Genomic DNA, 57,553 nt, shown 5'->3' with positions numbered 1-57,553 from the left:
AGATGGGGGACGAAGTTGCAGGGCCTGGTGCGGCTGTCGAGCTGCTGCACGAGGATCTTTTCCCAGGCGGTCAGGCAGGCGCCGGTGGAGCCGGGCAGGCAGCAGATCAGCGTGCCGTTGGTGATGCCGGCGATGGCGCGGGACTGAATGGTGGAGGTGCCGATTTCCTCGCGGGAAATCTGCCGGAACAGCTCGCCGAAGCCATCCACGGTGCGCTCCAGCAAGGGCGCGACGGCCTGCGGGGTGTTGTCGCGTGCGGTGAAGCCGGTGCCGCCGGTGATCAGGCCGACCTGGACCTTGGGGTCGGCGATCCAGGCCGAGACCACGGCGCGGATCTGGTAGATGTCGTCGATGACCAGCCGGCGTTCGGCAAGGGCATGGCCAGCGCGCTGCAGCGAGGTCACCAGGGCCTGGCCAGAGGTGTCGTTGTGCAGGCTGCGGGTATCGCTGACGGTGAGGACAGCGATCTCCAGCGGCTGGAATTCGTGGGTGCTGAGATGGCTCATGGCAAGCTTCCGAGAAAGGGCTGGCGCCAGCCTGCGCCCGTTCCCGGATAGCGCCCATTCCTCCTAGGAGGTACTGCCCCGGCGCGTGCGGGGCATCGCCCTCGCCACGCGGGGCAACCTGCAGGAGCGCGCCATGCGCGCGATCGCGGGCATGGCCCGCTCCTACAACGAAACGCTGCAGCCAACCTTGATCGCTGGAGCAACGGCAGGGCTTCGCGGACAAGGGCTAGGCGCCCCAGTCGCTCCTACGAGATCAAAAGCCCCTCACCCTAACCCTCTCCCGCAAGCGGGAGAGGGAACCGTTCGGTGCAGGAGGAAGCCACGGTGTCAGCCGGTACGAACTGCTCCCTCTCCCTGAGGGAGAGGGCTGGGGTGAGGGGGAAAGCCCAACCAGAAACTTCCCGGAAAAGACAGTTGCTCCTACGCAAGCAGTAACGTCGGAGCCAGCCGGATCAGCGCTCCCAGCGATCAGCGGCGTCCTTGTCGCTGCAGCGGCCTTCGACCCAGCGCGGGCCGTCAGTGGTGTCTTCCTTCTTCCAGAAGGGCGCGCGGGTCTTGAGGTAGTCCATGACGAAGTTGCAGGCATCGAACGCCGCCTGGCGGTGGGCGCTGGCGGTGCCGACGAAGACGATGGGCTCGCCCGGCTCCAGGCGACCGATGCGGTGCAGGATGTCCAGGCGCAGCAGCGGCCAGCGCTCGCGGGCCTCGACGGCGATCTTCTCCAGGGCCTTCTCGGTCATGCCGGGGTAGTGTTCGAGGAACATCCCGCCGACCTCGCGGCCATCGTTGAAGTCGCGCACGTAGCCGACGAAACCGACCACCGCGCCGACACCGACGTTGGCGTCGTGCAGCGCATTGAGTTCGACGCCCGGATCGAACGCCGCCGACTGGACGCGGATCGTCATGGCCTCAGCCTCCGGTCACGGTGGGGAAGAAGGCCACCTCGTCGCCGTCGGCGAGGGGCTCGTCGAGGGAGCACAGCTCCTGGTTGCGCGCGCACATCAGGTTCTGCTCGCCCAGTACACTCCAGGCGCCGCCGCGCTCCAGCAGCAGGTGCCGCAGGGCGTCGAGGCTGGCCAGGGATTCGCTCCAGTTCAGCTGCTCGCCGTCCAGGCCGAGGGCTTCGCGGTAGCGGGCGAAGTACTGCACGCGGATCATGGGGTGTCTCCTGCCACGTGCTCCGTAGCTACGTAATGGCCGCTCTTGCCACCGAGCTTCTCCAGCAGGCGCACGCTTTCGATGGTCATGCCGCGATCCACGGCCTTGCACATGTCGTAGATGGTCAGCGCGGCGACGCTGGCGGCGGTCAGCGCTTCCATCTCCACGCCGGTCTGCCCGGCCAGCTTGCAGCGGGCGACAATGTGCACGGTGTCTTCACCCTCGGGCGCCAGCTCGACCTTGACGCTGGTGAGCAGCAGCGGATGGCACAGCGGGATCAGTTCATGGGTTTTCTTCGCCGCCTGGATGCCGGCGATGCGCGCCACGGCGAACACGTCGCCCTTGGGGTGGCCGCCATCCTGGATCAGCTTGAGGGTGTCCGGGAGCATGCGCACCCGGGCTTCGGCCACGGCCTCACGGGACGTCACGGCTTTTTCGGTGACGTCGACCATGTTGGCGCGGCCTTGGGAATCGAGATGGGTCAGCACGGGCGGGAACTCTCCGGAGAATGCGGACGATCAAGGGAACAGTGTAACCCCGGGGCGCTCGGCTGGCAGTACGGCGAGCGGCGCGATGGGGGGAGGATTGTATACAAAAAGAGGTATGCACAGGTGATGTTGGCGCTGGGCTGTTCGCGAGCAAGAACTGGGCGTCCCCCTCGTTCCTACAGGTCCGGCACACACGGAAAGCATCGGCACAACAGGAACGCTCTTTACGGGAGCGAGCTTGCTCGCGAACCCGCACAGCGCAGAAAAAGGCCCGCCGATTGGCGGGCCCGGGTGGTTACAGGTGGGCTTCTGCGAACTCCGCCAGCACCGAGCGCGGCACCCCTTGCAGGGTCACGTGCACGCCGTGGGGGAAGTCCTTGAAGCGTTCGGTCAGGTAGGTCAGGCCCGAGCTGGTCGCTGACAGGTAAGGCGTGTCGATTTGCGCCAGGTTGCCCAGGCAGACCACCTTCGAGCCATTGCCGGCGCGGGTGATGATGGTCTTCATCTGGTGCGGGGTGAGGTTCTGGCATTCGTCGATGAGGATCAGGCTCTGCTGGAAGCTGCGGCCGCGGATGTAGTTCAGCGATTTGAACTGCAGCGGAACCTTGCTGAGGATGTAGTCGACGCTGCCGTGGGTGCACTCGTCGTCCGAATGCAGCGCCTCCAGGTTGTCGGTGATGGCACCGAGCCAGGGCTCCATCTTCTCCGCCTCGGTGCCCGGCAGGAAGCCGATGTCCTCGTCCAGCCCCTGCACGCTGCGGGTGGCGATGATCCGACGGTAACGCTTGCTGACCATGGTCTGCTCGATGGCGGCGGCCAGGGCGAGGATGGTCTTGCCCGAGCCCGCGGCGCCGGACAGGTTGACCAGGTGGATGTCCGGGTCGAGCAGCGCATAGAGCGCCAGCGCCTGGTAGATGTCACGCGGCCTCAGGCCCCAGGCTTCCTGGTGCAGCAACGGTTCCTGGTGCAGGTCGAGGATCAGCAGTTCATCCTGCTGGATGCCCTTGATCCAGCCGACGAAGCCTTGCTCGTCGACGATGAACTCGTTGATGTGTACCGCCGGCAGGTTGTCGGTGAGCTGCACGCGATGCCAGGTGCGCCCGTGGTCCTGACGGGTCTCGACCTTGCTCACGCGGTCCCAGAACGAACCGGACAGCGAATGGTAGCCGCGCGACAACAGATTGATGTCATCGACCAGCTGGTCGGTGTGGTAGTCCTCGGCGAACACCCCACAGGCGCGCGCCTTCAGGCGCATGTTGATGTCTTTGGTGACCAGCACCACGCGCTTGCTGCTGTGGCGACTCTTCAGCTCCACCAGCTGGTTGATGATCTTGTTGTCGTTGAGGTGCTCGGGCAGCCAGGTGATCGGCTCGGCCCGCTTGCTCATGAGGATCGACAGGCTGCCGCAGGGGCCGCTCTTGCCGCGCTGGATGGGAACCCCATCCTCCACCTGCTCGGGCGTCGCTTCGCCCAACACCGAATCGATGAGGCGGATCGCCTGGCGGCATTCTGCTGCCACGGTGTGCTTGCCGGTCTTGAGTTTGTCCAGTTCCTCCAGCACCGTCATCGGGATGGCGACGTGGTGCTCCTGGAAGTTCAGCAAGGCGTTTGGATCGTGGATCAGAACGTTGGTATCGAGGACGTACAGGGTGGGCTGGGTCGGGCTGGAGCGTCCGTGGTCATCCATACGCGGTTCACCTCTTCTGGGGGCGTTACGACGGAATGCCATTACAGCGCTCCGCCGCGCGGTGAGCCGCCTGCTCTCGCTACCGGGGCGCGAGAGGTCTGCATATAAGGGGACGGGCCGGGGCCGCCACCTGTCTGCAGGGTTCGGCGGTCTACGACTCCAGAAATACAGGAAAAAACATGACGATAAAAAGTCTTTTTCCTTCTCAAGCAGCTTTTTTTCTTACTGCGCCGAAATAGCTTGGCGAGGACTTCACGGAGCGCTAGTTTTAAAAGTCCCACCTCTCGAAAAACCGCCCGTCCCCCTCTCCCGATCAGCGCTTCGGCCTATCGATGCACGCCTGCGCTGCCGGTGCCGACCTGCGTATTGCGGCCCTCTGACCGCGGGCAACCCGGTCCACCCGCGCCACGATACCGACCGCCAGCGGACGACATCCACCCGCCCATGCTAATCGTCCCCATAGCTGGAGCCGTTGCGCGGGACTCCTTACAATCGCGCCTCGCTTGTAGGAGACCGCACGATGCTGATGGTGATTTCCCCCGCCAAGACCCTGGACTACGACACCGCCCCGGTGACGGAGCGCTTCACCCTGCCCGAGCACCTGGACGACGCGCAGGAACTGATCGGCATCCTGCGGGAGCTGTCGCCAGCGCAGATCGCCGAGCTGATGAGCCTGTCGGACAAGCTCGCCGGCCTGAACGCGGCGCGCTTCGGCAGCTGGCACCCGGACTTCACCCCGGCCAACGCCAAGCAGGCGCTGCTGGCCTTCAAGGGCGACGTCTACACCGGCATGCAGGCCGAGGACTTCAGCGAGGGCGATTTCGATTTCGCCCAGCGCCATCTGCGCATGCTTTCCGGCCTCTACGGCGTGTTGCGGCCGCTGGACCTGATGCAGCCCTATCGCCTGGAAATGGGCACCAAGCTGGCCAACGCCCGTGGCAAGGACCTCTATGCCTTCTGGGGCGAGCGCATCAGCGCCTGGCTGAACGAGTCCCTGGCGCAGCAGGGCGACGACGTGCTGCTGAACCTGGCCTCCAACGAGTACTTCGGCGCGGTGAAGCGCAAGGCGCTGAACGCGCGGGTGATCGACACCGAGTTCAAGGACCTGAAGAACGGCCAGTACAAGATCATCAGCTTCTACGCCAAGAAGGCCCGCGGGATGATGGCGCGCTATGTGATCAAGGAGCGCCTGCAGAGCCCCGAGGGCCTGAAGGACTTCAACTACGCCGGCTACGTCTATAGCGCCGAGCACTCCAGGCCGGACCAACTGGTGTTCCTGCGCGACCACCCCGAAGACTGACCCTCCCCCCCGGGAGCCCATCGGGCTCCCCCTCCCGCCCGTTTCTCCCCTGCCTCCCCGCCTGATGCCAAGTCGCCTGTAAGCCATTGACCATGAAACAGGTCAGCCAAAGGGGCATAGGTTGTCTATTTCTTGCACAAAAAACGCCCCAATGACCTTGGCTTTCAAAGGGTCTTCATTACCGTTCGTCTGCTTCGGCGGAAATCGTGAGATTTTTTTTCGCCCCCCTATCGGCCGCTCGTGGCACGAAAACCTGCCGAATTCGTCCTCTGCCAGCGGCTCATTGGCCACTAACAGCCCATGGCCATGACGTGCATTTCGCGATTGCAACTTGCAATGGAGAAAGCTGAACGGCAGCTGAACGAATGCATTGAAGGCGATGCACGGTCGTTTTTAACCATAAATTCAATTGAACTTTTCCGCATCTTGCAGATTGCACTGCAACGACACTCTCCAGAATAACTTCCCTTTTGCCACTACCGCGGCATCAAGTGATGTCATTTGGATATTTCAAAAGATTTCAGGGAGGGCATAAGTGGAAGGAACTAACCCCGTTTGGAAAAAATCCTATTTCCGCAACGATCATTGATGCAGATCACCAAAGTGCATTTATGAGATGAGCGCTTTTGTTCTAACGGTAATTACCTATCGTCCTTGAACAATCACAAGCTCATGAAAAATCTTAATTTTTAAGATGAGAAGGAAATCATCGAAGCAAGCCGGAGCACCGCAGCGCGGAAAAAGAACGCACAGTGAAATCCGCTTGCAACAAAACGGGGCAAGTATTTGAAATTTGCCCAAAGACAGTGCCCTGAAGTTTAGCACTGCTTTCCCTGCCTAATCAGAGGAAGTACGGAGGACACCTGAGCGTGCCTTCCGCGGGTTCTTTCAGCCTGAATAAAGCGCTCTTCGGAGCGAGCGTAATAAACCGCCCTCCGGGGCAACTTTGAAAGCTCGACAATTGAACGAGGTGAATGCGATGCGAATCAGCATCTTTGGTCTTGGGTATGTTGGCGCAGTCTGTGCCGGCTGCCTGTCCGCACGAGGCCACGAAGTCGTCGGGGTGGATGTTTCCACCACCAAGATCGATCTGATCAACAAAGGGAAGTCGCCCATCGTCGAACCCGGTCTGGAATCGCTGCTGGAACAGGGCATCCGTTCCGCTCGCCTGTCGGGCACCACCGACTTCAAGAAGGCCGTCCTGGACACCGATGTGTCGTTCATCTGCGTCGGCACCCCGAGCAAGAAGAACGGTGACCTGGACCTGGGCTACATCGAGTCGGTCTGCCGTGAAATCGGCTACGCCATCCGCGAGAAGAAAGACCGCCACACCGTGGTGGTGCGCAGCACCGTGCTGCCGGGCACCGTGAACAACGTGGTGATCCCGATCATCGAAGACTGCTCGGGCAAGAAGGCCGGCGTCGACTTCGGCGTGGGCACCAACCCGGAGTTCCTGCGCGAATCCACCGCGATCAAGGACTACGACTTCCCGCCCATGACCGTCATCGGCGAACTGGACGCCCAGACCGGCGACCTGCTGGAAGAGATCTACCGCGAACTGGACGCGCCGATCATCCGCAAGACCATCGAAGTCGCCGAGATGATCAAGTACACCTGCAACGTCTGGCACGCCGCCAAGGTCACCTTCGCCAACGAGATCGGCAACATCGCCAAGGCGGTGGGCGTCGATGGCCGCGAGGTGATGGACGTGATCTGCCAGGACAACAAGCTCAACCTGTCGCGCTACTACATGAAACCCGGCTTCGCCTTCGGCGGCTCCTGCCTGCCCAAGGACGTGCGCGCCCTCACCTACCGCGCCAGCCAGCTGGACGTCGAGCACCCGATGCTCGGTTCGCTGATGCGCAGCAATTCCAACCAGGTGCAGAAGGCCTTCGACCTCATCACCGCCCACGGCACCCGCAAGGTCGGCCTGCTCGGCCTGTCGTTCAAGGCCGGCACCGACGACCTGCGCGAGAGCCCGCTGGTGGAGCTGGCCGAGATGCTGATCGGCAAGGGCTACGACCTGCGCATCTTCGACCGCAACGTCGAGTACGCCCGCGTCCACGGCGCGAACAAGGAGTACATCGAGTCGAAGATCCCCCACGTCTCCTCCCTGCTGGTCTCCGACCTCGACGAAGTGGTGGCGAACTCCGACGTACTGGTGCTGGGCAACGGCGACGAGCTGTTCGTCGACGTGGTGAACAAGGCGCCCGCTGGCAAGAAGGTGGTCGACTTGATCGGCTTCATGCCCCACGGCAGCAACGAGCGCGCCGAAGGCATCTGCTGGTAAGCGCAACCAGCTCTTCGTAGGAGCGAGGGGGACGCCTAGTCCTTGCTTGCGAACGCTCTCCGCCACACCACGGTGCCAGGCGGGTTCGCGAGCAAGCTCGCTCCTACGAGAGCGCTCCTCGCCCCCACGACGCGACTGACGGATCTCATCATGGAAACCTACAAACGAGTGATTGGTGAAGCCACGGGCTGGCTGGCCTTTCTCAGCCTGCTGATGGTACTGGCGCTGCTGGTGCCCAAGACCGTGTTCGACGCCGACTCCAAGGACTTCCTGCTGCTGATCGGCGCGGTCGGCATCTGGCGCTATACGATGGGTGGCCTGCACTTCCTGCGCGGCATGCTGTTCCTCTACGGGGTCTACCCCTACTACCGCCGCAAGCTGCGCAAGATGGGCGAAGCGGCCGATCCCTCGCATGTCTTCCTGATGGTCACCAGTTTCCGCATCGACGCGCTGACTACCTCCATGGTCTATCGCTCGGTGATCCAGGAGGCCATCGCCTGCGGCTATCCCACCACCGTGGTGTGCTCCATCGTCGAGATGTCCGACGAGGTGCTGATCAAGCAGCAATGGCAGAAGCTCAACCCGCCGGAACACGTTTCGCTCGACTTCGTGCGCATCCCCGGCACCGGCAAGCGCGATGGCCTGGCCCACGGCTTCCGCGCCATCTCCCGTGACCTGCCGGATGAACACGCCGTAGTCGCGGTGATCGACGGCGACACCGTGCTGGAGCCCGGCGTGGTGCGCAAGACCGTGCCCTGGTTCAAGCTCTTCGGCAACGTCGGCGGCCTGACCACCAACGAATTCTGCGAGGTGCAGGGCGGCTACATCATGAGCGAGTGGCACAAGCTGCGCTTCGCCCAGCGCCACATCAACATGTGCTCGATGGCACTAAGCAAGCGCGTGCTGACCATGACCGGCCGCATGTCGGTATTCCGCGCCCAGGTCGTCACCGACCCGGACTTCATCGCCGACGTGGAAAGCGACCACCTCGACCACTGGCGCCTGGGCCGCTTCCAGTTCCTCACCGGCGACGACAAGTCCAGCTGGTACAGCCTGATGCGCCTGGGCTACGACACCTTCTACGTGCCGGACGCGGCGATCAACACCGTCGAGCACCCGCCGGAAAAGAGCTTCATCAAGGCCAGCCGCAAACTGATGTTCCGCTGGTATGGCAACAACCTGCGGCAGAACTCCCGCGCCCTGGCCCTGGGTCCCCAGCGCCTGGGCTGGTTCACCAGCGTGGTGCTGTTCGACCAGCGCCTGTCGATGTGGACCTGCCTGCTCGGCCTGGTCGCCGCGCTCATCGCCAGCATCAAGTACAGCATCGTCTTCCTGCTGGTCTACCTGCTGTGGATCGGCATCACCCGCTTCGTGCTGACCCTGCTGCTGTCGCTGTCGGGGCACCACATCGGGCCGGCCTACCCGCTGATTCTTTATTACAACCAGATCGTCGGCGCCCTGGTGAAGATCTACGTGTTCTTCCGCCTCGACCAGCAGTCCTGGACCCGCCAGAACACCAAGCTCGACCGCGGCCTGGCCAGCTTCCAGCAATGGTTCAACACCTGGTCCTCACGCGCCATGACCTTCTCCGCAGCCAGCATCTTCGTCGCCGTACTGCTGACCATCGTCTGAAGGCTCTCGAGCCACGCCCCTATTAGATACGAACAGGACTCGCCCCCATGAATACCGCCGTCAACGTCAACGTCGTGCACGAATCCGAAGCCCAGCGCCAGCACGCCCGGGTCAAACTGCCCGCGCGCATCCGCTACATCGGCGCCGACCGTGAAGGCATCGACGCCCGCCTGCTGGACATCTCCGCCGGGGGCTTCGCCTTCATCGCCAGCGCCGCGCCGGTCCGGGTGGGCGACCTGCACAAGGGCAAGCTGCTGTTCCAGATCGACAGCATCAGCTTCTCCCTGGAAGTGGACTTCCAGGTGCGCTCCTTCGACCCGGACAGCCGCCGCGTCGGCTGCGAGTTCCAGCACCTGAAGGCGCGCGAGGTCGCCGCGCTGCGCTACCTGATCACCTCCTTCCTCGCCGGTGAGGTGATCAGCGTCGGCGACATGCTCAACACCCTGCAGCGCGAGAACTTCACCAAGGCCCGCAAGCACGGCATCGGCAGCGGCGGCATGGGCTTCTTCAGCCGCATCCGCGCAGTGACCCTGAGCACCGCCATCTTCGTGGTCGGCGTCGGCGCCTTCGCGGTGATCCTCAACAACATCTACAACCTGTACTTCGTCACCCACGCCGATTCGGGCGTGGTCAACGTCGCCAACCAGCAGATCACCATGCCCCGCGAAGGCACCGTGGAGAGCCTGGTGGAGGCCGGTGCCGACGTCGCCAAGGGCGCGCCGATCGCCACCTTCTCCGCCAACCTGCTGGACCTGCTCAAGGGCAACCTGACCGAAGAGCAGCTCAGCCCGAGCAACATCGAGAAGCTGTTCGGCCACCAGATGAAGGGCACCCTGACCAGCCCGTGCGACTGCCGCGTGGTCGAGCAGCGCGTGGCCAACGGCCAGTTCGCCAACAAGGGCGACATCATCTTCACCCTGACCCCACGCGACAGCACCGCCACCGTCGAGGCGCGCTTCCCCTACCGCAACGCCGCCGAGCTGTCCCCTGGCACGCCAGTGAACTTCCAGATCGCCGGCGACAGCGAAGTCCGTAGCGGCCGCATCGTCCGCACCGCCCCGGTGGACGGCGACCTGGCCTCGGAAATCCGCGTGCAGATCCAGCCCGACCAGCCGCTGGACACCCTGCTCGCCGGCCGTCCGACCGAGGTCAGCATCGGCGGCCTGCCGGGCCGCACCCTGCTGAACAAGGCGATGGCCCTGGCCACCGCACGCTGAGAGGGAACACGCCATGAACCGTCCCGTCGAAGCCCCCGCCCTGAAGCTGGCCCCGAAGCTGGCCCTGGCTCTGGCCATCGCCGTGGCCGCTGGCTGCGCCGGTCTGCCCGACCAGCGCCTGGCCCAGGAAGCCCTGGAGCGCGGCGACATCGCCACCGCCCAGGCCAACTTCCAGAGCCTGGCCACCCTGGGCTACGCCGACGCACAGGTCGGTCTGGCCGACATGCAGGCCGCCACCGGCGACCCGGCCGAACAGGCCCGCGCCGAGAAGCTCTACCGCGACGCGGCCGAGACCTCGCCGCGTGCCCGCGCCCGCCTGGGCAAGTGGCTGGCGGCCAAGCCCGGCGGCACCGACTCCGAGCACCGCGAAGCCGAACAGTTGCTGACCCGCGCCTTCAACGAAGGCGAGGACAGCGCGCTGGTGCCGCTGATCGTCCTCTACCTGCAGTACCCGCAGGCCTGGCCGAACGTGAACCCGCAACAGCGCATCGACCAGTGGCGCGAACAGGGCCTGCCCCAGGCGGACCTGGCGCAGATCATCCTCTACCGCACCCAAGGCACCTACAACCAGCACCTGGGCGAGATCGAGCAGGTCTGCCAGCGCTGGCTGAACCGCATGGACGTGTGCTGGATGGAACTGGCCACCGTGTACCAGATCCAGGGCAACGCGGATAAGCAGAAGGCCCACATCGAAGCGCTCAAGGCTGCCTGGAAAGCCGACCGGGTGCCTTCCGAACGCGTCGACTCGGTGGCCGGCGTGCTGGCCGATCCGAACCTCGGCACGCCCGATCCGCAAGCCGCGCAGGCGCTGCTGAGCGAGATCGCGCCGACCTACCCGGCGGGCTGGGTGAGCCTGGCCAAGCTGCAGTACGACAACCCCGACCTGGGCGACCTGAACCAGATGCTCGACTACCTGAAAAAGGCCCAGGACGCCGCCCAACCGCGCGCCGAACTGCTGCTCGGCCGCCTCTACTACGACGGCAAGTGGGCCCCGCAGGAGCCGCAGAAGGCCGAGCAGCACCTGCTCAAGGCCGCCGCCAGCGAGCCCCAGGCGCATTACTACCTGGGCCAGATCTACCGCCGCGGCTACCTCGGCAAGGTCTACCCGCAGAAAGCGGTGGACCACCTGCTGATCGCCGCCCGCGCAGGACAGGCCAGCGCTGACATGGCACTGGCGCAGCTGTATTCGCAGGGACGCGGCGTCCGGCCAGACCTGGTCAACGCCTACGTCTTCGGCGAGCTCGCCAAGCGCCAGCAGGTCCCCACCGCCGCCGACCTGATGGCGCAGATCGAGCCGCAGATACAACCGGCCGACCGCACTGCGGCCCAGCAGTTGCTCAAGCGCGAAGAACAAGCGCGCGGCGCCAACTGGCAAGCCACCGTCAGCCTCCTGCAGAACAACCAGGAACAAGAAAACCTATGAAGCGCATTGACCCGATGACCACCCCGCCGTTTGCTCTTGTCGAAGGGATTCAGCCGCGTGCCCTGGCCTCTGCCATTCGCCGTGCACGCCTGTTCCCGGCCATGCTTGGTGCCGGCCTGAGCCTCGCCGGCACCCTGTTCGGCAGTCTCGCCTACGCGGCCGAGGAGCCGCCAAAGAACTTCGGTATCGACATCAAGGTCACCGCCGAATCCGAGGACGACCGCGACCTGGGCACCGCCCACGGCGGCGACCTCAACGGCATCGGCCTTGACCTGCGCCCCTGGGCCTTCGGCCAGTGGGGCGACTGGAGTGCCTACGTGATGGGCCAGGCGGTCACCGCCACCGACACCATCCAGACCGACACCCTGCAGTCGGACGATGTCAACAACGACAGCAGCGGCAGCCGCGACAACAAGCGCGAGCCGGACGACTCCTACCTGGCCCTGCGCGAGTTCTGGGTGGACTACGCGGGCCTCACCCAGTACCCCGGCGAGCACCTGCGCTTCGGCCGCCAGCGCCTGCGTGACGAAAGCGGCATGTGGCAGGACACCAACATCGAGGCCCTGAACTGGACCTTCGACACCACCCTGCTGCGCGCCCATCTCGGCGCCGCCCAGCGCTTCTCCGACTACCGCACCGACATCACCGACCTGGCGCCGGAAGACAAGGACCGCACCCACGTCTTCGGCGACATCTCCACGCAGTGGATGCCCCACCACTGGGTCGGCCTGCGCCTGCACCACTCCGACGACAGCGGCAGCCTGCCGGACCCGGGCGAGACCGTCGACTCGCTGGACAAAAAATCCACCGGCGACCTCACCTGGGTGGGCGTCGAAGCCAATGGCGACGGCTACAACTGGCGCTCGCAGATGCCTGTCAACTACTGGGCCAGCGCCACCTGGCTGACCGGTAACCGCGACCGCCTGAGCACCGCCGCGGTGAACGGCGACCGCGTCGCCACCGGCAAGCAGAGCGGCGACGTGGACGCCTACGGCGTCGACCTGGGCCTGCGCTGGAACATCGACGAGCAGTGGCGCGTCGGCGGCGGCTACGCCCGCGGCAGCGGCGGCGGCAAGAACGGCGAGGACCAGTTCGAGCAGACCGGCCTGGAAAGCAACCGCTCCAACTTCACCGGCACCCGCGCCCGCGTGCACCGCTTCGGTGAAGCCTTCCGGGGTGAACTCTCGAACGTCGAGGACGCCACCCTGTTCGGTTCCTGGCAGATGCGCGAGGACTACGACGCCAGCGTCGTGTACCACAAGTTCCGACGCGTAGACGGCGACTCGGACATCGGCAACAGCGGCATCAACGCCCCGCTGGTCAACGACTCCAAGGACCTCGGCCAGGAGGCCGACCTGGTCGTTACCAAGTACTTCAAGCAGGGCCTGCTGCCGGCTTCGATGAGCCAGAGCATCGACGAGCCTTCGGCGCTGGTGCGCTTGCGTGGCGGCGTGTTCAAGCCGGGCGACGCCTACGGTAGCCACGTCGACTCGACCATGCACCACGCCTTCATCGACGTCATCTGGCGCTACTGAGGACTGCAGCGATGGCTGGTTTGTTGTTGGCTCCCCGCACTGGCGGGCATGACGGAAAAGCAGAAGCGGACGGCGGCCTAGCGCCCTCCCCGCTCGCCCGTTACGCCCGCCAGTACGGGCGCTCAACGAACCCAGCCAGCGCACGCAAGGAGACAACGGCCATGAACCGCCATCCGTTACACGCCCTGCCGCTGACCGCGCTGCTGCTCGGCGGCCTGTTCAGCGCCACCGCGCCGGTGTGGGCCGCGCCGACCGCGGAAAAGGCCCCTGCCAGCGCCAAGGCGGCAGCCGCCACCCACGGCAAGAAGGACAGCGCGAAGGACACCAGCGCCGAAAAGGCCCCCGCAGCCCCGTCGGGCACCGAACCAGGCCAGACCAAGACGCTGAAGGAAGCCGGCAACTACACCGTGACCGCCGCACCCAGCGAGCCGCTGAAGCTGGACTCGCCCAAGCTGCCCGACCTTTCCGGCTACACCGCCGAGGCCGTGCAGCAGAAGATCGACCGCAGCAAGCCTGGCAAAGCCGTGGTGCAGCGCATGGTCCAGCAGCAGCCGCTGAAGGAATTCACCGGCGGCAAGAACCGCCTCGCCGAATGGGTGAAGCGCCAGCGCCAGATGCCCCAGGCAATCTTCATCGAGGGCGGCTACGTCAGCCTCGTCGACCTCGCCGGAAAGCTGCCGAAAACCGCGCTGGAAGAAGTCGAGCCGGGCATCTATGTCGCCCGCCTGCCCATCGTGGTGAGCCAGGGTGCGACCCTGGAGATCGACGGCAAGGTCAAGGAACTGCGCCTGTCCCAGGACCGCGGCTCCTTCCTGGTCAACGACGGCATGCTGTTCGTACGCGACTCCAAGGTCACCGCCTGGAACGAGGCGAACAAGCAGCCGGCCTGGTTCAAGTCCCCGAATGAATTCCGCCCCTTCCTGATCTCCTGGGGCGGCGCCGAGGCCTACCTGGTGAACAGTACCTTCACCAGCTTCGGCTACAACGCCTCCAAGGCCTACGGCACCTCCATATCCCAGTACAGCCCGGGCATGGACAAGACCATGAAGCGCCCGCGCCCCAAGGGCTGGGTGATCGGCTCGACCTTTGTCGACTCCTGGTACGGCTTCTACTGCTACGAGGCCGACGACCTCGTGGTGCGCGGCAATACCTACCGCGACAACATCATCTACGGCATCGACCCGCACGACCGCTCGCACCGCCTGATCATCGCCGAGAACGTCGTCCACGGGACCAAAAAGAAGCACGGCATCATCGTGTCCCGCGAGGTGAACGACAGCTGGATCTTCCACAACAAGACCTACGACAACCACCTCTCCGGGATCGTCCTGGACCGTAACTCCGAGCGCAACCTGGTGGCCTACAACGAGGTGTACCGCAACCACTCCGACGGCATCACCCTCTACGAGTCGGGCGACAACCTCATCTACGGCAACCAGGTACTGGCCAACCAGCGCCACGGTATCCGCGTCCGTAACAGCGTGAACATCCGCCTGTACGAGAACCTCGCCGCCGGCAACCAGTTGATGGGCGTGTACGGCCACATCAAGGACCTGTCCGACACCGACCGCAACATCGACCTCGACCCCTTCGACACCAAGGTCTCGCTGATCGTGGTCGGCGGCAAGCTGGCCGGCAACGGTTCCGGCCCGCTGTCGGTGGACGCGCCGCTGTCGCTCGAGCTCTACAAGGTGGACATGCTCGGCCCGACCAAAGCCTCCGGCATCTCCTTCAACGGCGTGCTGGGCGAGAAACAGGAGCAGATCTTCGACCTGCTGGTGCGCCAGCAGAAGGCCGTGCTGCTCGACCCCGTGGAAAGCCAGGCCGAATTGCAGAACTAGCTCTTGTTTCAGAGGAAGCGCCCATGAAACGTATGACATCCAACCTGTTGCGCCTGTCGGGGCTCACCGCCAGCCTGCTGCTCGCCCACCAGGCCCTGGCCGCGGACGCCGCGGCGCCGACCTACACCGCCCAGCCAGCCGCAGGCCTGTGCCCGGCCGCCGCCAACGACGCGGCCTACAACACCAAGTACCTGGGCTTCTTCACCCACCTGGTGCCGGCCCAGGAAGACTGGCTGTTCCGCACCACCTACGACCTGCGTACCGACTTCGGCACCACGGCCGAAGGCTGGCGCGAGCTCAAGCAGCTGCGCGACGAACTCAAGCGCAAGGGCATCGACCTGGTGGTGGTCTACCAGCCCACCCGTGGCCTGGTGAACCGCGAGAAGCTCAACCCGCAGGAGAAGGCCAGCTTCAACTACGAACTGGCGAAGAAGAACTACCTGGCGACCATCGCCCAGTTCCGCAAGGCCGGCATCTACACCCCGGACTTCTCCCCGCTGTTCGACGAGAAGCAGGAGCACCCCTACTACTTCAAGGGCGACCACCACTGGACCCCGTACGGCGCGATGCGCAGCGCGAAGATCGTGGCCGCGACGCTGAAGGAAATCCCGGCGTACAAGGACGTGCCGAAGAAGGACTTCGAAAGCAAGCGCGTGGGTCTGCTGTCCAAGCTCGGCACCTTCCACAAGGCTGCCGCCCAGCTGTGCGGCAGCGGCTACGCGCCGCAGTACGTCGACCGTTTCGAGACCGAGCCGGTGGGCGACTCCAGCAACGGCGACCTGTTCGGCGAAGGCGGCGATGCGCAGGTCGCCCTGGTCGGTACCTCCAACAGCGGCCCGGCCTACAACTTCGCCGGCTTCCTGGAGGAGTACGCCAAGGTCGACATCCTCAACAACGCGGTCTCCGGCGGTGGCTTCGACAGCTCGCTGCTGGCCTACATGACCAGCAAGGAATTCCACGACAAGCCGCCGAAGATTCTCATCTGGGAATTCGCCACCCACTACGACATGGCGCAGAAGAGTTTCTACCGCCAGGCCATGCCGCTGGTGGACAACGGCTGCGCCGACGGCAAGCCGGCGCTGACCCGCAAGGTCAAGCTGCATCCGGGCAGCAACGAGGTGCTGGTCAACAGCGGCGCCCTGTCGATCCCCTCGGGCCGCTATACCGCCGACGTCACCTACTCGGACCCCGGCGTACACGAACTCAAGAACACCGTCTGGTACATGAACGGTCGTCGCGAACAGCTCAAGCTCGAACAATCCAAGGCCGTGGACACCGGCGGCCGCTACGTCTTCGAGCTGCGTAACGACGAAGACTGGTCGAACCAGCAGTTCCTCTCCCTGGAAATCGAGGCGCCGGACGACATGCCGGCGGGTCTGGAGGTCGAGGCCAAGCTCTGTCAGACCCCCACAGCCAAGTCGGCCGATGTGGCCGCCAACTAGAGAGAGCGGGGACCAAACCATGCCCAGCCTGCGAAATATCAAGACCCCCATCGTTGCCCGAGTCGGCCTGACCATCGCCGTGGTCTCGGCGCTGTTCGGCGGCCCCCTGTTCCCCAGGACCGGCAACGCCGCCGACCTCGTGCCGCCACCGGGCTACTTCTCCGCCGTCGGTGAAAAAGGCAGCAAGAAGGATTCGGACAGCTGCCCGGCCACCCCCACGCCCTACACCGGCAGCCTGCAGTTCACCAGCAAGTACGAGGGCTCGGACTCGTCGCGCTCGACGCTCAACGCCGACGCGGAAAAGAAATTCCGCACCCAGATCAAGGACATCACCGAGATGGAGCGCGGCACCAGCAAGCTGATCACCCAGTACATGCGCAGCGGCAACAAGGGCGACCTGGACTGCGCGATGAACTGGCTGGAAGCCTGGGCTCAGGCCGGCGCGCTGGAAAGCACCGACTTCAACCACACCGGCAAGTCCATGCGCAAATGGGCCCTCGGCAGCCTGTCCTCGTCCTACATGCGCCTGAAGTTCTCCAGCAGCCGCCCGCTGTCGGCCTACCCCGAGCAGGCGAAGACCATCGAGAGCTGGTTCAGCACCCTGGGCAGCCAGGTGGTGCGCGACTGGAGCGACCTGCCGCTCAAGCAGATCAACAACCACTCCTACTGGGCCGCCTGGTCGGTGATGTCCACCGCCGTGGTGACCAACCGCCGCGACCTGTTCGACTGGTCGGTGCAGGAGTTCAAGGTCGCCGCCAACCAGGTGGACAACGACGGCTACCTGCCCAACGAACTCAAGCGCCGGCAGCGTGCCCTGTCCTACCACAACTACGCACTGACACCGCTGGCCATGATCGCCGCCTTCTCCCAGGTCAACGGCGTCGACCTGCGCCGGGAAAACAACGGCGCCCTGCAACGCCTGGCCAACCGTGTGATGGAGGGCGTGGACGACCAGCAAGCCTTCGACGAGAAGGCCGGCGACAACCAGGACATGGACGACCTGAAGGAGAACAGCAAGTTCGCCTGGCTGGAACCCTACTGCGCGCTCTACAGCTGCGCACCGAAGACCCAGGACTGGAAGAAGAAGATGGAGCCGTTCAACAGCTTCCGCCTGGGGGGTGAAGTGACCAAGGTTTTCAACCGACAGGGGGCGGGGAGCTGAAGCAGCGACCCACCCCAGCCTCTCCGTGACGTCGAGAGGTTCGGCATAGCGAGCGAGGAGACCTGAGAGCCCCTCACCCTAACCCTGGCTGCGCGCCCCGCTCCAAGGGGAGAGGGGACTGATCAGCGTCAAGCGAAACACCGAGCCGGCCGGCAACTCCGATCGGCCCCCTCTCCCTCAGGGAGACGACTGCATGGATGCAGGAGGTAGGGCGACGCAGGATGCCAAAGCCGAGGGCTGGGGTGAGGGCAAGGCCCCGCTCCGAAGCAACACCACCCGACCCACGCGATAAAGATGCGGGCGGGCGCAACAGATTAAGCACCACCAGGGGAGGAATTGGCGGGTTGTCCCGGCCTTTCCTCAAGGCGTCGAAAGACGCCGGAAGGGCTGGAGCGACCTTAGGTTTGAAGCTCCAGAGAGAGACGCGGAATGGTCTTTTCTTCCAACGTGTTCCTGTTCCTGTTCCTGCCGATTTTCCTCGGCCTGTACTACCTGAGCGGGAACCGCTACCGCAACCTCCTGTTGCTGGTGGCCAGCTACGTCTTCTACGCATGGTGGCGGGTGGACTTCCTGGCGCTGTTCGCCGGCGTGACGCTGTTCAACTACTGGATCGGCCTGCGCATCGGCGCGGCCGGCGTGCGCACCACGGCTGCGCAGCGCTGGCTGATCCTCGGCGTGGTGGTCGACCTCTGCGTGCTGGGCTACTTCAAGTACGCCAACTTCGGCGTCGACAGCCTCAACCAGCTCGTCACCTCGATGGGCATGCAGCCCTTCGTGCTCACCCACATCCTGCTGCCCATCGGCATCAGCTTCTATACCTTCGAATCGATCAGCTACATCATCGACGTGTACCGCGGCGACACCCCGGCCACGCACAACCTGATCGACTTCGCGGCCTTCGTGGCGATCTTCCCGCACCTGATCGCCGGCCCCGTGCTGCGCTTCAAGGACCTGGTCGACCAGTTCAACCACCGCACCCACACCGTCGACAAGTTCGCCGAAGGCTGCACCCGCTTCATGCAGGGCTTCGTCAAGAAGGTGTTCATCGCCGACACCCTGGCGGCCGTGGCCGACCACTGCTTCGCCCTGCAGGACCCAACCACGGGCGACGCCTGGCTCGGCGCCATGGCCTACACCGCGCAGCTGTACTTCGACTTCTCCGGCTACAGCGACATGGCCATCGGCCTGGGCCTGATGATGGGCTTCCGCTTCATGGAGAACTTCAACCAGCCCTACATCAGCCAGTCCATCACCGAGTTCTGGCGGCGCTGGCACATCAGCCTCTCCACCTGGCTGCGCGACTACCTGTACATCAGCCTGGGCGGCAACCGCGGCAGCACCTTCCAGACCTACCGCAACCTGATCCTCACCATGCTGCTGGGCGGCCTGTGGCACGGCGCCAACGTCACCTACATCATCTGGGGCGCCTGGCACGGCGTGTGGCTGGCCATCGAACGCGCCCTGGGCGTGAACGCCGCGCCCCACGTACTCAATCCGCTGAAGTGGGTCTTCACCTTCCTGCTGGTGATCGTCGGCTGGGTGATCTTCCGCGCCGAGAACCTGCACGTGGCCTGGCGCATGTACGAAGCCATGTTCAGCTTCGGCGACTGGAAACTCTCCGAGCTCAACCGCGCCAGCCTCACCGGCCTGCAGGTCGGCACCCTGGTCATCGCCTACATCGTCCTGGCCTTCTTCGGCATCCGCCAGTTCTACAACCAGCCGCTGCAGAGCAAGGCCCCCAAGGCCGAAGCGAAAGTCGACATGAGCGGCAGCAATGGTCCCGCCACCATTTCGGCTTCCACCAGCGGCGCGGCCATCCAGATGAATGCCTGGACCACCCAGCTGCCGGTGCTGGCGATGCGCGTCGCCCTGCTCCTGCTGTTCGCCGCCTCGGTGCTCAAGCTCTCGGCGCAGAGCTACTCGCCGTTCCTCTACTTCCAGTTCTGAGCGAGGCCGGATCATGCAACCGACTACACACACGCACATCAGCAAGCCCCTGCAGTACACCTACATCGCCGTGTTCGGCGGGATGCTGCTGGGCCTGGCCGGCCTCTCGCTGAAGGCCTTCCCCAGCTTCTCCGCCGCACAGGGCACCACCGTGCTCAACGGCAAGCTGTCCCACGCCTTCGAAGGCCACTATGACGAACAATTTCCGATCAAGCGCCTGGGCACCAACCTCTGGGCCGCGCTGGACTACACCCTCTTCGAGGAAGGCCGTCCGGGCGTGGTGCTCGGCAAGGATGGCTGGCTGTTCACCGATGAAGAGTTCAAGCCCGCCCCCTCCCAGCAGCAGCTCGACGACAACTGGGCGCTGGTGCGCGGCGTGCAGCAGGAGCTGGAGCGCCGTGGCGTGAAACTGGTGCTGGCGATCATCCCGGCCAAGACCCGCCTCTACCCCGAATTCCTCGGCAAGGAACAACCGGCGACGCTGCACGCCTCGCTCTACCAGGACTTCCTGCAACGCGCCCGCCAGGCCGGCATGGCCGCGCCCGAACTGCTGGAAACGCTGGAGAAGGCCAAGGACAACGGCCAGGTCTTCCTGCGCACCGACACCCACTGGACGCCGCTGGGCGCCGAAGCCGTGGCCCAGCGACTGGGCGAAAGCATCCGCGCAGGCCAGGGCGCAGACCTGCCGACCCAGACCTTCATCACCGAAGCCGGCAAGAGCGGCCCGCACAAGGGCGACCTGCTCACCTTCCTACCGCTGGACCCGCTGTTCACCAACCTGCTGCCGCCCGAAGACCAGCTCGAGCAGCGCCAGACCCACCCGGCCGAGGACGCCGCATCGGCCCCCACCGACGGCAGCGGCGACCTGTTCGGCGACAGCGCCCAGCCGCAGGTCGCCCTGGTCGGCACCAGCTACAGCGCCAACCCGCGCTGGAACTTCGCCGGCGCCCTCAAGCAGGCGCTCTCGGCGGATGTCATCAACTACGCCAAGGAGGGCAAGGGTCCCCTGGAGCCGATGCTCGAACTCCTGCAGGACGAAGGCTTCAAGCAGAAGCCGGCGCGACTGCTGATCTGGGAATTCCCCGAACGCTACCTGCCGATGCACAGCGACCTCAGCCAGTTCAACCCGGACTGGGTGGCGCAGCTGCGCGCGGCGGGCAACCGAGACGAACGCCTGGCCGCCAACCAGGCAGGCAACCCAACGGCGCACTGAGCGCCGCTACAGGGCACCTTCCGTGCCCACAAGAGAGAAAGACGGAGGTACACCCCATGAACCGACTGACCATTCGCACCCTGAAGTCGTCCGCACTGGCCCTCGCCCTGGGCGCCGCATCCTTCGGCGCCTTCGCCGGCGGTGAAGGCGCGCTCTACGGGCCGCAGGCGCCCAAGGGCTCAGCCTTCGTGCGGGCCTACAACGCCGGCAGTTCCGAGCTGAACGTCGCGGTCGGCAACGCCACCCTGAACGACGTCTCGCCGCAGGGCTCCAGCGACTTCAAGTTCCTTCCGCCGGGCAACTACACCGCAAAAATCGGTACCCAAAGCCTGCCGGTGAAACTCGACCCGGACGCCTACTACACCCTCGTCAGCCAACCCGGCGGCCAGCCGCGCCTGGTGCCCGAGCCGCCGTTCAAGAACAAGCAGAAAGCCCTGGTCCGCGTACAGAACCTGAGTGGCCAGGCCCTGACCCTGAAGACCGCCGACGGCAAGACCGACGTGGTCGCCAGCGTCGCCCCGCAAAGCCACGGCGACCGCGAGATCAACCCGGTGAAAGTGAACCTGGCGCTGTACGACGGCGCGAAGAAGGTCAGCGACCTCAAGCCCGTCACCCTCGAGCGCGGCGAAGTGGTCTGCCTCTACGTCACCGGTGAAGGCGCCAAGCTCAACCCGGTATGGGTCAAGCGCCCGGTGAAGGTGGACTGATCCCATGAGCCGGCGGCCGTTCCCCAACCGCTCCCACCCGGAGTGCGGACGAGACTGCGCGTCTCCCGCCGGCACGAACTGCCTGCTCGCCCTCCGGGGCGAGCCTCGGGGTGAGGGCGCTCCCATGGCGCCCCTGCCCTTCCAGAACAAAAAGACCGGCATCGCACCGGCAGAAGAATCAGTGCGCCGCAACGACGGCATGCACAGGAGAGGTCACCCACAAGGCACGTCGGGTCACATGGTGTGGCGCGGCAAACAGTACGCATGAACGCTTTAGGAGAAACCCCATGATTCCAGTAATCCTTTCCGGTGGCAGCGGCTCGCGACTCTGGCCTCTTTCCCGCAAGCAGTACCCCAAGCAGTTCCTCGCCCTCACCGGCGACCACACCCTGTTCCAGCAGACCCTGGAGCGCCTGGTCTTCGACGGCATGGAAGCACCGGTAGTGGTGAGCAACCAGGAGCACCGCTTCATCGTCCAAGAGCAGCTGGAGGCGCTGAACCTCAAGACCCAGGCGATCCTGCTCGAACCCTTCGGCCGCAACACCGCGCCGGCGGTGGCGATTGCCGCCATGAAACTGATCGCCGAAGGCCGTGACGAGCTGCTGCTGATCCTCCCCGCCGACCACGTGATCGAGGACCAGCGTGCCTTCCAGCGTGCCCTCGCCCTGGCCACCAACGCCGCCGAAAAAGGCGAGATGGTGCTCTTCGGCGTCCCCGCCAGCCGCCCGGAAACCGGCTACGGCTACATCAAGTCGGGCGATGAGCGCGGCCTGCCGGACGGCGTGATCCGCGTCGAACGCTTCATCGAGAAGCCCGACGAAGCCCGTGCCAGGCAGTTCGTCGAGGAAGGCGGCTACTACTGGAACAGCGGCATGTTCCTGTTCCGCGCCAGCCGCTTCCTGGAAGAACTCAAGAAGCACGACACCGACATCTACGACACCTGCCTGCTGGCCCTGGAGCGCAGCCAGCGCGACGGCGATGTGGTGAGCATCGATGCCGCCACCTTCGAGTGCTGCCCGGACAACTCCATCGACTACGCCGTGATGGAAAAGACCCGCCGCGCCTGCGTGGTACCGCTCTCCGCTGGCTGGAACGACGTCGGCAGCTGGTCGTCGATCTGGGAAGTCCACGAGAAGGACGCCAACGGCAACGTCACCATGGGCGACGTGGTCGTCCACGACAGCCGCAACTGCCTGGTGCACGGCAACGGCAAGCTGGTCTCAGTGGTGGGCCTTGAAGACATCGTGGTCGTCGAGACCAAGGACGCCATGATGATCGCCCACAAGGACCACGTGCAGGACGTCAAGAAGGTGGTCAACCAGCTCGACGCCGCCGGCCGCAGCGAGACCCAGAACCACTGCCAGGTCTACCGTCCGTGGGGCTCCTACGACTCGGTGGACATGGGCGGCCGCTTCCAGGTCAAGCACATCACCGTGAAGCCCGGCGCACGCCTGTCGCTGCAGATGCACCACCACCGCGCCGAGCACTGGATCGTAGTCTCCGGCACGGCCCAGGTGACCTGTGACGACCAGACCTTCCTGCTCACCGAGAACCAGTCCACCTACATCCCGATCGCCTCGGTCCACCGCCTGGCCAACCCGGGCAAGATCCCGCTGGAGATCATCGAAGTGCAATCGGGCAGCTACCTGGGAGAGGACGATATCGAGCGTCTGGAAGACGTCTACGGGCGCACCACGGATAACGTGGAACCGCTACGCGCGGTAGCCCGCTGAGTCTGGCGCTTCCCTCATCGGCGCCAACGCCCCCGCACCGATTGGTGCGGGGGCTTTTTTATGCGTGCGACGAAAATCTACGCCTGGGGTGTTTCCAGCCGGGCCACCTTGGGCAGTTCCTCGAACGGCACCCACAACCGGCCATGCCACTCCAGTACGCCCAGGCACTGATCGCTCCAATTGAGCTGCCGCTCTCTCGGGCGCAACGCCGGGTGCTCTTCGCTGCGCAGCGCGGGCACCACCTGGCGGTTGAGCCAGTGACGGATGCAGCGGTTCTCCGGGAGGTAATAGAAGATCAGCGCGGCGTAGGCGCCGGACTCATTCACCAGCAGGGACTTTTCGTACTGGCCGTTGCTGTCTTTGATCCAGCAGGAGCGGAGCTGGTCAGGGTCGAGGCTGTTGTGCAGGCGCTCATCGAGTGGGCGGCCGATCAGGCGACCCAGGTCGGTGGCACTGAACCAGGGTTCGTCGTCGAGGAGGACGGCGCGCAGTTGGCGGCGGTGACGGATGAAGGTGGTGGGGATGAGGATTTCGTTATCTGTACCAAGAGCGTTGCAGAAGGAGCCTGTCGACTGCTGATTCATTTCAGTTTCCATCAATATAGAAACCGCAATTTCCAACGGGAGCGGAAGACCGCCTACTGGGTGTGTTCAGCACCGTGCGCAAAGGTACTGTCTCCCGGCAGGCTCCGTTAGCTCACTCGGAACGCTTTGGGATGATACGGAAATTTCATACGCGAAATGGCTGTATCAATTCATAGGAATGGAAATCCGCCACAGGCAGATTCCCCAGGATCGCTGCGGCGACTATCTGTAGGAGCGAGGGGGACGCCCGGTTCTTGCTCGCGAACCGCACTCTGCCGTCGGCCCCGTTTGAGCGCGGTGATTTTCGTAGGGCGCATAACGCCTCTGGCGTTATCCGCCGTATTGCGGTTAGGTGTTTCTGCGCCGCTTCGGTGTGCTCGGATGTTTCTTGTTTCGCCCCCTCGGGCGAGTTACTTCTTTCAAACGCCAAAGAAGTAACCAAGAAGGCTCGTCCCGACATCCGGGTCCGGCTTCGCCGGACTGATTCGCTGCGCTCACCCTTCGGGCCAGCCTTCGGCTGTTACTACGCTGCGCTCCGTTTCCCTCGCTCCGGTATCGCTCCGAGGGTCGGCGTACAAGGGCCATCCATGGCCCTCTACGCCTCTCGCGGCATCCATGCCGCTCGCCCCTCTGCGCAATACCTCCACTCGGCCTCCTGACGGGACTCTGCGCGCGCCTTCGACTTTGGCTGCTTCATGCTGGATTGCTCTTCGTAGGATCGAGGGGGACGCCTAGTTCTTGCTCGCGAACAGAATTACCCGGCCGCATCAGCGTTGAGCGGTTCGCGAGCAAGCTCGCTCCTACAAAAAAGCGGTTTCCAGAGCAGCATCCGCGCACTCCGAGCGCCCCTTCAGGAGGCCGAGTGGAGTCGGAGTTTCAGGGGTTGAGCGGCATGGATGCCGCGAGAGCCGCGATGGGCCAGGGATGGCCCTTCGCGGCGTGCCCCTGAAACTTCGATGGAACGAGGGGAGCCCCGCGAAGCGGGACCCGGATGATGGGGCAAGACCTTTGCCTCCTTTGGGGCGTTTGCCAAAGGAGGTCGCCCGAGGGGGCGAAACAAAATCTCTCAGCGCACACCGAAGCGGCGCAGAAACACCCAACCCCAAAGCAAGCTTGCACCTACAGGAGTACGAGGCCGCATGCAGCGCTACATCAACCCGCCCCCCCCCCACCTCCTGCTAAGGTAATCAGCAAATCCCCGCGGAGCGCTCCATGCTGTACGGCATCCTGCTGATCGTCACCTGGATCATCCTGCTGATCCGCTACCCATCCCGCGCGCTGCCCATTTCCGGCGCCGGCCTGGTCGGCCTGGCGGCGGTGATCACCCTCGCCATCTGGCAGGACAGCAACGACACCCGCCAGCTGCAACACCTGGAACTGCGCATCGCCTACCAACCCGAACAGTGCCCACCCGGCCGCCCGCTGGCGGTCAGCCTGAAGAACGGCGCCTCGCGCCCACTGCTTGAGCTGCGCTGGAAGGTCGCCGCCTACCGCCCCGGCGACACCACCGACCTGGCTGAAAACCTCTACGAGGCCCCGCGCTACCGCGGCCCCGGCGCGCTGCTCGCCGGCGATGCCTGGAGCGACTGCCTGCCGCTGCCACCGCTGCGCCCCGGCTACCGGGCCAGTACCCTGGAATTTCGCGCGGAACGAGTGAGCGGCCGCTTCGGCAACTGACCTCGCTCCCCGTCACTGGCGGAAGGAACCCCATGACGCTTCGAACCCGACTCCTGATTGGCCTGGGATGGCTGGCGAGCATCCTGCTGCTGGTGCTGGCCAACAACCTGCAGGACCCTCACCTGCTGCCGATGCGCCGGCTCGCACTGCCGATGCTGCTGATCATCTGCGCCGTGGGCATCCTCATCTGGCTGAGGTCCGGACGACGCTGGTACTGCTGGGTCGGCAGTCTTCTCCTGCTGCTGGCGATGCTGCTGGCGGGCTGGAACCACTACCGCCTGCTCGACGACAAGACCCTGGTCCTGGAGAGCGGAAACGCGAACCTGCAGGCGCTCGGCGGGCACTTCATCATCGGCGTCGGCGACCCGCGCACCGTCGAGCCGCTGATTCGCCAGGGACTGGTCGCCGGCCTGTTCATCACCGCGCGCAACGTCCAGGGGCGCAGCGCCGAAGCCCTTCGCCAGCAGATCGGCGAATGGCAGGCACTGCGGCGTGAAGCGGGACTACCGCCGCTGATCATCGCCGCCGACCAGGAGGGTGGAATCGTGTCCCGCCTGTCTCCCCCACTGCCGCAGCGTCCCCCGCTGGCCGCATTGCTGAACGCCAATTCCACGCCGGAAGCCCTGGCCGCCGCCGCCTTCGAATACGGGGCAGCCCAGGGCCGCGAACTGGCCGAGCTGGGCGTCACCCTGGACTTCAGTCCGGTGGTGGACCTCACGCCGGCGCAGCGGTCACGCCTGGACTTCCACAGCGCCATCGCGCTGCGTGCGATTTCCCCCGATCCGCAAGTGACCACCGCCGTCGCCCTCGCCTACGTCCGCGGGCTCGAACAGAGCGGGGTGCGGGCTACCCTCAAGCACTTCCCGGGGCTGGGAAGCGTCCCGCAGGACACCCACCACTTCTCCGCCAGCCTGACGACCGACGTCGGACGCCTGCAGGCCTTTGACTGGCGCCCGTTCCGCCAGGTCGCCCAGCAGACCCAGGCGCTGATCATGCTGGGCCACGTGAAGGTCACGGAGCTGGATGCGCGCAACCCGGCGTCGTTCTCCGCCACCGTGGTGCAGAAGATCATCCGCGAGGGCTGGCGGCACGACGGCGTGCTGATCACCGACGACCTGACCATGGCGGCCGCCTATAACCAGGGCCTCTGTCATGCGACGGTGCAGGCCCTGAACGCCGGTGTCGATCTGCTGCTGGTCAGCTACGACGACGAGAAGATCTACCCCGCACTGGCCTGCGCCCTGCGCGCTCTGGACGACGGCAAACTCTCCACGCAGCGGCTGGAGCAGAGCGCACGTCGCCTGGCGCGGACCTTCGGCCCGCCGAAGTGATTCACCCGCCCGCCGCAATCCGGTACGTTAGTGCCGCCCATTGCCCAAGGACCGCTCGCCATGCCCCAACCCGTCGCACTCATCACCGGTTGCTCCAGCGGCATCGGCCGCGCCCTCGCCGAGGCCTTCCGCAATGCCGGCTACCAGGTCTGGGCCACGGCACGCCGTGACGAGGATGTCGCCGCCCTCAGCCAGGCGGGCCTGCGCGGCGTGCAGCTGGACGTCAACGACGAACCCGCCGTGGCGCGGCTCGCCGAACAGCTGCAGCGCGAAGTCGGCGGCCTCGACGTACTGGTCAACAACGCCGGCTACGGCGCCATGGGACCGCTGCTGGACGGCGGCAGCCAGGCGATCCGCCAGCAGTTCGAGACCAACGTGTTCGCCGTGGTCGGCCTGACCCGCGCGCTGTTCCCGGCCCTGCGCGCACGGCGCGGGCTGGTGGTGAACGTCGGCAGCGTGTCCGGCGTGCTGGTCACGCCCTTCGCCGGCGCCTACTGCGCCTCGAAGGCGGCGGTGCATGCGCTGAACGAGGCGCTGCGCCTGGAACTCGCCCCCTTCGGCATCGAGGTGCTGGAAGTGCAACCCGGCGCTATCGCCTCCAACTTCGGCGCCAACGCCAGCCGCGAGATGGCGGCGGTGGTCAGCGAGGATTCGGCCTGGTGGCCGTTGCGCAGTTTCATCCAGGCACGCGCCGCCGCCTCCCAGGACAAGCCCACCCCGGCCAGCGATTTCGCCCGCCAGCTGCTCGCTGCCGTACAGCGCTCGCCACGCCCGCGCCTGGTGCGCATCGGCAACGGCAGCCGGGCCCTGCCCTTCCTCGCCCGCTGGATGCCGCGCGGGGTGATGGACAAGGTGCTGAAGAAGCGCTTCGGTCTCGACGGGCAACTCTGATGACCTACCCGGTCCGCTACCTCGCCCTGGCCGGCATCCTCGCCGCCTTCTTCCTCAACGTGGTGGCGCGAGGCTTGCTGCGGGTCGGGGGCGTGCCGGCGACCCTGCTGGTGGCCGCGCTGATCGCCGCCGGCATGGCCCTCTGGTTCGCCCGCCGGCACAAGCGCCTGGCCGAGACTGGCGAGCGCTGGCGGTTGACCGCGCTCTATGGCGGCGGCCTCGCCGTGCTCTACCTGATCCTGATCGCCATGGCCGCCTGGAGAAACACGCCCAGCCCGGCGGCGCTGCTGATCTTCGCCCTCAGCTACCTGTGCTACCCGCTGAGCCTCTGGTGGTTCTTCCGCCCCGGCGTGCTGGCGCGGTTCCTGCCAAGCCAGTCACGCTGAGGCCGCTTCACGCTTTCTTCACCTCCTTTTCATTCGCACTCGACTCCTGCGTGCCTATTGTGGCGCGGTTCGTTGAGGAGTCCCCATGTCCCTGTCCCGTACCCTTCGTGGCACCATCGCCGCCGCCCTGCTGACCTTCGGCCCACTCGCCCTCGCCGCCGGGCAGACGCCGGCCGACTGGGCCAAGCCGGTGGACAAATCGTTCAACCTCTACCAGATGTCGCCGACCCTCTACCGCAGCGCCCTGCCCGGCAGCCAGAACCTGCCGGAACTTGAGCAGCTCAAGGTGAAGACCGTGGTCAGCTTCATCAAGGACGACGACAAGACCTGGATCGGCGAGCAGCCGATCGATGTGGTGAGCTTCCCGACCCACGCCGACCGCGTCGACGACGCCGACGTGCTGAAGGTCCTGCGCATCGTCCAGCAGGCGCAGCAGCAGGGCCCGGTGCTGATGCACTGCAAGCACGGGCGTGACCGCACCGGCCTGTTCGCGGCCATGTACCGCACCGTGGTCGAGGGCTGGAGCAAGGAAGACGCGCTGAAGGAAATGACCCAGGGTGGCTTCGGCACCGAAGACGACATGACCGACGCCATCGCCTACGTGCAGAAGGCCGACGTGGACAAGCTGCGCCAGGCCCTGGCCAGCGGCGCCTGCAGCACCAGCGTCTTCTCCACCTGCCACCTCAAGGAGTTGCTGTGAGCGCCTTCAGCGAAGCGCATGCACCGTACCCCAGCCACTGATTAACTTCGGCTCACGCCAAATGCCGGCGAGTGCGGTAGGGTTAGACGACTTTCCCACCCGCTCGCCAGGCCCGTCATGACCTCCTCCCGCTTCAGCGCCGTCACCCACACCCGCTACATCGACCACGCCGGGCTGGACGCCTTCTGCGCCGACTACGACGGTTTCCTGCTCGACCTCTGGGGCGTGCTGATCGACGGCTTCGACGTCTTCCCCGGCGCCCTCGCCTGGCTCCGCCGACGCGCCGCCGAAGGGCGTCCGGTGTGGTTCCTGAGCAACGCCTCGCGCAGCGTCAACGAGATGGCCGATACCCTGGAGCGCCTCGGCGTCTCCCGCGACCTCTACAGCGGCATCACCACCTCCGGCCAACTGGCCATCGACGCCTTCACCCATGAGCGCGACTTCCAGCGCGGCGGCATCTACACCGTCGGCGTGGGCGATGCGCTGACCACCTGGCCCATCGACATCCGCGAGCGCTTCTGCAGCGACCTGCACAGCGCCGCGCTGATCCTCGGCGTCGGCAGCTTCCCCCAGGATGAGCTGGAGGCGCGCTTCGCCTCGCTGCGCGGCGCCACCGACAAGCCTTTCCTGTGCGCGAACCCGGACCGCGTGGTGATCTCGGGCGGCAAGACGGTATTCGGCGCCGGCCGCCTGGCCGAAGCCTTCGCCGAAGAGGGCGGCACCGTGCACTGGTACGGCAAGCCCGATCCATCGGCCTTCCGCATCGCCCAGCGCCAGCTGGAAGCACGCGGCGCCCGGCACATCCTGTTCGTCGGCGACTCGCTGGTGACCGACGTACCCGGCGCGCTGGCCGCGCGCATCGACACCCTCTGGCTGGCCGCCACCGGCATCCACCGCCAGGCGCTGGGCGTGCCTTTCAACGGCGCACTGGACCCGGAACAAACCAACGCACTGCTCGACGGCTACCCGGTTCGCCCGCACTTTGCCGCGCCGGGGCTGGTCTGAGGCAGGGTCCACGGCCTGTGGATAAATCCGCGCGGAGCGACCTGCTGCCACGGTGCGGACATTCTCGGGAGCTGCAGTAACCGTCAGCGCAGCGACGGCTGACCGCTCACGGCGAAGTCTCCGATAACGCCTTGGGAAGTCATCCCCTGTTCCCCCGGCGATGCGATTGCTCGAATGCCTGCTCCCATTCGAGGCGCATCAGCGATGGCAAAGCGACCGAAACTCCTGCAAGGCATTCTTCCCCTCACCCGCAAAGGCGCGCTGCGCGATGTGCTGGCCGGCGTCTCCCTGGCGGCGATGGATATCCCGCAACTGCTCGGTTACGCCCGCATTGCCGGCATGCCCGCCATCACCGGCCTGTACACGGCACTGCTGCCGCTGCTGGCCTTCGCCCTGTTCGGCGCCTCGCGGCATCTGGTGGTCGCCGCCGACTCGGCCACCGCGACCATCTTTTCCGGACACCTGGCTGGCCTTGCGCCCATCGGTAGCGCGCAATACATCGCCCTGGCCGGCACCGTGGCGCTGCTGACGGCGGCAATGCTGTTGATCGCCCGGCTGCTCAGGCTCGGTTTTCTCGCCGACTTCCTGTCGCGCACGGCCCTGACCGGGTTCCTGGTCGGCGTCGGCCTGCAGGTTGCCCTGGCGATGTGCGGCGACATGCTCGGCCTGGCCGTGCCCGCTTCCACCTCGGTGGAAAAGGCTCTGTTCCTCGCCACGCACCTGCAACAGGTTCACCTGCCCTCGGCCGCCCTGGCGCTTTCGCTGGTCGCCCTGCTGCTGGCGGCCAAACAGTGGCTGCCACGCTGGCCGATTCCCCTGCTGCTGATGGTCGGTTGCATCGCCGCCAGCGCCCGCTTCGACTTCGCCGGCCACGGGCTCGCCGTGCTCGGCCCGATCGCCGGCGGGCTGCCGACGCTGGCCCTGCCGGCGCTGGGCTGGAAGCAGGTGGTCGAACTGCTGCCGATCGCCGCCGCCTGCTTCATCATGATCATCGCCCAGAGCTCGGCCGCCGCCCGGGTGTACGCCGACCGCCACCAGGAGCACGACGACGAGAACGGCAACATCCTCGGTCTGGCCGCCGCCAACACGGCGGCGGCGTTCAGCGGCGCCTTCGTGGTGAACGGCAGCCCGACCCAGACCGCCATGGCCGAGCAGGCCGGCTCGCGCAGCCAGGTGGCCCAGCTGAGCTGCGTCCTGGTGGTGGCGCTGGTGGTGCTGTTCCTCTGCCAATGGCTGCAGTACCTGCCGCACTGCGTGCTGGCCGCCGTGGTGTTCACCATCGCCCTCGGACTGATCGACATGAAGACGCTGCTGGCCATGCGCGCGGAAAGCCCGAGCGAATTCCGCATGGCGCTGATCACCGCGGGCACCGTGCTGCTGGTGGGTGTCGAGCAGGGCATCCTGCTGGCCATGGCGCTGTCGCTGGTGCATCACGTGCGCCGCAGCTACCAGCCGCACACCCAGATGCTGGAGCCCGGCGCCGACGGCCGCTGGCTGCCGGTTCCCGTGCAGCCGGGCAAGCAGACGGCGCCCGGCTTGATCGTATTCCGCTTCGGCGCCGATCTGTTCTACGCCAACGATACCTGCTTCACCCGGCAGGTCACGGCACTGGTGGACCGCGCGCCCGCCGGCCTGCGCTGGTTCGTGGTGGACGCCGGCGCGATCACCGGGCTGGACTACTCCGCAGCACGCACCCTTTCCGACCTGTGCGAACACCTGCGAAAGCGCGGGGTGACGCTGCTGTTCGGCCGCGTCAACCGCTACCTGCTCGCCGACATGAAACGGCACAACGTGGCGCGCATCATCGGCCGTCGGAACATCCTGCCGACCCTGCACGGCGCCCTCGAGCTGACGGGCATTGCACCGGTGGGCGCGGCGACGGGCGTGGTGTAGTGCCTCCCCGGAGGAAACGAAAACGGGAGCCGAAGCTCCCGTTTTTCATTACTGCGCCGTGGCGGCCGCGCCGTCGGCGCGCTCGGCGTCGCGCGTCTGCGGATTGACGATCACGGTGGCGGTGATGCCCGCCGCCAGCAGCACACCGTGTGGCACATCGTCGATGTGGATGCGCACCGGCACGCGCTGGGCCAGGCGTACCCAGTTGAAGGTGGGGTTCACATCGGCCACCAGCTCGCGGCTTTCCGGGTTGTCGCGGTCGTAGATGGCGCGGGCGATGCTCTCGACATGACCCTTCAGGCGCTCGCCGCTCATCAGTTGCAGCTCGGCGAGGTCGCCTACGCGGATGTGCGGCAGCTTGGTTTCTTCGAAGTAGCCGTAGATCCAGTAGGAGTTCTCGTCCACCACGGCCATCTTCGCCTCGCCGACACGGGCATAGTCGCCACGGTGCACGTTGAGGTTGGTCACGTAGCCGTCCACCGAGGCGCGCACCTGGGTGCGCTCCAGGTTCAGCCTGGCGGCGTCCAGCGCGGCCAGGGCCTGTTCGTAGTCGGCCTCGGCGGCGGCGGCGGTGTTGCTGGCGTCGTCCAGGCTCTCGCGGGACACAACTTCCTCGTCCATGGCGCGGCGACGCTTGGCGTTGAGCTGGCGCATCTGCAGGGTGGCCTTGCGCGAGGCGACCGCGGCTTCTGCCTGCTTCACCGCGATGCGGTAATGGTCCGGGTCGATCTGCATCAGCAGGTCGCCTTTCTTCACCTGCTGGTTGTCGCGCACCGGCACGTCCACCACCACGCCGGAAACGTCGGCGGCGACGTTGATGATGTCAGCGCGCACCCGGCCGTCGCGGGTCCAGGGCGTATCCATGTAGTTCACCCAGAGGGCGCGGCCGATCAACGCGGCGACCGCCAGGATGATCAGGGTCGCCAGCAGGCTGATGATGGATTTGAGGGTCATTGATGCACGCTCGTTATGTGTAGATGGTCAAGGACAGCCCGCCAAAGAGGCAGGCGAACAGGCACACGCGGAACAGCGCCGGGTGCCAGGTGAAGCGGTACAGGCCGATGGAGGCGAAGATGCGGTCGATGCCCCAGCAGATCACCGCGGCAACGATGAACATCAGGGTCAGGGTCGGCATGTAGACCCCGTGGAACGCGATCTCGCGGGGCAGGTCAGGCAACATGGCGGGTCTTTCCTGAAGAGGTTTTGCCATCGCGCAGCGGCGACTGCGGGTCGAGCAGGCTGCTGCGGATGAAGTGCAGGTAGCTGAGCACGCGGCGCAGCGGCGAACTCTCGAAGTCCGGGGCGCGCGGCTCGTCTGTGGTCTTCACGCAATCGATGGCCTGCTCCACGGCGGCCAGGGCACGCTCGCGGTTGGCCTCGCTGGGGCGCACGAACAGGCGGATCAGCGCGCGCCCCATGGCGCGGATCGACTGCCGCCAGGGCGTGGATTCTGCGTAGCAGGGCTCGTCCGGCAGGTTCTCCTGCTCGACGCGCAGCTCGATGATCGAGTGGCCGATCTCCAGCACCACGAAGGTCCAGCGCAACAGGCGACGCTGCATCTGCGGGCTGCGCGCGGCCGCGCCGTAGGCCTGGTTGAGCAGGTCGCGGGTGCCGCTCTCGAAGGACGACACCAGGCCGTCGAGCTTGCCGCTGATGGCTTCCACCACGCGCAGGCGCAGGTCGTTCTCCAGGCGGCGCCACAGCCAGGCGCTGGTCGGCGGCATGATCACCGCGACTATCACCGCGGCCAGGCTCTGCGACAGCACCAGGGCGATGTACTCGTTGAGCATGCGACCCGGATCGTAGACCGTCAGGTTGGCCGGGATCGCGCCGAAGCTGAAGAACACCAAGAGGCCCAGGCCGTAGCCGGCGTATTTGGGCTTGATCGAGAGGAAGGCACCCACCGCGAACACCGGCGCCAGGGCAAAGGCCAGCAGGGCGAAGCCGTCCAGGTGCGGGAACACAAAGAAGGTTTCGGAGAAGCCGAGGATCGCCGCGAAGAAGGTGCCCACGGCCATCTGCATGGCCAGCTTCGCCGGGTCGGGCGCGGCGGAAACCAGCGCGGCGACGGCGGCGGCGTTGAGCACGAAGGTGCTGCCGCTGGGCCAGGCGGTCTCGATCCAGAACAGGCCGAACACCAGCACCATCAGCGCGGTACGCCCGCCGGCCACCAGCGAGGCGACCAGGTTGGCCTTGGGCGAGAAACCATGCTTCCAGTTCTCCCGCTCGTGCTTGTGGGCGGCCAGGGAGGCATGGGTCAGAGCGTAGTTGTAGAGGTCGTCGGCCAGGCGGTAGAGCAGCTCACCAGCGGTGTTGTAGTCCAGCAGCGCGGCGGCATCGTCCTGCTCGGCGAGCAGTTGTCCACGGCCGGCGCGGATGCACTGCATCATCCGCGAGCGGTGGCTTTCCAGCTGCGCGGCAAGGCGCTCGGCGTCGCGCTCGGTGACCGACTGGCCGCGCCAGGGCGCGAGCACCTGGGCCAGTTCGTCCAGGCATGGCTGCAAGGCACGCAGTACCGCCGCGGCCTCCTGCACGCGCAGGCGCTCGAGCAACTGGTGCAAGGCGTTGTAGCGGGTGGTGAGGACCATGAACTCGTTGTTCAGGCGCGACAGGCGGCCCGAACGCAGGCGCATGTGCGGGTCTTCGAAGCGGGTGGCGCTGCGCAGCGCTTCCAGGCCCACGGCCTGGGAGGCGAAGGCCACGTTGGCGGCCTCGAACCTGGGCCGCTCGCCGCCGCCGAGGTTGTCCAGGACGAACCCGGCGAACGCGCCGAAACGCTGGTACAGCGCGCTGCGCATGGCGGTGGTGGAGGTCTGCGGGAACAGCGTGGCGCTGACCACGGTGGAACAGGCGATGCCCAGGCAGATTTCCAGCACTCGCCAGATCGCCGACATGAACGCGGCCTCGGGGTGCAGGGTGGCGGGCAGGCCGATCAGGGTCGCGGTGTAGCCGGCCAGCATGCAGGCGTAGGAGCGGAAGTCGCGGTAGCGCGCGGCGCCCACGGTGCACAGGCCGATCCACAGCGCGGAGACGAGCAGGAACAGCACCCGCTCCTGCGCGAAGATGGCGATCAGCGCCACCATCACGGTCAGGCCGATCAGGCTGCCGAGAATCCGGTAGAAGCTCTTGGCGAACACCTGGCCGCTCTGCGGCTGCATGACGATGAACACGGTGATGGTCGCCGTGCTCGGTTGCGGCAGCTCCAGGCGCATCGCCAGCCACAGGGTCAGCAGCGAGGCGAGCAGCACCTTGGCGATATAGATCCAGGTGACGCCGTCGCTGCGCCCCCATTCCAGCAGCGCGCGGCGCAGGGCGTCGAACGGCGCCGCTGAATGAGCGCTGTAGTCGTTCGCTGCCATCTCAGCGCTCGCTGACCGCGCGAACGTCGACGGTGTCCGGGACCATCTTCTGCTCCTTCGGCCCTTCCTGGACGTCCATCAGGCCGCCGCCCAGGGCGACGACGAGGCCGGCGTGGGTAGCCAGGCGCGCGGCGCGCACCTGCTGCTCCACCAGCTGCTGCTGGAACAGGCGAGTCTGTGCGTTGAGCACGTTGAGGTAGTCGGTCAGGCCGCCACGGTAGGCCTTGGTGGCGATGTCGTAGGTGCGCTGGGCGGAGGCCACGGACTTCTCGGCGAAGCCCTGCTGCAGCTCCATGGAGTGCATGCGGATCAGCTGGTCGGAGATGCCCTTGAGGGCGTTGACCAGGGTCTGGTTGTACTGCGCCACGGCGGCGTCATAGCCAGCCGATTCCTGGCCCAGCTGCGAACGCCGGCGACCGCCGTCGAAGATCGGCAGCGAGATGGCCGGGCCGACGCCGTAGGTGAACTTCTCGGCGTTGAGGAATTCCAGCACGCCGCCACCCACCGCGCTGTAGCCGATGCTGGCGACCAGGTCGACGTTGGGATAGAACTCGGCGCGGGCGACGTCCACGCCCTTGGCTTGGGCGGCGACCTTCCAGCGGCTGGCGACCACGTCCGGGCGGTGGCCGAGCAGTTCCATCGGCAGCTTGCTGGGCAGGCCGGGGCCTTCGGCGAGCTTCAGGCTCGGGCGCTGGATCGAGGCACCGGCGCCGGGGCCCTTGCCGGCCAGGGCGGCGATCTGGTTGCGGGTCAGCTGGATTTCCTCGTCCACCGACTCGATCTTGCGTTCGGTTTCCGGCAGCGGGGTTTCCGCCTGGCTGACTTCGAAATGGGTGCCGATGCCGCCGGCCAGGCGGCGCTGGGCCAGGGCGAGGATGTCCTGCTGCTGCTTGAGCATGGCCTTGCCGATGTCCAGCTCGGCGTATTGCAGCGACAGCTGGATATAGGCGCGGACGATGTTGCTCTCCAGCTCCAGCTGGGCCATGCGCGCCTCGGCGGCGGTCATCTTGGCGATGTCCAGGTAGCGCTCGGTGTTGCTGCGCTCGCGACCCCAGAGGTCCAGCGAATAGCTGAAGCCCAGGGCGGCGTTGTTGTTGAAGGTGGTGGTGTCGGCCAGGTCACCCGGACCGTAGAAGTAGTCGGTCGGCCAGCGGTGGCGGGTCAGCGAGGCGTCGGCATTGATCTGCGGCGACTCGGCGGATTCGGCGACGCCGGCCATGGACAGCGCCATGCGCACCCGCGCCTCGGCCTGGGCCAGGGTCGGGCTGCCCTCCAGCGCGGTCTTCACCCAGGAATTCAACTGCGGATCACCGTAGGCGCGCCACCACTGCTCCGCCGGCCAGCCGGCTTCCCGGTTGGCGTGCGCGATGGCGGCGTCGGTGGACAGCTCGGCGTCGCCCAGGCGCTGCTCCTGCGGGGCGATGCCATCGGTGCTGATACATCCGGCGATTGTTGAAAAAATGACAAAGGAGCCGACGAACGTCAGTCCTTTCATGAGGTGACGCGACACGGTGAGGGTCCTGGAAGTGATCTAGCTTTTCAGCGTGGGGCCGGCGTGGAGATGCCGGCAGAGCCAATTGCGGCGATTGAATTTTAGGGAGGCGGAAGGAAACGGATAAGACGGCTGATTTGCGATTGTTTGTTACCGATAATGAAACAATTGATGTTCCCATCCGTGTGACAATACGCCGCTCCCACTGACGAGGCCCCCATGGACACACTGCAGACCATGCGAGCGTTCGTCTGCGTCGCGGAAACCGGCAGCTTCACCGCCGCCGCGCAGCAGTTGAACACCACCACCGCCTACGTTTCCCGCGCGGTGGCCAATCTCGAGTCGCACCTCCAGGCGCGCCTGCTCAACCGCACCACCCGGCGCATCGCCCTGACCGAAGCCGGCCAGCGCTACCTGCTGCGCTGCGAGCAGATCCTCGCCTACGTCGAGGAAGCCGAAGCCGAGGCCAGCGACGCCCATGCCCGCCCCGCCGGCCGCCTGCGCGTGCACTCGATGACCGGCATCGGCCAGCACTACGTGATCCGCGCCATCGCCGACTACCGCCAGCTGCATCCGGAAGTGACCTTCGAGCTGACCATGGCCAACCGCGTGCCCGACCTGCTCGACGAAGGCTTCGACGTGGCCATCGTGGTCGCCTCGGAACTGCCGGATTCGGGCCTGGTATCGCAGCGCATCGGCGAGACCTACAGCATCCTCTGCGCCTCGCCCGACTACCTGGCCCGGCGTGGCGCGCCGAAAACCCCCTCGGAGCTGATCGAACACGACTGCCTGCGACTTATCAGTCCAGTACTACCCCTGGACAAGTGGTTGTTCGATGGTCCCAACGGCCAGGAAATGATTACTCTTGGCCAGTCGGTCTTCCAGGTGAACGTCGGCGACGCCATGACCGAGGCGATCAGCTCCGGCATGGGCATCGGCGCCCTGCCCGTTTACTCGGCCGTGGCCGGCCTGCGCGACGGCTCGCTGGTGCGCGTGCTGCCGCGCTACAGGCTGCAGCAGCTGAACGTCTATGCGCTGTATCCATCGCGGCAGTACCTGGATGCGAAGATCAAGACCTGGGTCGCCTACCTGCGGGAAAACCTGCCCGGCGTGCTCCAGGCCGACGGCGCGGGCGTCGCCAGCGTCGCATCCTGATCCGTTTTCCCCGCGTTTGCGGGCAAGTTCGCTCGATGTAACTCCTCCCCCCGGTGAGAGCGAACTTGCCCGCAACCTCCTCAGAAGCACCGGCTCCTGCCGTAGGGCGTACAACCGTTCGCGGTTGTACGCCGATACACCGTGACCACTGTCGGCTCCATGGCCTAGCTCGGAGTGACTTGGGACGGCGGCTCCGTGACCGATATCGGAGTGCGTTGGGGCCAAGGTCAAACGGCATATAACGTCGAACGTTATACGCCCTACGCCCCTGCCACCCCGTTCGATAACCGCCCGACGTGCACGCCAGCCTTGCCCCTCCCCGTCCCGCCGGTGGTAGGGTTAGCCCCTTCATTTATCCCCAGCCGTCCGATCGCCATGAAAAAGAACGTCTTCGTCTTCAGCCGCCTTGCCCCGGAACACCTCGACCGCCTGCGCAGCCAGTTCAACGTCACCGTGCTCGATCCCAAGCAGGGCGATGTGAACGAACAGTTCGCCGCCGCCCTGCCGACCACCCACGGCATGATCGGCGTGGGCCGCCCGCTGGGCGAGAAGCAGCTGACCAACGCCGGCCAGCTGGAAGTGATCTCCAGCGTCTCGGTCGGCTATGACAACTACGACCTCGCCTACCTGAACCAGCGCGGCATCCCGCTGACCAACACCCCCGACGTGCTCACCGAGACCACGGCGGACCTGGGCTTCGCGCTGATCATGGCCACCGCCCGGCGCACCGCCGAGCTGGACGCCTGGACCAAGGCCGGGCAGTGGAAGCGCACCGTGGACACCCCGCAGTTCGGCGTCGACGTCTACGGCAAGAAGCTCGGCATCCTCGGCCTGGGCCGCATCGGCGCGGCCATCGCACGCCGCGGCCGCTTCGGCTTCAACATGGACGTGCTCTACCACGGCAACAGCCGCAAGCCGGAGCTGGAGCAGGAACTGGGCGCGCGCTTTTGCGGCTTCGAAGAGCTGTTGGGCGAGGCGGACTTCGTCTGCGTGGTGGTGCCGCTGTCGGAGCAGACCCGCAAGCTGATCGGCAAGCGCGAGCTGGAGCTGATGAAGCCCAGCGCCATCCTGGTCAACATCGCCCGTGGCCAGGTGATCGACGAAGCCGCACTGGTGGAGGCGCTGCAGGAAAAGCGCATCCTCGCCGCCGGCCTGGACGTCTACGAGAAGGAGCCGCTGGCCGAGTCGCCGCTGTTCGCCCTGCCCAACGCCGTGACCCTGCCGCACATCGGCTCCGCCACCTTCGACACCCGCCGCGCCATGGCCGAGTGCGCGCTGGACAACTTCGAGACCGCACTGCGCGGCGAGCGGCCGAAGAACCTGGTCAATCCGCAGGTATGGAAGGGCTGATCAGTAGCGGCCCTCCGTCATTCCCTTTCCGGGAAAATACGTACCTGTGTTCCCCTCTCCCTGAAGGGAGAGGGCTGGGGAGAGGGCCGCCCGCAAAAACAGGAGCTTCCAAGGAGCCCCACTTACGCCCGGGCCACCTGCAACACCGGCTTCGGCTTGCGGAACACCAGCACGTTGCCCGCCATCACCAGCGCCAGGCCGGCCAGCGCCGGCAGCGTCCATTGATAACCCTCGGCATAGGCCGAAACGTTCAACGCCACCACCGGGAACAGCACGGTGCAGTAGGCGGCGCGCTCCGGTCCCATGCGCCCGACCAGGGTGAGATAGGCGGTGAAGCCGATCACCGAGCCGGGAATCGCCAGGTACAGCAGCGAGCCGACGTACTGGGTGCTGGTATCGAAGGTCAGCGGCACGCCCCGCACCAGGCAGATCGCCAGCAGGATCAGCGAACCGTAGAGCATGCCCCAGGCGTTGGTCGACAACGGCCGCAGCCCGGCTTTCTGCTGCAGGCTGGACAGCAGGTTGCCCGCCGAGAAGCACAGCGTACCGGCCAGGGCCAGGGCCAGTCCGTAGTAAGTCTCGCGGTTGGCGCCATGGCTGGACAGTTCCGGCCAGAACAGCAGCACCAGCCCGACCAGCCCCAGGGCGCCGCCGCCCAGCACGTTCGGGGCGATGCGCTGCTTGAAGAAGATCCGCGCATTGAGCGCGTTCCACAGGGTGGCGGTGGAGAACACCACGGCGACCAGCCCACTGGGAATCCATTGGCTGGCGGTGTAGAAGCACAGGAAATTCACGCAGAACAGGCACAGCCCCTGGGCCAGGCAGATCGCCTGGCCGCGCCGCCCCAGCGGCTGCAGGCGGCGAGAGACCAGCATCAGGGCGAACAGCACCAGCGCCGCCAGGCTGAAGCGGTAGGCGATGGACAGCGGAATGGCGACCACGCCGACCTGCAGCTTGATGGCGATCCAGGTGGTGCCCCAGATGAGCACAGTGAGCAGGTAGAGCGAGAGGTTCATGGCGGTCTCCGGATTACTGGGGAGTCAGTCTCCCGCCCTGCCCCGGCGCCGGCTTGCAGATTCTTGCGCTTATTGCGAATGCCTAGCTGGCAACGCGCGCCCGCGCGGGTAGAGTGGACGCAACAGAGGAATACCCATGTCCGCCATCGAAGCACTCGAAGTCTTCCAGTCGATGAACGCCTCGGCCAACGCCCGCCTGGAGCGTTGCGCCGAGCTGGGCGACGGGCTGTCGGCGGCCATCTGGAGCAACAGCCACGACGCCCGCGACTACCATGCGCCCAGCCACCACACGCTGTCCTGCTACCTGAACGACGGCACCGGCACCTTCCGCCGTGGAGCGCCCGGCAGCAAGGGCGCGCCGGACAAGCTGTGCGTGATGCCCGCCGGTTCCGAGTCGGCGTGGATCGTCAACGGCGACATCCGCCTGGCGCACCTGTACATCGGCCAGGAACAGTTCGCCCTGGGCTGCATCCGCCTGCTGGACCGCGAGCCGCGCGAGCTGCAACTGCACGAGCGGACCTTCCTCGACGACCCGCAGCAGGCGTCGCGCTTCCGCCAGCTGGTGAAGCTGGACTGGCAGGAGCCGGGCGAACGCATCCGCACCAGCAGCCTGGCCCATGAGCTGATCGATCATCTGCTGCTCAATCAGGTCGGCTTGCGTGAAGGGCTGCGCCTGAAGGGCGGGTTGGCGCCGGTGATGCGCCGACGCATCGCGGAGTACATCGAGCAGCGCCTGGACCAGCCGCTGTCCCTGGGCGAACTGGCGATGCAGACGGCGCTCTCGGAATACCACTTCGCGCGGATGTTCCGGGAAAGCTTCGGCATGCCGCCGCACCAGTACGTCCTGGCCCGCCGCGTGGCCCTGGCGCAACGTCTGCTGCGCGACACCCGCCAGCCGCTGGCCCAGGTTGCGCTGGCGTGTGGGTTCTCCAGTGCGAGCCATTTCGCCAACCGGTTCCGTTCGGTGGTAGGGGGGACGCCGGGGGAGTATCGGCAGGCGTTTGAGGAGTAAAAAGTCGGGCGCGTATCGGATGGTGTGCGGATCGCGGACGGAGTCCGCTCCTACGAAAGCCTGCTCACCGCATGGCTCTGGCTTTAAAGACTTCCAGAGAAACCTCCGCGCACTCCGGAGCGCCCCTTCAGGAGGCCGAGTGGAATCGGAGTTTCAGGGGTTGAGCGGCATGGATGCCGCGAGAGCGTCGTTGGGCCATGGATGGCCCGTCGACGCGGGCCCCTGAAACTTCGATGGAGCGAGGGGAGTCCCGCGAAGCGGGACCCGGATGATGGGGCAAGACCTTTGCCTCCTTTGGGTGGGGCGGCCATCCGTGGTTTGCCAAAGGAGGTCGCCCGAGGGGGCGAAACAAGAAGTCCCCAAGCACGCCGAAGCGGCGCATAAACACAGAACATGACAAAAGACTCGCAGACAGGGTCAGTGCCAGAAAGGTTCGCGAGCAAGCTCGCTCCTACAAAGAGCCTTCAGCCCATCACCGCCAGGACACCACCAACCACCGGCATCGCCGCCGCCACTGGCAATGCCCAACGGGGCCGCCAGGCCTGCAAGAGTACAAGCGTCGCCCCCGCGATCATCAACAGGCACGCCCAATAAACGATGCCCAACTCAATCCCCATGCGGTGAATCGCAAAGGCCAGCGCCAGGGCGCCATCCACCAGCGCGACACCCCGCAACAAGCGCACACGGACATCGGACGGCGCACTGCCGAACAGATCGCGGTGATGGCGCGACAGCGACAAACACACCGCCGCCAATGCCAAGAGGTTGAGACCAAACACCAGCAACATCAGGCGAACTCCTCGCTACGACCACGTCGAACGCGCACCGGCTCGGCGCGTTCCCGGCCCAGGCGCCAGGCCAGGAAAGCGCACAGCACACCCGTCAGCAGCAGGCCGAGCTCGATGCCCGCCATCAACCCGTCGCCCCCGGCGATACGGGTAGTCAACCGGCCGGGCTCAGGCCCGAACAGACCAAGCACCGGCAGCAGCAGCGCCAGCGCGGCCAGCGCGCCGAATTGCTCGCGAGCCATGCGCCGACCGCCACGACGCCACAACGCATGGGCCAGCGCCAACAGCCAGGTCGCCACGAACGCCGTCGCCTCCCAGCGCTCACGTCCGAGCATCCCGGCAGGCAGCAGGCGCGACGCCGCCAGCAGCCCCAGCGACGCCAGCGGCAGGCCGCCGCACACGGCGCCGTTGAGCACCCGCACCAGCGCCACGCCCCGGTGATCACGCGCCGCGCGCTTGCTCACCCAGACCTGCAGCCCGCCGAAGACCATTGCGCAGCCCACCAGGCCGAGGAGGAAATACATCACCCGCAGCAGATGGTTACCGAACTGCGCCATGTGCAGGCCGGTCAGCCAGGCATAGGTGTGATAGCCGGGCTTGTAGGGTGGCTGCACATGCAGCAGCGCGCCGGTGCCGGAGTCGAACGACACCGTGCGCTGGTCGTTCGCCATGCTGCGGTCGACGGCCCGGCGCACCTGCACCATCGCCGCGGCGTCATTGGGATGCTCGACGTTGATCCAGCCCACCGCGCTGTCGTCACCCCAGGCCTCGCGCGCGTTGAGGATCATGCGGTCGATGGACTTCGGCGGTTTCGCCGGCTTGCCCAGTTCCTCCCGGTCGAAGGCGCCCTGCACTTCATGCTCGAAGCGTTCCATGTCGTTCTTGTAGGCGGCCTGGATGCCGGCGGTCATGTAGAAGGTGATGAAGATCGCCAGCCCCGTGTACGCCATCAGCAGATGGAACGGCAGGCCGAGCACGCCCAGCACATTGTGCGCATCCAGCCAGGCGCGCTGCCTGGCCGCCTGCGGCCGCAGGGTGAAGAAGTCCTTGAAGATGCGCCGGTGCACGATCACGCCGCTGACCAGCGCCACCAGCATGAACAGTCCGGCCACGCCGACCACGTAGAGTCCGACGAGACCGCCGTGCAGTTCGTAATGCAGTTCGAGGAAGAAGTTGCCGCCGACGGTGCGCGGCAGCACCTCGCCGGTCTGTGCATCGACCAGGAAGGACTGGAACTCGCCAACGCCTTCCGGCTCCCAGCCGGCGGTCCAATAGGGCATGCGCTCGCTGGGCGGCAGCATCCAGTAGCCGTGGGCGCGAGGCGCGCGCTCGACGATCAGTTCGCGGACCTGGTCGGCGCCGACCTGGATCGCCTCCAGCGGCTGCAGTTGCGGCAGCATCCAGCGGGTCAGTTCCTTGTCGAACACCGCCAGGGTGCCGGAAAACAGCACCACGAAGAGAATCCAGCTGACCAGCAGCCCGCTCCAGGTGTGCAGCCCGGACATGGATTGGCGCAGGCTCATGGACGCGCTCCGTAACCGCCGGGAAGGAAGGCCGCCAACCCCAGCAGCAGGCTCAGCACTGCCGGCGCCCAGCAGGCGCGCCAGGCGCTGCGGGCGGCGAAAACGTAGAGGATCGCGGCGACCCAGACGAAGAAGCTGGCCAGGCTGGCGAACGACACGCGGTCAGGACGCGCCATCGGCAGATAGACGCTGAGGAAAGCGGTGGCGGTGTACGCCAGGACGTAACCGCCGACCACAGCGCTCAGAATGCGTGTCGTGACGGCACCGAACAGGGCGCCCGTCAGCCATCGGGAGCGCGAGGAAGCAGACATGCGGGTGAGTCCTGCAAAGCCCCCCGGAAGGTTCTCGGGAGGTTATTGAAAAGCAGAATTATATGATATTGCTTCTCAATTAAAAGAAATCAATCGCCGCTTTTGTCAGCATCTGTGTTCGCAACCCGCTGCACGACATAGCTTCCACTGACATCCATGGCGCGCAGCAGGCCGCCCATCATCCGGTCAGCTTCGGCAGTGAGCTCCGCTGGCGGCTCTCCCGGCAGAATCCGCGACTGGCCGGGAGCGAGTTCCACGGCGGCGACCACGCTGCCCTGTTCGAACAGGTATTCGTAGATCAGCAGGTGATCGGTCCCCGGCAGGTCCTTGAAGTCGGCGATCCGCCGCAGCACGTTGAGCGCACCGATGATCCACTCGCGGCTCTCGGCGAACTCCAGCACCGCCAGGCTCCAGGTCTGGGTCGTGTCGTCGTAGTGGTTCCAGGCCGGCGAACGCAGGTGGCGGCTCCAGCCGGCAACCCAGTCCTGCGCCGTGGTGCCCTGCCCCAGTTCGCACAGCTCGTGCCAGGTCATGCTGCCGCGCCATCGCCGGTTGGCATCCAGCCATTGCTCGAAGTCTTCGAAACAGGCCGCCGACCCCGCCTCACTGCAGAGAAAGGCCTCGAGTTTCGGACGGCTGATGGCAACTTTCAGGTACAACTGGCACGGCTCGGCCATGGAACTTCCTCGGTTTTAATAATCGTTGTCACCCTGGAACGCCAGGTCCCGAGGTGCTGAAGCGATTATCCTAGAGCCTCGTCACCTCCCGATTTAACCGCTCTGCATTACCCGTGAAGTCATCCATTTCCGATCAAGTTGTACGAACGTTCAAATTCACCCCAAACCAACACCTGGACCTCACCCGCCGACCAGGCGCGCCCCCGGCGCCCCGTCTTACCAACGGTAAGTCGCGGTTCCCGTGACGACGCGGCCATTGCCGTAGATGCAGCGGGTGGCGTCGTAGCAGCCGGCGATGTATTCGCGGTCGGAGAGGTTGGCGGCGTTGACGGCGAAGCGCCACGGGCCGGTCTCGTAGTGCACGGCGGCGTCCAGCAGGGTGTAGCTGGGCACATTCAGCGAGTTGTCCGGCGCCCCCGGACTGCGGCCGTTGTAGCGAGCGCCCGCGCCAAAACCGAGGCCCTTCAGCTCGCCGTCGCGCAGGGTGTAGTCGGCCCACAGCGAGGCCAGGTTGCGCGGGGTCGGGATGCTGACCGGCGTCTTGCCGTCGCTCGCGTCGTTGGCCTGGGTGATCTTCACGTCCTGGTAGGTGTAGGTGGCGACCAGGTTCAGCTCGTCGCTGAGGCTGGCCACGCCTTCCAGCTCCAGACCACGGGAACGCACCTCGCCGGTCTGCACGTTGCTGTTGATATGGGTCGGGTCCGGATCGGGAGTGACCACGTCGCGCTGGGTGATCTCGAATACCGCGGCGCTCACCGAGCTGTCCGAGCCCGCGGGCTGGAACTTCACGCCCGCCTCGTACTGCTTGGCCTTGGTCGGGTCGAAGGGTTTGCCGAAGTAGTCGGTACCGGCGTTGGGCGTGAAGCCCTCGCTGTAGCTGATGTAGGGCGCCAGACCGTTGTCCGCGAGATAGACCAGGCCGACCCGACCGCTGAAGGCTTCGTCCTTCTGGCTGGCGTGGCTGCTGCCCGCGGTGCTGCGGGTGTCGGTGGTGGCGCTGGCCCAGTCGTAGCGGCCGCCCAGGGTAAGCACCCAGTGGTCGTCGAAGTGCAGCTGATCCTGCAGGTACAGGCCGGTCTGGCGCTGGGTCTGGTCGGTGTAGCTCCAGTCGTCCGGGGTGAAGGAAGAAGGGTCCACCGGGCCGTAGGACGGGCCGCCGTAGAGGTCCAGCGGCGTGGTCAGTACGTAGGCCTGCGGGTCCTGGGTCTTCTGCCGCTGCCAGTCCAGGCCGAGCAGCAGGGTGTGGCGCAGCCAGCCGGTGTTGAAGTCGGCCTGGGCCTGGTTGTCCAGCGTCCAGCGGGTGTATTCGGGGTTCTCGATGCCGGCGTAGCGCAGCAGCGTGCGGTCGTCGCCGCCTTCCATGCCCCAGTAGCCGGTGGTGCCGACGCCATAGACCATGTTGTCGTTCAGATCGAGATGGGCGTAACGCAGGTTCTGACGGACCTGCCAGACATCGTTGAGCTGCGTCTGGAACTCGTAGCCGAGGCTGTACTGCTCCTTCTCGTACTTGGAGAAGTGCTTGTCGCCGGTGAACAGGCTGCGGCGGATCTTGCCGTAGGGGCTGTGCTCGACCGTGCCCACCGCCGGCAGGAAGTTGTCCTGGGCGTTGCTGTCGTCCTTCAGGTAGCTGGCCATGAGGGTCAGGCGCGTGTCTTCGTCCGGCTGCCAGGTGAGCGACGGCGCCAGGGCCAGGCGCTTGTCCTCCCAGGGCGTATCGCGGATGTCGCCCTCGTGGCCGACCATCACCATGCGGTAGCTCCAGACCCCGGCGTCATCCAGCGCGCCGGTGCTGTCCAGGCCCAGCTGCTTGCGGGCGTCGCTGCCGTACTGCAGCTGGATTTCGTGGCTGGCGATGGGGCTCGGGCGCTTCGACACCTGGTTGATCACCCCGCCCGGATCGCCCTGGCCGTAGAGCACCCCGGCCGGGCCGCGCAGCACTTCGACGCGCTCCAGCATGTAGGGATCGACCATCCAGCTGGCGAGGTTGATGGTGGTCGGCAGTTGCAGGCCGTCCTGGTAAGTGGTCGGCGAGAAGCCACGGATCACGGTGTACCAGTCGGAGCGGTTGTTCGAGCCGTAGGACGACACCCCCGGCGTGTAGCGCAGCGCCTCGTTCACCGAGTGCACAGCCTGGGCCTCCATGCGCTCGCGGGTCACCACGGAGATCGACTGCGGCGTCTCGTGGATCGGCGTGTCGGTCTTGGTTGCGGTGAGGCTGCGCTGGGCGACATAGCCGTGTACCGGGCCGGTGGGGTCTTCCTCGGCCTGGCCGGTAATGGTCTGCGCGTTCATTTCCAGCGCGCCTTCGGTGGCGCTGCGTTGCAGGCGGTAGCTGCCGTCGGCGCTGGCTTCGGCGGACAGCCCGCTGCCGGACAGCAGCACGGCGAAGCCGGCGTCCACCGAATAGTCGCCGGCCAGGCCCGGACTGATCAGGCCACCGGTCAGCGCCGGGTCGAAGGTCAGCAGCACACCGGCCTGGCGGGCGTAGGCATTCAACGCATCCTCCAGGCTACCGGCCGGCACGCTGAAGTGCTGGGCGGCGGGCGCGGCCATGGCGGAAGAATACGGCAGCAGCGGCAAGCTGGCGGCCAGGCCGAGCGCGGCGATGCGCAGGGCGCGCGTCAGCGGACGTAGGCGCACGGTGGGGACGGCGGGCATGGCATTTCCTTGTGCAGATCAAGCGGGATTGCACAGAGGCCGAACGACGAAGGAAAACCTGCAGGCCGATCCGGAATTTTTTCGGTCAGCGCGTGCGCGCCATGTCCATGGCCCGCTCCAGCCCCTCGAACACCCGTGGCGACAGGCACTGGGCGACGTTGAAACGCAGGAAGCCGGTGGCGCTCTGGCTGAGGCTGAAGACGTTGCCCGGCGCCAGCACCAGGTTGTCCGCCAGGGCCGCGCGGGACACCTCGGCGGCGTCCAGCCCACCGGGCAGGCTGGCCCAGATGAAGACGCCGCCGCGCGGCTCCAGCCAGGGTCGGATATCCAGCGCGCGCAGGCGTTGCAGCGTCTCGCCCATGGCGTCGGCCAGGCGCCCGCGCAGGCTGTCCAGATGCCGGCGGTAGCTGCCCTTGCGCAGCAGCTCGAAGAGCATTTCCGCGCTGAACGGGCTGTTGCCGAAGCTGGTGGCCAGCTTCAGGTCCACCAGCCGCTCGCACCACTCGGGCTGGGTGGCGATGTAGCCACAACGCACCGAGGCCGACAGCGTCTTGGAGAAGCTGCCGACCTGGATCACCCGCTCCAGCCCGTCGAAGGCGGACAGTCGCGGCGCGCTCTCGTGCTCGAAGTCGCCGAAAATATCGTCTTCGACGATCAGCAGGTCATAAGCCTCGGCCAGCTTCAGCAGGCGATGGGCGACCAGCGGCGAGAGCACCGCGCCGGTGGGGTTATGGAAGGCCGAGTTGGTGATGTACAGGCGCGGGCGGTGCTGCTCCAGCAGGCTCGCCATGGCGGCCACGTCCGGCCCGGTTGGCGTATAGGGCACGCCGATCACCTGCACGCGGTGGGCGCGCAGCAGGGCCTGGAAGTTGAAGTAGCCGGGGTCGTCCACCAGCACGCAATCGCCTGGCTCCAGCAGGAAGCGGCAGACCAGGTCGATGGCCTGGGTACCGTTGTCGGTGAGCACCACCTGCTGCGGGCCGACCGGCAGGCCGTAGTCCGCCAGCCGGCGCGCCAACTGTTCGCGCAGGCCAGCGTGGCCGTAGGGCCGACCGTATTCCAGCAGGCTCGATTGCGGTGCCCGGGCGATCTGCCGCAGCGCACGGCGCAGCTCCTCCTCCGGCAGCCAGGACGGCGGCAGCCAGCCGCAGCCGGGCTTGAGCGAGGTGTCGGCGGCTTCCAGCGACTGGCGGGAGATCCAAAGGGGATCGATGCTGCGGTCCAGCGCCGGGCTGATCTCCGCCAGCGACAGCGGCGGCGCATGGCCGCTGACATAGAAGCCGGAGCCACGCCGGGCGGCGATCACACCATCGGCGGCGAGACGGTCGTAGGCTTCCACCACCGTGGTCTTGGAGACGTCCAGTTGTTCGGCCAACTGCCGAATCGACGGCAACCGTTCGCCGGGCACCAGCGCCCGAGCGGCCAGGCGCTCGCGCACATGGTGCATCACCGTATCGACTCGCGTGCTCTTTGGCCTGCCCATGTCGCCCTCGCCTGCCCCTGGATAATGTGTACCGGGATAATTTACGGACAGTTTGCGTAAATTGTACCTATCTGTCACTGGCCGCTCGGCAGGCCCCGGCGCATCCTCGAAGCTCGCTCCTCTGCTGGATGACCCACCATGAACAACACTCTCGCCATGAACCGCAACCTCGGCGGCTGGCTCAGCGGTTTCCTCGGCGTGCTCATATTCAGCGGCTCGCTGCCGGCAACAAGGGTGGCGGTGGCCGACTTCGACCCGACCTTTCTCACCCTCGCCCGCGCCAGCATCGCCGGCCTGCTGGCGGCGGCGATCCTCATCGTGCTGCGGCAGAAGCTGCCGGCGCGCAAGGACCTGATCCCTCTGCTGGTGGTCGCCGGCGGCGTGGTGGTCGGTTTCCCGCTGCTCACCGCCCTGGCGTTGCGGCACGTCAACTCGGCCCACGCCATCGTCTTCGTCGGCCTGTTGCCGCTGGCCACCGCGCTGTTCGGCGTGGTGCGCGCCGGCGAGCAGCCGCGCCCGGCGTTCTGGATCTGCTCGCTGCTGGGCAGTGCCGTGGTAGCCGGCTTCGCGCTGTCCCAGAGCGGCGCGGGCAACCTCACCGGCGACCTGCTGATGCTGGCTGCGATCGCGGTCTGCGGCCTGGGCTACGCCGAGGGCGGGCGCATTGCCCGCCACCTGGGCAGCTGGCAGGTGATCTGCTGGGTGCTGGTGCTGTCCCTGCCGCTGATGCTGCCGCTGGCCTGGTACACCCAGCCGGCGACCTTCTCCGGCGCCAGTTGGCCGGCCTGGCTGAGCCTGGGCTACGTGTCGCTGTTCAGCATGCTGATCGGCTTCTTCTTCTGGTACCACGGCCTGGCCACCGGCGGCATCGCCGCGGTCGGCCAGCTGCAACTGCTGCAGCCCTTCTTCGGCCTGGCGCTGGCCGGCCTGCTGCTGCACGAGCAGATCAGCCCGCTGATGGCCGGCGCCACCGTCGCCGTGGTGCTGTGCGTCGCCGGCGCCAGACGCTTCGCCCGTTGACCGCTGGTTTCCTTCCGCGCCCGCCCGAGAAAAATCGCGGTATCATCGGGCGTTTGCGTACTCGGCTGGATCGCCGGAAGGAAACTCGGATGAAGCCACCCGCCGACTCTCCACTGCCCGCCGTGGCGCGCGACGACTTCGCGCCACGCCCGCGGCTGACCCTGGGCAGCCATGTGCACAGCGGCTTCGACCTGCGCAGCGGGCGCATGCAGAACATCTCCCGGCACCGTGCCGCGCTGGCCTTCCTGTATGACGACATGCCGGTCTCCGGCAGCGTCACCCCGCGCTCGGGCCGCGAGATCCGGGTATTCCGCGATGACCGTATCGTCCGCGTCAGCCGCCAGCTGGACCTCGAGCACGCCTGGCGCCTGGACCTGCGCGAACTGGGCTTCAAGCCCGCCATGCGGCGCAGCGATGCGCTGGAGGACAGCGCCGGGGAAATGTTCGAGCTGCCCGACGACACCGCCTGGCAAAGTTTCATGCGCGAAGGCCTGCCGCAACTGCGCGAGCAGGGCTGGGAAATCGACGTGCGCCCGGAATTCGTCTTCGACATCCTGCCGGTGGAAGACTGGTACGCCGAGATCGAGGAAACCGAGGACCGCCAGTGGTTCGACCTGGAACTGGGTATCCAGGTAGACGGCCGCCGCATCAGCCTGCTGCCGTCGCTGATCGAACTGATCCGACGCATGCCGGCGCTACTGGACCCGGCCGCCCTCGCCCGCCATTCCGACGATGAGCAACTGGTGCTGCGCCTGGATGCCGGACGCACCCCGATCCACACCTGGCAGACCGCTTCCGACCGCCCGCTGCGGGTCTCGCTGCCGTTCGGCAAGCTCAAACCGATGCTCGGCACGCTGTCGGAGTTCTACATCGGCGAGCAGCCGCCGGTGCGCCGCCTGCGCATGGGCGCGGCCGACGCCTCGCGTCTCTCCGAGCTGGAAGAACTGCCGCTGGCCTGGGAAGGCGGCGAACAGCTGCGCGAGATCGCCCACCGCCTGCGCGACTACCGCGCGCGCCCGGCGGCCATTCCCGAAGGCCTCAACGCCGAGCTGCGCGCCTACCAGCACGAAGGCCTGAGCTGGATGCAGACCCTGCGCGAAGTCGGCGCCAGCGGCATCCTCGCCGACGACATGGGGCTGGGCAAGACGCTACAGTCCCTCGCCCACATCCTGCTGGAGAAGCAGGCCGGCCGCCTGACCACGCCGGCACTGGTGATCATGCCCACCAGCCTGATCCCCAACTGGCTGGACGAGGCCGAGCGCTTCACCCCCGGGCTGCGCGTGCTCGCCCTGCACGGTGCCGGGCGGCGCAAGGCGTTCGCGAAGATCGCCGAGCACGACCTGATCCTCACTACCTACGCCCTGCTGCCGCGCGATGCGGAAAAACTCGCGCAGCACGAATACCACCTGCTGATCCTCGACGAGGCGCAGAACATCAAGAACGCCGGCACCAAGGCGGCCCAGGCCGCGCGCCACCTGCAAGCGCGCAACCGCCTGTGCCTGACCGGCACGCCGCTGGAGAATCACCTGGGCGAGCTGTGGTCGCTGTTCCACTTCCTGCTGCCCGGCTGGCTGGGCGACGCCCGCCAGTTCGCGGTCGACTACCGCACGCCCATCGAGCGCCACGGCGACCAGGCGCGGCTGGCCCATCTCGCCGCGCGCATCCGTCCCTTCCTGCTGCGCCGCACCAAGGAGCAGGTGGCCTCGGAACTGCCGCCCAAGAGCGAGTTCATCCAGCACATCGAACTCAGCGAGGCGCAGCGTGACCTCTACGAAACCGTACGCCTGGCGCTGGACCGCAAGGTGCGCGACGAGATCGCCCGGCGCGGCCTTGCGCGCAGCCGCATCATCATCCTCGAAGCGCTGCTCAAGCTGCGCCAGGTGTGCTGCGACATCCGCCTGGTGAACAAGGAAGCCCCGCCGCCGTCCGGCAAGGCGGCGCGCGCGGTGACCTCGGGCAAGCTGGTCTACCTGCTGGACATGCTCGAAGAACTGCTCGCCGAAGGCCGCCGGGTGCTGGTGTTCTCGCAGTTCACCTCGATGCTCGCGCTGATCGGCGAGGCACTGGCCGAGCGCAACCTGGAGTACGCCCTGCTCACCGGCGACACCCGCGACCGCCGCGCACCGGTGAAGGACTTCCAGGAGGGCCGCGTGCCGCTGTTCCTGATCAGCCTGAAGGCCGGCGGCGTAGGCCTGAACCTGACCGCCGCCGACACCGTGATCCACTACGACCCCTGGTGGAACCCGGCCGCCGAGAACCAGGCCAGCGACCGCGCCTACCGCATCGGCCAGGACAAGCCGGTGTTCGTCTACAAGCTGATCGCCCGTGGCACGGTGGAAGAGAAGATCCAGCTGTTGCAGCGCGACAAGGCCGCACTGGCTGCCGGTATCCTCGAAGGCACCGGCTCGGACTGGCAGCTCGACGACGCCGATATCGACGCGCTGTTCGCGCCGTTGCCCAAGGCGGTTTGATTTTCGTCGGAGCGGTTCGCTCCTACAGGCCAGCGCCAGGCTGCTCTTCGTAGGAGCGAGCTTGCTCGCGAACCCGCCCCGTGCCACGCCCCCCTCAGGAGCGTAGGGCGTATAACGTTCGACGTTACACGCCGTTTGACCTTGCCTCCAGACCACTCCGAAGCCGCCCCGAAGTCGCCGTTCCAAGGCACTCCGAGCCTGGCCACAGCGCCAACGATGCGCACGGTGTATCGGCGTACAACCGCGAACGGTTGTACGCCCTACGGTGCCTACAGATTTGCGCCGAAGAGCTCTTCGTAGGAGCGGACCTTGTCCGCGAATCCTGCCGCCAGCTCCGTCCATCGCGGACAGGGTCCGCTCCTGCAAAAACTCGGCAGCTTTAGGAAATCACCTCAGGCTAAAGGCACCAGCGTCACCCACCAGCGCGTCCGGTACTGCGCGCGCACCGGCAGGCTGCGTTGCAAGGCGGCGATGGCCTGCTCGGGCCGGTCCAGCGGAAACACACCGGAGATCGCCAGGTCGGCCACCGCCGGATCGCAGCGCAGCACGCCCGCTCGATAGCGCGCCAGCTCGGCGCACAGCCGGCCGAGGGTCCATTGCCGTGCCACCAGATAACCGTCGCTCCAGGCCAGCGAATCGGCGTCCAGCGCAGTCTCGCCGTACAGCCCCTTGCGGTCGAACCGCACCTGGCGCCCCGCCTCGATCACCCCGGCGGACTCGTCGCGCAGCGCGGGGGTGACGGCCACCGCGCCTTCCTGCACGGACAACCGCGCTTCGCTGCCGTCCAGGCGCACGGCGAATCGGGTGCCCAGCGCCTGCAGGCGACCCAGCGGAGTGTCCACCCAGAAGGCGCGACCGGCGCCGTCCGTGGCGGTCTGCACCAGCATCTCGCCGCTGTACAGCCGCACGCGGCGGATCTGCGAGTCATAGACGATATCCACCGCACTGTCGGTATTGAGTTGCAGCCAGCCGCCGTCGGGCAGCGCGATGCGCCGGCGCTCGCCAACCGAGGTGCGCTGCTGCGCCAGCCAGGACGAATCGCGCAGGCCGAGGCCAGCGCTGCCCACCACGGCCGCCGTGCCGGCGAGCAACAGCAGGCTCTTCAATGCCCGCCGCCGCGCCGGATCGACCGCCGCACGACGCAACGAGCAGCTGGCTACACCCGGCGCAATGCCCGCCAGCCGTCCATCGAAGAATTCCAGGCGCTGCCAGGCCTGCTCATGGGCCGGATCGGACGCCCGCCAGCGCTGGCAGGCGGCGATCTCGTCGGCGGCAGCCATCCCGGAGGCCAGGCGCACACGCCAGCCGATGGCCTGCTCCACCACCGCGTGCTCCAGACGCGGAGCGGCATCGATGGCGCCGCTGGGGTTCATGGATAGAGCGCCTGGTAGCAATGGCCGAAGGCCTGGGTCATGTACTGCTGCACCGAACTCAGGGACACACCAAGGCGCTCGGCGATCTGCGGATAGGTCAGCCCATCGAGCTGCGACAACAGGAAGGCGCTGCGCACGACCGGGCGCAAGCCGTCGAGCAGGCGGTCGATCTCCATCAGGGTTTCCAGCACCATTGCCCGCTCCTCGGCAGACGGCGCCTCGGCCTCGGGTTGCTGCGCCAGGCTGTCGAGCCAGGCGCGCTCCAGGCTCTGCCGGCGGAAGTGATCGACCATCAGCCCCCGGGCGACAGTGGCGAGAAAAGCCCGGGGCTCGCGCAGGCCCTTGAGCTCACTGCGAGCGAGCAGGCGGACGAAAGTGTCCTGCGCCAGGTCCGCCGCCTGGTGGCGACATTCCAGGCGGCGATAGAGCCAGCCGAGCAGCCAGGAATGATGGCCGGCGTAGAGCTCGCCGACCTGTGAATGGTGTGTAGCGGACGTCACGGGAGCCCCCTGCGCGCGAACGTCTTGCATCGAGGCTCAGGTGATAGAAACCTACAAATGCGAAAACTTATCATTTGCACAAAGATGCCATGATCCTGCCATCACGGCAAGGGCTGTGTCGAAGGATTGATGAAGGGAGAGCCGTAGGGCGTACAACCGTTCGCGGTTGTACGCCGATACGCCGTGCGCATCGGCGGTGCCACAGCCAAGCCCGGAGTGCCTTGAACCCGCGGCTTCGTGCCGGATTTGGAGTACCCGGATATCAAGTTCAATCGGCGCATAACGTCGAACGTTATGCGCCCTACGCTCCTTGTTACGAAGGTGCGGTGCTCTCGCTCAACGCATCCCCCATCCATGACTGACCAGCACCGACTGCCCGGTGAGCGCCGCCGAGGGAAAGCTCGCCAGGAACAGCACAGTCTGCGCCACGTCCTCGACGGTGGTGAATTCGCCGTCCACGGTGCCGCCGAGCATGACCTTTTTCACCACCTCTTCCTCGCTGATGCCCAATTCCTCCGCCTGCTCGGGAATCTGCTTCTCCACCAGCGGCGTGCGCACGAAGCCGGGGCACACCACATGGGAACGCACGCCATGCGGCCCACCCTCTTTCGCCAGGGTGCGGGCCAAGCCGAGCAGGCCGTGCTTGGCGGTGACGTAGGCGGACTTCAGCGGAGAAGCCTCGTGGGAATGCACCGAGCCCATGTAGATCACCACGCCGCCGCGCTTGGCCGGGTACATGTGGCGCAGCGCGGCGCGGGTGGTGAGGAAGGCGCCGTCGAGGTGGATGGCGAGCATCTTCTTCCAGTCGGCGAAGGCGAAATCCTGCAGCGGGCTGACGATCTGGATGCCGGCGTTGGAGACCAGGATATCGATGCTGCCGAAGGTCGCCACGACGCGGTCGATCCCGCCGTCCACCGCCTGCTCGTCGGTGACGTCCATGGCCAGCGCCAAGGCCTTGCCGCCAGCGCTTTCGATCTCCTCCACCACGCGCTGCGCGGCAGCCTCCTGCAGATCGGCGATGGCCACAGCCGCGCCTGCTTTGGCGAGAGTCAGGGCGATCTGCTTGCCGATACCACTGGCCGCGCCGGTGACGACCGCGACCTTGCCGTTCAATGGGTTCATCACAGCGCTCCTCGAATGGTCTGGAACACTCACTCTAGACGGCCTACTCGCGGAGCATCTGAATGTCACCGTCCCGATTCTGGCGGTACAGGGTATAGGGCAGCACCAGGGTATCGACCACCGCGGAGAAGCCCATATCAATGACTGGCGCCGGGTACTCCATCAGGCTGAAACGGGAGATCGGTCCACCTCGCTGACGATCATCGCCGATCAACACGCAACTGTTGTAGACGACGCCACCGTAAACCCGAGGGAGCGTGTCGCCACACGCCGTTCCCCTGAGCCCCAGATCATCGACCTTGGCGACGTTGTCGCTGGAGAGGGTCCGAACCGAACCACAGCCGGTCACTCCTACAACGATCACCAAGGTCGTCAGTAAGCGGATCAGCATCGCTCATCTGCTTTGAAGCTCGGATTTCGCTCAATCGCGTCGCAGTTCGATACTGCCATCGCGGTTCTGCCGATAAAGGGTGTAGGGCAAGGCCAGGGTGTCGACGACGCCGGAGAAAACCATGTCCAGCACAGGCAGGATCGGCGGGCCGAACGTGTAGTTGGCCGGTGAGGCAGGCGGTGTATAGCCGGTGTTGGCCGGTGGTTCGCCGTACAACTGGCAGGCATCCCAGACCACTCCGCCGTAGACCCGGGGAATGGCACCGCAATAGGTGCCCTTGAGCCGCAGCTCGCTGGCATTCACCACATCGTCGCTGCGCAGCGTGTGGTAGGAACCGCATCCACTGAGCAGGCCGGCCATGAGCAGCGGCCAGGCAAGGTACATCTTCATGTCGAAACTCCCTCTCAACTTTCTTTACCAGCCCTTGAGCTGGTCCCAACGCCAGTTTCGATACTGGTAGATCAGTGTACCCAGGAGTCCATAGCCCGCCGCCATGACGAAGAGGATAAGAATTCTGTCAGCCACGGCCGAAAGCGGCAGGTTCATCTGGTTCATCTCCACCACGGCGCGGATCGCCCAGGTGGAGGGAATGGCATCGGCCAGCAGCTGCACCCACTGCGGCATGGCCTGGGGCGGCCAGGTGAAGCCGGCCATGTAGAACAGCGGCAGGGTGATGAAGGTCATGGTCAGGTAGACGGCCTCCTCCGAAGGCAGCACCTCGGCGATGAACTCGCTCATGGCGATCACCGCCAGCAGGAAGGGCAGCACCAGGCCCATCAGCATGAAGAACGAGGCCGTCTGCCGGTAGCCCATCATCCATGGCCAGATCACATAGAAGAGCATGGCCAGTACCGTCCAGATCGACAGTTGCGCGGCGTAGCGGCCGAAGCGCGTCGAAACCGGCTGGCGCAGCGAGCGCGGGGTGCCGCCGCGCAGGTTGAGGTTCACCCGCGTACAGGAAAGCAGCAGGCTGTGCTGCAGGATCAGCGTCACCAGCCCGGGCAGGACGATGGCGGCGAAGCTGGTGCCGGGGTTGAACAGGTCGGTGAGCTGGCCGATCGCCGGCTGCAGCAGCACGTTGGCCTGTCGTTCGGAGAAGCCGCCGCGCGTCAGCCGCTCGCGGTTGTAGCGCAGCGACAGCTCGGTGTAGGTGGCGTTGATGTCCTGCTGGATCTGCCCGTTGGCCATGCGGTTGGTGGCGTCGCCGAAGATCGGCACGGTGACCGACTCGCCGCGCAGCACGCGTTTCTCGAAATCCAGCGGGATCACCACGATGGCGAACAGCTTGCGCCAGGCCAGGTCGTGCTGTGCCTCGGGCAACTGGTCGTAGCCGAGGGTGGCGATCTTCGGCGCGGCATCGAGCAGGCGCACCAGTTCGCGGGACGCCGCGCTGTGGTCCATGTCGATCACCGCCACCGGCAGGTCGTCCATGGTGCGGTGCGCGTAGGGCAAGGTGGTCAGTGCCACCGACAGCACCATCATCAGCCACAGCGGCTTGCTCAACATGTTGCGCAGGGATTCGCGGAAGACGCTCCAGAAGTTTTCCATCGCAGCTCCCTATGCCGGGCTCAGGTCGAGGCGCCGGCGCAGGCGCATCTTGGCGATCATGTAGGCCAGCAGCGGGTAGAGCAGCAGCTTGCAGCAGGTGTACAGGCCCGACTCGGCCGGCGCCTTGCGCAGGAACTGGTCGAACAGGCCGTGCAGGGTGTGGGTCAGCGGCTCCGCCTCGGCGATCACCCGGGCGATCTGCGGCATCGCCAGCTCCGGCAGCAGCACGCCGGAATAGGTCTGCGCCAGGCCGATCAGCAGGCCGATCAGCGAATAGGCGCTGAAGCGGTTGGCGGTGAAGATGAACAGCACCAGCCCGAGGCTCTGCGCCGCCGCCACGTAGCAGACGGTGATCGCCAGCATCCACCAGGGATTGCCGTTGATCCGCGCGCCGTTGAGTTCCACCAGCAGGAACAGCTCCACCATCAGCAGCGTGCTGAACAGCAGGGTGTAGGGCGCCAGCTTGCCCAGCAGGCGCACGCCCAGCGCCTGGGCTCGCAGGATGTGCGGCGACGATGCGCGCAGTTCCGGCGCCTCGCGGGCGAGCACGTGGACG

Annotated in this window: 49 protein-coding genes (2 of these 49 cut by a window edge); 25 read left to right on the top strand and 24 right to left on the bottom strand. The window is 66.2% G+C overall.

Translation table 11 applies throughout. The features are described 5' to 3' along the window. The 5 genes from moaB to ACNFBT_RS01290 form a co-directional block, all read right to left on the bottom strand. A protein-coding gene (gene moaB / locus ACNFBT_RS01310) for a molybdenum cofactor biosynthesis protein B (RefSeq protein WP_416745754.1) crosses the window boundary here: on the bottom strand, positions 1–506 show its 5' portion. It extends 49 nt beyond the left edge of the window; only the first 506 of its 555 coding nucleotides appear in the window; it begins with the start codon at positions 504–506; its stop codon lies off the left edge, out of view. 452 nt (positions 507–958) lie between these two features. After that, a complete protein-coding gene (moaE, locus tag ACNFBT_RS01305) occupies positions 959–1,411 on the bottom strand; it encodes a molybdopterin synthase catalytic subunit MoaE (protein WP_416745752.1) in 453 nt (150 codons plus the stop codon). A 4-nt stretch (positions 1,412–1,415) separates the two neighbouring features. Then, positions 1,416–1,664 carry a MoaD/ThiS family protein gene (locus ACNFBT_RS01300; protein ID WP_416745750.1) on the bottom strand — a complete coding sequence of 83 codons (249 nt, stop codon included), beginning with the start codon at positions 1,662–1,664 and terminating at the stop codon, positions 1,416–1,418. Next, entirely contained in the window at positions 1,661–2,152 is a 492-nt protein-coding gene (moaC, locus tag ACNFBT_RS01295; protein WP_416745748.1) for a cyclic pyranopterin monophosphate synthase MoaC, read from the bottom strand. Before moaC ends, ACNFBT_RS01300 begins: the two co-directional genes overlap by 4 nt. A 295-nt stretch (positions 2,153–2,447) precedes the next feature. Next, complete coding sequence (locus ACNFBT_RS01290; RefSeq protein WP_416745746.1) at positions 2,448–3,839, bottom strand: PhoH family protein; 1,392 nt, start codon at positions 3,837–3,839, stop codon at positions 2,448–2,450. Positions 3,840–4,359: 520 nt separating this feature from the next. On the opposite strand from ACNFBT_RS01290, the gene yaaA reads away from it, so the two are divergent. The 13 genes from yaaA (at position 4,360) to ACNFBT_RS01225 (ending at position 23,281) form a co-directional block, all read left to right on the top strand. Further along, complete coding sequence (gene yaaA / locus ACNFBT_RS01285; protein ID WP_416745744.1) at positions 4,360–5,139, top strand: peroxide stress protein YaaA; 780 nt, start codon at positions 4,360–4,362, stop codon at positions 5,137–5,139. A gap of 979 nt (positions 5,140–6,118) precedes the next feature. Beyond that, positions 6,119–7,429 (top strand): GDP-mannose 6-dehydrogenase, encoded by a 1,311-nt coding sequence (gene algD, locus ACNFBT_RS01280; RefSeq protein WP_416745743.1) that lies wholly within the window; start codon positions 6,119–6,121, stop codon positions 7,427–7,429. 147 nt (positions 7,430–7,576) lie between these two features. After that, entirely contained in the window at positions 7,577–9,061 is a 1,485-nt protein-coding gene (gene alg8 / locus ACNFBT_RS01275) for a mannuronan synthase (RefSeq protein ID WP_416747162.1), read from the top strand. A 47-nt stretch (positions 9,062–9,108) separates the two neighbouring features. Next, the gene (locus tag ACNFBT_RS01270; RefSeq protein WP_416745741.1) at positions 9,109–10,278 is read left to right on the top strand and encodes a PilZ domain-containing protein; all 1,170 of its coding nucleotides are present in this window, start codon (positions 9,109–9,111) and stop codon (positions 10,276–10,278) included. Positions 10,279–10,291: 13 nt separating this feature from the next. Beyond that, positions 10,292–11,701 (top strand): alginate biosynthesis TPR repeat lipoprotein AlgK, encoded by a 1,410-nt coding sequence (algK, locus tag ACNFBT_RS01265; RefSeq protein WP_416745739.1) that lies wholly within the window; start codon positions 10,292–10,294, stop codon positions 11,699–11,701. Between the two features lie 101 nt (positions 11,702–11,802). Continuing rightward, positions 11,803–13,236: an alginate export family protein gene (locus ACNFBT_RS01260; protein WP_416747161.1), complete on the top strand. Its 1,434-nt coding sequence runs from the start codon at positions 11,803–11,805 to the stop codon at positions 13,234–13,236. Positions 13,237–13,397: 161 nt separating this feature from the next. After that, positions 13,398–15,077 carry a mannuronan 5-epimerase AlgG gene (gene algG / locus ACNFBT_RS01255; RefSeq protein ID WP_416745737.1) on the top strand — a complete coding sequence of 560 codons (1,680 nt, stop codon included), beginning with the start codon at positions 13,398–13,400 and terminating at the stop codon, positions 15,075–15,077. Positions 15,078–15,100: 23 nt separating this feature from the next. Then, positions 15,101–16,519 carry an alginate O-acetyltransferase gene (locus ACNFBT_RS01250; RefSeq protein WP_416745735.1) on the top strand — a complete coding sequence of 473 codons (1,419 nt, stop codon included), beginning with the start codon at positions 15,101–15,103 and terminating at the stop codon, positions 16,517–16,519. A 37-nt stretch (positions 16,520–16,556) separates the two neighbouring features. Beyond that, entirely contained in the window at positions 16,557–17,681 is a 1,125-nt protein-coding gene (locus ACNFBT_RS01245) for a mannuronate-specific alginate lyase (RefSeq protein WP_416747159.1), read from the top strand. A gap of 429 nt (positions 17,682–18,110) precedes the next feature. Further along, a complete protein-coding gene (locus tag ACNFBT_RS01240) occupies positions 18,111–19,628 on the top strand; it encodes an MBOAT family O-acyltransferase (protein ID WP_416745733.1) in 1,518 nt (505 codons plus the stop codon). Between the two features lie 13 nt (positions 19,629–19,641). Further along, entirely contained in the window at positions 19,642–20,841 is a 1,200-nt protein-coding gene (locus tag ACNFBT_RS01235; RefSeq protein ID WP_416745731.1) for an alginate O-acetyltransferase, read from the top strand. A 56-nt stretch (positions 20,842–20,897) separates the two neighbouring features. Next, complete coding sequence (locus tag ACNFBT_RS01230; RefSeq protein ID WP_416745729.1) at positions 20,898–21,548, top strand: alginate O-acetyltransferase AlgF; 651 nt, start codon at positions 20,898–20,900, stop codon at positions 21,546–21,548. A gap of 287 nt (positions 21,549–21,835) precedes the next feature. Further along, positions 21,836–23,281 (top strand): mannose-1-phosphate guanylyltransferase/mannose-6-phosphate isomerase, encoded by a 1,446-nt coding sequence (locus tag ACNFBT_RS01225; protein ID WP_416745728.1) that lies wholly within the window; start codon positions 21,836–21,838, stop codon positions 23,279–23,281. 77 nt (positions 23,282–23,358) lie between these two features. Here the strand turns inward: ACNFBT_RS01225 and ACNFBT_RS01220 are convergent, their stop codons facing one another. Then, a complete protein-coding gene (locus ACNFBT_RS01220) occupies positions 23,359–23,865 on the bottom strand; it encodes a Bro-N domain-containing protein (protein ID WP_416745726.1) in 507 nt (168 codons plus the stop codon). A gap of 1,212 nt (positions 23,866–25,077) precedes the next feature. On the opposite strand from ACNFBT_RS01220, the gene ACNFBT_RS01215 reads away from it, so the two are divergent. The 7 genes from ACNFBT_RS01215 (at position 25,078) to ACNFBT_RS01185 (ending at position 31,748) form a co-directional block, all read left to right on the top strand. After that, entirely contained in the window at positions 25,078–25,542 is a 465-nt protein-coding gene (locus ACNFBT_RS01215; RefSeq protein ID WP_416745724.1) for a multidrug transporter, read from the top strand. A gap of 32 nt (positions 25,543–25,574) precedes the next feature. Further along, positions 25,575–26,873 (top strand): glycoside hydrolase family 3 N-terminal domain-containing protein, encoded by a 1,299-nt coding sequence (locus ACNFBT_RS01210; RefSeq protein WP_416745722.1) that lies wholly within the window; start codon positions 25,575–25,577, stop codon positions 26,871–26,873. Between the two features lie 60 nt (positions 26,874–26,933). Beyond that, positions 26,934–27,764 carry an SDR family oxidoreductase gene (locus tag ACNFBT_RS01205; protein ID WP_416745720.1) on the top strand — a complete coding sequence of 277 codons (831 nt, stop codon included), beginning with the start codon at positions 26,934–26,936 and terminating at the stop codon, positions 27,762–27,764. Next, a complete protein-coding gene (locus ACNFBT_RS01200; protein WP_416745718.1) occupies positions 27,764–28,150 on the top strand; it encodes a hypothetical protein in 387 nt (128 codons plus the stop codon). The genes ACNFBT_RS01205 and ACNFBT_RS01200 overlap by 1 nt, the downstream gene beginning before the upstream one ends. 85 nt (positions 28,151–28,235) lie before the next feature. Beyond that, on the top strand, positions 28,236–28,850 hold the full coding sequence (locus tag ACNFBT_RS01195) for a dual specificity protein phosphatase family protein (protein WP_416745716.1): 615 nt from the start codon (positions 28,236–28,238) through the stop codon (positions 28,848–28,850). A gap of 117 nt (positions 28,851–28,967) precedes the next feature. Beyond that, positions 28,968–29,855, top strand: a complete 888-nt coding sequence (locus tag ACNFBT_RS01190) for a TIGR01459 family HAD-type hydrolase (protein ID WP_416745714.1) — start codon at positions 28,968–28,970, stop codon at positions 29,853–29,855. A gap of 204 nt (positions 29,856–30,059) precedes the next feature. Next, positions 30,060–31,748 (top strand): SulP family inorganic anion transporter, encoded by a 1,689-nt coding sequence (locus ACNFBT_RS01185; protein ID WP_416745712.1) that lies wholly within the window; start codon positions 30,060–30,062, stop codon positions 31,746–31,748. 48 nt (positions 31,749–31,796) lie between these two features. Here ACNFBT_RS01185 and ACNFBT_RS01180 read toward each other — a convergent pair whose 3' ends face one another. Genes ACNFBT_RS01180 through ACNFBT_RS01165 form a run of 4 tightly spaced genes read right to left on the bottom strand, consistent with a single transcriptional unit; the run spans position 31,797 to position 36,602 of the window. Continuing rightward, complete coding sequence (locus tag ACNFBT_RS01180; protein WP_416745710.1) at positions 31,797–32,702, bottom strand: efflux RND transporter periplasmic adaptor subunit; 906 nt, start codon at positions 32,700–32,702, stop codon at positions 31,797–31,799. A gap of 13 nt (positions 32,703–32,715) precedes the next feature. After that, complete coding sequence (locus ACNFBT_RS01175; RefSeq protein ID WP_416747157.1) at positions 32,716–32,916, bottom strand: DUF1656 domain-containing protein; 201 nt, start codon at positions 32,914–32,916, stop codon at positions 32,716–32,718. Position 32,917: 1 nt separating this feature from the next. Further along, positions 32,918–35,107, bottom strand: a complete 2,190-nt coding sequence (locus ACNFBT_RS01170; RefSeq protein ID WP_416745708.1) for an FUSC family protein — start codon at positions 35,105–35,107, stop codon at positions 32,918–32,920. A 1-nt stretch (position 35,108) separates the two neighbouring features. Further along, complete coding sequence (locus ACNFBT_RS01165) at positions 35,109–36,602, bottom strand: efflux transporter outer membrane subunit (protein WP_416745706.1); 1,494 nt, start codon at positions 36,600–36,602, stop codon at positions 35,109–35,111. Positions 36,603–36,818: 216 nt separating this feature from the next. Here ACNFBT_RS01165 and ACNFBT_RS01160 point away from each other — a divergent pair, with 216 nt between their 5' ends. Both ACNFBT_RS01160 and ACNFBT_RS01155 read left to right on the top strand, forming a co-directional pair. Further along, a complete protein-coding gene (locus ACNFBT_RS01160; RefSeq protein WP_416745704.1) occupies positions 36,819–37,754 on the top strand; it encodes a LysR family transcriptional regulator in 936 nt (311 codons plus the stop codon). Positions 37,755–38,129: 375 nt separating this feature from the next. After that, entirely contained in the window at positions 38,130–39,104 is a 975-nt protein-coding gene (locus ACNFBT_RS01155) for a 2-hydroxyacid dehydrogenase (RefSeq protein ID WP_416745702.1), read from the top strand. Between the two features lie 122 nt (positions 39,105–39,226). Here the strand turns inward: ACNFBT_RS01155 and ACNFBT_RS01150 are convergent, their stop codons facing one another. Further along, positions 39,227–40,120 (bottom strand): DMT family transporter, encoded by an 894-nt coding sequence (locus ACNFBT_RS01150; RefSeq protein WP_416745700.1) that lies wholly within the window; start codon positions 40,118–40,120, stop codon positions 39,227–39,229. 136 nt (positions 40,121–40,256) lie between these two features. Between ACNFBT_RS01150 and ACNFBT_RS01145 the strand changes: the two genes are divergently transcribed. Further along, a complete protein-coding gene (locus tag ACNFBT_RS01145; protein ID WP_416745698.1) occupies positions 40,257–41,132 on the top strand; it encodes a helix-turn-helix domain-containing protein in 876 nt (291 codons plus the stop codon). A 464-nt stretch (positions 41,133–41,596) separates the two neighbouring features. Here the strand turns inward: ACNFBT_RS01145 and ACNFBT_RS01140 are convergent, their stop codons facing one another. The 6 genes from ACNFBT_RS01140 to ACNFBT_RS01115 form a co-directional block, all read right to left on the bottom strand. Further along, a complete protein-coding gene (locus ACNFBT_RS01140) occupies positions 41,597–41,920 on the bottom strand; it encodes a DUF3325 domain-containing protein (protein ID WP_416745696.1) in 324 nt (107 codons plus the stop codon). Continuing rightward, complete coding sequence (locus ACNFBT_RS01135; RefSeq protein WP_416745694.1) at positions 41,920–43,443, bottom strand: PepSY-associated TM helix domain-containing protein; 1,524 nt, start codon at positions 43,441–43,443, stop codon at positions 41,920–41,922. Before ACNFBT_RS01135 ends, ACNFBT_RS01140 begins: the two co-directional genes overlap by 1 nt. Further along, on the bottom strand, positions 43,440–43,754 hold the full coding sequence (locus tag ACNFBT_RS01130; protein WP_416745693.1) for a DUF3649 domain-containing protein: 315 nt from the start codon (positions 43,752–43,754) through the stop codon (positions 43,440–43,442). The genes ACNFBT_RS01135 and ACNFBT_RS01130 overlap by 4 nt, the downstream gene beginning before the upstream one ends. An 89-nt stretch (positions 43,755–43,843) precedes the next feature. Further along, complete coding sequence (locus ACNFBT_RS01125) at positions 43,844–44,431, bottom strand: hypothetical protein (RefSeq protein WP_416745691.1); 588 nt, start codon at positions 44,429–44,431, stop codon at positions 43,844–43,846. A 216-nt stretch (positions 44,432–44,647) separates the two neighbouring features. Next, positions 44,648–47,089 (bottom strand): TonB-dependent siderophore receptor, encoded by a 2,442-nt coding sequence (locus tag ACNFBT_RS01120; RefSeq protein WP_416745689.1) that lies wholly within the window; start codon positions 47,087–47,089, stop codon positions 44,648–44,650. Between the two features lie 85 nt (positions 47,090–47,174). After that, positions 47,175–48,572 (bottom strand): PLP-dependent aminotransferase family protein, encoded by a 1,398-nt coding sequence (locus ACNFBT_RS01115; protein WP_416745687.1) that lies wholly within the window; start codon positions 48,570–48,572, stop codon positions 47,175–47,177. 138 nt (positions 48,573–48,710) lie between these two features. Between ACNFBT_RS01115 and ACNFBT_RS01110 the strand changes: the two genes are divergently transcribed. Both ACNFBT_RS01110 and ACNFBT_RS01105 read left to right on the top strand, forming a co-directional pair. Continuing rightward, positions 48,711–49,592, top strand: coding sequence for a DMT family transporter (locus tag ACNFBT_RS01110; RefSeq protein WP_416745685.1), 882 nt, complete (start codon positions 48,711–48,713; stop codon positions 49,590–49,592). Positions 49,593–50,032: 440 nt separating this feature from the next. Continuing rightward, complete coding sequence (locus tag ACNFBT_RS01105; RefSeq protein WP_416747155.1) at positions 50,033–52,063, top strand: DEAD/DEAH box helicase; 2,031 nt, start codon at positions 50,033–50,035, stop codon at positions 52,061–52,063. Positions 52,064–52,455: 392 nt separating this feature from the next. On the opposite strand, the gene ACNFBT_RS01100 is transcribed toward ACNFBT_RS01105, so the two are convergent. The 7 genes from ACNFBT_RS01100 to ACNFBT_RS01070 form a co-directional block, all read right to left on the bottom strand. Continuing rightward, positions 52,456–53,436 carry a FecR domain-containing protein gene (locus tag ACNFBT_RS01100; RefSeq protein WP_416745683.1) on the bottom strand — a complete coding sequence of 327 codons (981 nt, stop codon included), beginning with the start codon at positions 53,434–53,436 and terminating at the stop codon, positions 52,456–52,458. After that, positions 53,433–53,966, bottom strand: coding sequence for a sigma-70 family RNA polymerase sigma factor (locus ACNFBT_RS01095; RefSeq protein WP_416745681.1), 534 nt, complete (start codon positions 53,964–53,966; stop codon positions 53,433–53,435). Before ACNFBT_RS01095 ends, ACNFBT_RS01100 begins: the two co-directional genes overlap by 4 nt. A gap of 306 nt (positions 53,967–54,272) precedes the next feature. Beyond that, positions 54,273–55,058 (bottom strand): 3-hydroxybutyrate dehydrogenase, encoded by a 786-nt coding sequence (locus ACNFBT_RS01090; RefSeq protein ID WP_416745679.1) that lies wholly within the window; start codon positions 55,056–55,058, stop codon positions 54,273–54,275. Positions 55,059–55,101: 43 nt separating this feature from the next. Further along, positions 55,102–55,449, bottom strand: a complete 348-nt coding sequence (locus ACNFBT_RS01085) for a YceK/YidQ family lipoprotein (protein WP_416745677.1) — start codon at positions 55,447–55,449, stop codon at positions 55,102–55,104. A 30-nt stretch (positions 55,450–55,479) separates the two neighbouring features. After that, positions 55,480–55,839, bottom strand: a complete 360-nt coding sequence (locus ACNFBT_RS01080; RefSeq protein WP_416745676.1) for a YceK/YidQ family lipoprotein — start codon at positions 55,837–55,839, stop codon at positions 55,480–55,482. Positions 55,840–55,863: 24 nt separating this feature from the next. Further along, positions 55,864–56,997 (bottom strand): ABC transporter permease, encoded by a 1,134-nt coding sequence (locus ACNFBT_RS01075; protein WP_416745674.1) that lies wholly within the window; start codon positions 56,995–56,997, stop codon positions 55,864–55,866. 9 nt (positions 56,998–57,006) lie between these two features. Further along, positions 57,007–57,553 carry the final stretch of an ABC transporter permease gene (locus ACNFBT_RS01070; protein WP_416745672.1) on the bottom strand. It continues 626 nt past the right edge of the window, so only the last 547 of its 1,173 coding nucleotides appear in the window; the start codon falls outside the window, past its right edge — the gene reads right to left on this strand; the stop codon is at positions 57,007–57,009.

Source organism: Pseudomonas sp. NY15181, from assembly GCF_048068055.1.
Taxonomy (GTDB): Bacteria; Pseudomonadota; Gammaproteobacteria; order Pseudomonadales; family Pseudomonadaceae; genus Pseudomonas.
This window is presented reverse-complemented; position numbering and strand designations above follow the sequence as displayed.

Coding starts and splice junctions, on each gene's coding strand:
- ACNFBT_RS01190 (WP_416745714.1), top strand. CDS start 28,968: ATGACCTCCTCCCGCTTCAGCGCCGTCACCCACACCCGCTACATCGAC.
- ACNFBT_RS01150 (WP_416745700.1), bottom strand. CDS start 40,120: ATGAACCTCTCGCTCTACCTGCTCACTGTGCTCATCTGGGGCACCACC.
- ACNFBT_RS01235 (WP_416745731.1), top strand. CDS start 19,642: ATGCAACCGACTACACACACGCACATCAGCAAGCCCCTGCAGTACACC.
- algD (WP_416745743.1), top strand. CDS start 6,119: ATGCGAATCAGCATCTTTGGTCTTGGGTATGTTGGCGCAGTCTGTGCC.
- algG (WP_416745737.1), top strand. CDS start 13,398: ATGAACCGCCATCCGTTACACGCCCTGCCGCTGACCGCGCTGCTGCTC.
- yaaA (WP_416745744.1), top strand. CDS start 4,360: ATGCTGATGGTGATTTCCCCCGCCAAGACCCTGGACTACGACACCGCC.
- ACNFBT_RS01100 (WP_416745683.1), bottom strand. CDS start 53,436: ATGAACCCCAGCGGCGCCATCGATGCCGCTCCGCGTCTGGAGCACGCG.
- ACNFBT_RS01220 (WP_416745726.1), bottom strand. CDS start 23,865: ATGAATCAGCAGTCGACAGGCTCCTTCTGCAACGCTCTTGGTACAGAT.
- ACNFBT_RS01180 (WP_416745710.1), bottom strand. CDS start 32,702: ATGACCCTCAAATCCATCATCAGCCTGCTGGCGACCCTGATCATCCTG.
- ACNFBT_RS01170 (WP_416745708.1), bottom strand. CDS start 35,107: ATGGCAGCGAACGACTACAGCGCTCATTCAGCGGCGCCGTTCGACGCC.
- ACNFBT_RS01085 (WP_416745677.1), bottom strand. CDS start 55,449: ATGCTGATCCGCTTACTGACGACCTTGGTGATCGTTGTAGGAGTGACC.
- ACNFBT_RS01160 (WP_416745704.1), top strand. CDS start 36,819: ATGGACACACTGCAGACCATGCGAGCGTTCGTCTGCGTCGCGGAAACC.
- ACNFBT_RS01215 (WP_416745724.1), top strand. CDS start 25,078: ATGCTGTACGGCATCCTGCTGATCGTCACCTGGATCATCCTGCTGATC.
- ACNFBT_RS01090 (WP_416745679.1), bottom strand. CDS start 55,058: ATGAACCCATTGAACGGCAAGGTCGCGGTCGTCACCGGCGCGGCCAGT.
- ACNFBT_RS01075 (WP_416745674.1), bottom strand. CDS start 56,997: ATGGAAAACTTCTGGAGCGTCTTCCGCGAATCCCTGCGCAACATGTTG.
- ACNFBT_RS01225 (WP_416745728.1), top strand. CDS start 21,836: ATGATTCCAGTAATCCTTTCCGGTGGCAGCGGCTCGCGACTCTGGCCT.
- ACNFBT_RS01155 (WP_416745702.1), top strand. CDS start 38,130: ATGAAAAAGAACGTCTTCGTCTTCAGCCGCCTTGCCCCGGAACACCTC.
- ACNFBT_RS01110 (WP_416745685.1), top strand. CDS start 48,711: ATGAACAACACTCTCGCCATGAACCGCAACCTCGGCGGCTGGCTCAGC.
- ACNFBT_RS01210 (WP_416745722.1), top strand. CDS start 25,575: ATGACGCTTCGAACCCGACTCCTGATTGGCCTGGGATGGCTGGCGAGC.
- ACNFBT_RS01125 (WP_416745691.1), bottom strand. CDS start 44,431: ATGGCCGAGCCGTGCCAGTTGTACCTGAAAGTTGCCATCAGCCGTCCG.
- moaE (WP_416745752.1), bottom strand. CDS start 1,411: ATGACGATCCGCGTCCAGTCGGCGGCGTTCGATCCGGGCGTCGAACTC.
- ACNFBT_RS01130 (WP_416745693.1), bottom strand. CDS start 43,754: ATGTCTGCTTCCTCGCGCTCCCGATGGCTGACGGGCGCCCTGTTCGGT.
- ACNFBT_RS01240 (WP_416745733.1), top strand. CDS start 18,111: ATGGTCTTTTCTTCCAACGTGTTCCTGTTCCTGTTCCTGCCGATTTTC.
- ACNFBT_RS01195 (WP_416745716.1), top strand. CDS start 28,236: ATGTCCCTGTCCCGTACCCTTCGTGGCACCATCGCCGCCGCCCTGCTG.
- ACNFBT_RS01105 (WP_416747155.1), top strand. CDS start 50,033: ATGTTCGAGCTGCCCGACGACACCGCCTGGCAAAGTTTCATGCGCGAA.
- ACNFBT_RS01260 (WP_416747161.1), top strand. CDS start 11,803: ATGCTTGGTGCCGGCCTGAGCCTCGCCGGCACCCTGTTCGGCAGTCTC.
- ACNFBT_RS01230 (WP_416745729.1), top strand. CDS start 20,898: ATGAACCGACTGACCATTCGCACCCTGAAGTCGTCCGCACTGGCCCTC.
- ACNFBT_RS01095 (WP_416745681.1), bottom strand. CDS start 53,966: ATGCAAGACGTTCGCGCGCAGGGGGCTCCCGTGACGTCCGCTACACAC.
- ACNFBT_RS01115 (WP_416745687.1), bottom strand. CDS start 48,572: ATGGGCAGGCCAAAGAGCACGCGAGTCGATACGGTGATGCACCATGTG.
- ACNFBT_RS01200 (WP_416745718.1), top strand. CDS start 27,764: ATGACCTACCCGGTCCGCTACCTCGCCCTGGCCGGCATCCTCGCCGCC.
- ACNFBT_RS01185 (WP_416745712.1), top strand. CDS start 30,060: ATGGCAAAGCGACCGAAACTCCTGCAAGGCATTCTTCCCCTCACCCGC.
- ACNFBT_RS01270 (WP_416745741.1), top strand. CDS start 9,109: ATGAATACCGCCGTCAACGTCAACGTCGTGCACGAATCCGAAGCCCAG.
- ACNFBT_RS01250 (WP_416745735.1), top strand. CDS start 15,101: ATGAAACGTATGACATCCAACCTGTTGCGCCTGTCGGGGCTCACCGCC.
- ACNFBT_RS01300 (WP_416745750.1), bottom strand. CDS start 1,664: ATGATCCGCGTGCAGTACTTCGCCCGCTACCGCGAAGCCCTCGGCCTG.
- ACNFBT_RS01120 (WP_416745689.1), bottom strand. CDS start 47,089: ATGCCCGCCGTCCCCACCGTGCGCCTACGTCCGCTGACGCGCGCCCTG.
- ACNFBT_RS01165 (WP_416745706.1), bottom strand. CDS start 36,602: ATGAAAGGACTGACGTTCGTCGGCTCCTTTGTCATTTTTTCAACAATC.
- ACNFBT_RS01145 (WP_416745698.1), top strand. CDS start 40,257: ATGTCCGCCATCGAAGCACTCGAAGTCTTCCAGTCGATGAACGCCTCG.
- ACNFBT_RS01140 (WP_416745696.1), bottom strand. CDS start 41,920: ATGTTGCTGGTGTTTGGTCTCAACCTCTTGGCATTGGCGGCGGTGTGT.
- ACNFBT_RS01205 (WP_416745720.1), top strand. CDS start 26,934: ATGCCCCAACCCGTCGCACTCATCACCGGTTGCTCCAGCGGCATCGGC.
- ACNFBT_RS01080 (WP_416745676.1), bottom strand. CDS start 55,839: ATGAAGATGTACCTTGCCTGGCCGCTGCTCATGGCCGGCCTGCTCAGT.
- ACNFBT_RS01290 (WP_416745746.1), bottom strand. CDS start 3,839: ATGGATGACCACGGACGCTCCAGCCCGACCCAGCCCACCCTGTACGTC.
- algK (WP_416745739.1), top strand. CDS start 10,292: ATGAACCGTCCCGTCGAAGCCCCCGCCCTGAAGCTGGCCCCGAAGCTG.
- ACNFBT_RS01135 (WP_416745694.1), bottom strand. CDS start 43,443: ATGAGCCTGCGCCAATCCATGTCCGGGCTGCACACCTGGAGCGGGCTG.